General features: G+C 39.6%; 48 protein-coding genes and 1 other RNA gene (1 of these 49 cut by a window edge). 17 read left to right on the top strand and 32 right to left on the bottom strand.

All coding sequences use genetic code 11. From position 1 onward, the window contains the following. From EHW67_RS15755 to EHW67_RS15740, 4 genes are all read left to right on the top strand, one after another. A protein-coding gene (locus tag EHW67_RS15755; protein ID WP_126163348.1) for a CdaR family protein crosses the window boundary here: on the top strand, positions 1–109 show its 3' end. The gene continues 848 nt to the left of window position 1, outside the view; only the last 109 of its 957 coding nucleotides appear in the window; the start codon falls outside the window, past its left edge; its stop codon occupies positions 107–109. Continuing rightward, complete coding sequence (coaE, locus tag EHW67_RS15750) at positions 106–693, top strand: dephospho-CoA kinase (RefSeq protein ID WP_126163347.1); 588 nt, start codon at positions 106–108, stop codon at positions 691–693. Before EHW67_RS15755 ends, coaE begins: the two co-directional genes overlap by 4 nt. Positions 694–773: 80 nt before the next feature. Further along, entirely contained in the window at positions 774–2,348 is a 1,575-nt protein-coding gene (locus EHW67_RS15745; RefSeq protein ID WP_126163346.1) for a sensor histidine kinase, read from the top strand. 10 nt (positions 2,349–2,358) lie between these two features. Beyond that, on the top strand, positions 2,359–3,066 hold the full coding sequence (locus EHW67_RS15740) for a response regulator transcription factor (protein ID WP_126163345.1): 708 nt from the start codon (positions 2,359–2,361) through the stop codon (positions 3,064–3,066). 188 nt (positions 3,067–3,254) lie between these two features. Here the strand turns inward: EHW67_RS15740 and EHW67_RS15735 are convergent, their stop codons facing one another. The 7 genes from EHW67_RS15735 to EHW67_RS15705 all read right to left on the bottom strand — a co-directional run bounded on the left by EHW67_RS15735 (position 3,255) and on the right by EHW67_RS15705 (position 9,615). Further along, positions 3,255–3,761 carry a gluconokinase gene (locus EHW67_RS15735; protein ID WP_126163344.1) on the bottom strand — a complete coding sequence of 169 codons (507 nt, stop codon included), beginning with the start codon at positions 3,759–3,761 and terminating at the stop codon, positions 3,255–3,257. Further along, a complete protein-coding gene (miaA, locus tag EHW67_RS15730; RefSeq protein ID WP_126163343.1) occupies positions 3,761–4,675 on the bottom strand; it encodes a tRNA (adenosine(37)-N6)-dimethylallyltransferase MiaA in 915 nt (304 codons plus the stop codon). The genes EHW67_RS15735 and miaA overlap by 1 nt, the downstream gene beginning before the upstream one ends. Further along, positions 4,675–5,505, bottom strand: a complete 831-nt coding sequence (locus EHW67_RS15725) for an ion transporter (protein WP_126163342.1) — start codon at positions 5,503–5,505, stop codon at positions 4,675–4,677. The genes miaA and EHW67_RS15725 overlap by 1 nt, the downstream gene beginning before the upstream one ends. A gap of 6 nt (positions 5,506–5,511) precedes the next feature. Then, positions 5,512–6,876, bottom strand: a complete 1,365-nt coding sequence (locus tag EHW67_RS15720) for an exonuclease domain-containing protein (protein WP_126163341.1) — start codon at positions 6,874–6,876, stop codon at positions 5,512–5,514. A 65-nt stretch (positions 6,877–6,941) separates the two neighbouring features. Further along, on the bottom strand, positions 6,942–7,601 hold the full coding sequence (locus tag EHW67_RS15715) for a YggS family pyridoxal phosphate-dependent enzyme (RefSeq protein WP_126163340.1): 660 nt from the start codon (positions 7,599–7,601) through the stop codon (positions 6,942–6,944). A gap of 80 nt (positions 7,602–7,681) precedes the next feature. Beyond that, complete coding sequence (locus EHW67_RS15710; protein WP_126163339.1) at positions 7,682–8,569, bottom strand: 3-hydroxyacyl-CoA dehydrogenase family protein; 888 nt, start codon at positions 8,567–8,569, stop codon at positions 7,682–7,684. 80 nt (positions 8,570–8,649) lie between these two features. Next, entirely contained in the window at positions 8,650–9,615 is a 966-nt protein-coding gene (locus EHW67_RS15705) for a Gfo/Idh/MocA family protein (protein WP_126163338.1), read from the bottom strand. A 279-nt stretch (positions 9,616–9,894) separates the two neighbouring features. Here EHW67_RS15705 and EHW67_RS15700 point away from each other — a divergent pair, with 279 nt between their 5' ends. Continuing rightward, positions 9,895–10,536 (top strand): protein-L-isoaspartate(D-aspartate) O-methyltransferase, encoded by a 642-nt coding sequence (locus EHW67_RS15700; RefSeq protein ID WP_126163337.1) that lies wholly within the window; start codon positions 9,895–9,897, stop codon positions 10,534–10,536. A gap of 8 nt (positions 10,537–10,544) precedes the next feature. Here the strand turns inward: EHW67_RS15700 and smpB are convergent, their stop codons facing one another. Next, complete coding sequence (smpB, locus tag EHW67_RS15695; RefSeq protein WP_126163336.1) at positions 10,545–11,006, bottom strand: SsrA-binding protein SmpB; 462 nt, start codon at positions 11,004–11,006, stop codon at positions 10,545–10,547. Between the two features lie 195 nt (positions 11,007–11,201). Between smpB and EHW67_RS15690 the strand changes: the two genes are divergently transcribed. Next, positions 11,202–11,954 (top strand): DUF6503 family protein, encoded by a 753-nt coding sequence (locus EHW67_RS15690; RefSeq protein WP_126163335.1) that lies wholly within the window; start codon positions 11,202–11,204, stop codon positions 11,952–11,954. On the opposite strand, the gene EHW67_RS15685 is transcribed toward EHW67_RS15690, so the two are convergent. After that, positions 11,951–12,481: a histidine phosphatase family protein gene (locus EHW67_RS15685; protein ID WP_126163334.1), complete on the bottom strand. Its 531-nt coding sequence runs from the start codon at positions 12,479–12,481 to the stop codon at positions 11,951–11,953. The two genes, EHW67_RS15690 and EHW67_RS15685, sit on opposite strands and share 4 nt — an antisense overlap. 96 nt (positions 12,482–12,577) lie before the next feature. On the opposite strand from EHW67_RS15685, the gene EHW67_RS15680 reads away from it, so the two are divergent. After that, positions 12,578–14,170: a PorP/SprF family type IX secretion system membrane protein gene (locus EHW67_RS15680; RefSeq protein ID WP_126163333.1), complete on the top strand. Its 1,593-nt coding sequence runs from the start codon at positions 12,578–12,580 to the stop codon at positions 14,168–14,170. Between the two features lie 30 nt (positions 14,171–14,200). Here the strand turns inward: EHW67_RS15680 and EHW67_RS15675 are convergent, their stop codons facing one another. Together EHW67_RS15675 and clpB are read right to left on the bottom strand one after the other, a co-directional pair. Beyond that, a complete protein-coding gene (locus EHW67_RS15675; RefSeq protein WP_126163332.1) occupies positions 14,201–14,797 on the bottom strand; it encodes a TetR/AcrR family transcriptional regulator in 597 nt (198 codons plus the stop codon). Between the two features lie 117 nt (positions 14,798–14,914). Further along, complete coding sequence (clpB, locus tag EHW67_RS15670; RefSeq protein ID WP_126163331.1) at positions 14,915–17,515, bottom strand: ATP-dependent chaperone ClpB; 2,601 nt, start codon at positions 17,513–17,515, stop codon at positions 14,915–14,917. A gap of 166 nt (positions 17,516–17,681) precedes the next feature. Here clpB and ytxJ point away from each other — a divergent pair, with 166 nt between their 5' ends. Further along, a complete protein-coding gene (gene ytxJ, locus EHW67_RS15665) occupies positions 17,682–18,077 on the top strand; it encodes a bacillithiol system redox-active protein YtxJ (protein WP_126163330.1) in 396 nt (131 codons plus the stop codon). A gap of 85 nt (positions 18,078–18,162) precedes the next feature. On the opposite strand, the gene EHW67_RS15660 is transcribed toward ytxJ, so the two are convergent. Both EHW67_RS15660 and fahA read right to left on the bottom strand, forming a co-directional pair. Beyond that, complete coding sequence (locus tag EHW67_RS15660) at positions 18,163–19,350, bottom strand: hypothetical protein (RefSeq protein WP_126163329.1); 1,188 nt, start codon at positions 19,348–19,350, stop codon at positions 18,163–18,165. A gap of 115 nt (positions 19,351–19,465) precedes the next feature. Continuing rightward, positions 19,466–20,755 carry a fumarylacetoacetase gene (gene fahA / locus EHW67_RS15655; protein ID WP_126163328.1) on the bottom strand — a complete coding sequence of 430 codons (1,290 nt, stop codon included), beginning with the start codon at positions 20,753–20,755 and terminating at the stop codon, positions 19,466–19,468. A gap of 113 nt (positions 20,756–20,868) precedes the next feature. Here fahA and glyA point away from each other — a divergent pair, with 113 nt between their 5' ends. Further along, positions 20,869–22,143 carry a serine hydroxymethyltransferase gene (gene glyA, locus EHW67_RS15650; RefSeq protein ID WP_126163327.1) on the top strand — a complete coding sequence of 425 codons (1,275 nt, stop codon included), beginning with the start codon at positions 20,869–20,871 and terminating at the stop codon, positions 22,141–22,143. 90 nt (positions 22,144–22,233) lie between these two features. Here glyA and EHW67_RS15645 read toward each other — a convergent pair whose 3' ends face one another. The 8 genes from EHW67_RS15645 to EHW67_RS15610 all read right to left on the bottom strand — a co-directional run bounded on the left by EHW67_RS15645 (position 22,234) and on the right by EHW67_RS15610 (position 30,626). Continuing rightward, positions 22,234–22,905: a hypothetical protein gene (locus EHW67_RS15645; protein WP_126163326.1), complete on the bottom strand. Its 672-nt coding sequence runs from the start codon at positions 22,903–22,905 to the stop codon at positions 22,234–22,236. A 244-nt stretch (positions 22,906–23,149) separates the two neighbouring features. Next, positions 23,150–23,818, bottom strand: coding sequence for a response regulator (locus EHW67_RS15640; RefSeq protein WP_126163325.1), 669 nt, complete (start codon positions 23,816–23,818; stop codon positions 23,150–23,152). Between the two features lie 22 nt (positions 23,819–23,840). Beyond that, positions 23,841–25,904, bottom strand: coding sequence for a tetratricopeptide repeat-containing sensor histidine kinase (locus tag EHW67_RS15635; RefSeq protein WP_126163324.1), 2,064 nt, complete (start codon positions 25,902–25,904; stop codon positions 23,841–23,843). 121 nt (positions 25,905–26,025) lie between these two features. Next, the gene (locus EHW67_RS15630; RefSeq protein ID WP_126163323.1) at positions 26,026–26,634 is read right to left on the bottom strand and encodes a hypothetical protein; all 609 of its coding nucleotides are present in this window, start codon (positions 26,632–26,634) and stop codon (positions 26,026–26,028) included. Positions 26,635–26,763: 129 nt separating this feature from the next. Further along, positions 26,764–27,495 carry a LytR/AlgR family response regulator transcription factor gene (locus tag EHW67_RS15625; RefSeq protein WP_126163322.1) on the bottom strand — a complete coding sequence of 244 codons (732 nt, stop codon included), beginning with the start codon at positions 27,493–27,495 and terminating at the stop codon, positions 26,764–26,766. Between the two features lie 146 nt (positions 27,496–27,641). Further along, positions 27,642–29,213: a hypothetical protein gene (locus EHW67_RS15620; RefSeq protein ID WP_238389961.1), complete on the bottom strand. Its 1,572-nt coding sequence runs from the start codon at positions 29,211–29,213 to the stop codon at positions 27,642–27,644. Then, entirely contained in the window at positions 29,191–29,583 is a 393-nt protein-coding gene (locus tag EHW67_RS15615; RefSeq protein ID WP_126163321.1) for an acyl-CoA thioesterase, read from the bottom strand. The genes EHW67_RS15620 and EHW67_RS15615 overlap by 23 nt, the downstream gene beginning before the upstream one ends. A gap of 2 nt (positions 29,584–29,585) precedes the next feature. After that, on the bottom strand, positions 29,586–30,626 hold the full coding sequence (locus tag EHW67_RS15610; protein WP_126163320.1) for a glutaminyl-peptide cyclotransferase: 1,041 nt from the start codon (positions 30,624–30,626) through the stop codon (positions 29,586–29,588). A gap of 193 nt (positions 30,627–30,819) precedes the next feature. Between EHW67_RS15610 and ffs the strand changes: the two genes are divergently transcribed. From ffs to fsa, 3 genes are all read left to right on the top strand, one after another. After that, positions 30,820–30,918, top strand: an RNA gene (gene ffs, locus EHW67_RS15605) — signal recognition particle sRNA small type. A 120-nt stretch (positions 30,919–31,038) separates the two neighbouring features. Next, the gene (locus EHW67_RS15600) at positions 31,039–31,848 is read left to right on the top strand and encodes an SDR family oxidoreductase (protein WP_126163319.1); all 810 of its coding nucleotides are present in this window, start codon (positions 31,039–31,041) and stop codon (positions 31,846–31,848) included. A 77-nt stretch (positions 31,849–31,925) separates the two neighbouring features. Continuing rightward, on the top strand, positions 31,926–32,579 hold the full coding sequence (gene fsa / locus EHW67_RS15595) for a fructose-6-phosphate aldolase (RefSeq protein ID WP_126163318.1): 654 nt from the start codon (positions 31,926–31,928) through the stop codon (positions 32,577–32,579). A 150-nt stretch (positions 32,580–32,729) separates the two neighbouring features. On the opposite strand, the gene EHW67_RS15590 is transcribed toward fsa, so the two are convergent. After that, the gene (locus EHW67_RS15590) at positions 32,730–34,118 is read right to left on the bottom strand and encodes a transaldolase (protein ID WP_126163317.1); all 1,389 of its coding nucleotides are present in this window, start codon (positions 34,116–34,118) and stop codon (positions 32,730–32,732) included. A 173-nt stretch (positions 34,119–34,291) separates the two neighbouring features. Between EHW67_RS15590 and EHW67_RS15585 the strand changes: the two genes are divergently transcribed. Next, positions 34,292–35,920 (top strand): ABC-F family ATP-binding cassette domain-containing protein, encoded by a 1,629-nt coding sequence (locus tag EHW67_RS15585; protein WP_126163316.1) that lies wholly within the window; start codon positions 34,292–34,294, stop codon positions 35,918–35,920. A gap of 258 nt (positions 35,921–36,178) precedes the next feature. On the opposite strand, the gene EHW67_RS15580 is transcribed toward EHW67_RS15585, so the two are convergent. Next, complete coding sequence (locus tag EHW67_RS15580; protein WP_126163315.1) at positions 36,179–36,898, bottom strand: hypothetical protein; 720 nt, start codon at positions 36,896–36,898, stop codon at positions 36,179–36,181. A gap of 249 nt (positions 36,899–37,147) precedes the next feature. Here EHW67_RS15580 and EHW67_RS15575 point away from each other — a divergent pair, with 249 nt between their 5' ends. Continuing rightward, positions 37,148–37,714 (top strand): fasciclin domain-containing protein, encoded by a 567-nt coding sequence (locus tag EHW67_RS15575; protein ID WP_126163314.1) that lies wholly within the window; start codon positions 37,148–37,150, stop codon positions 37,712–37,714. Between the two features lie 353 nt (positions 37,715–38,067). Here EHW67_RS15575 and pheT read toward each other — a convergent pair whose 3' ends face one another. After that, positions 38,068–40,494, bottom strand: a complete 2,427-nt coding sequence (gene pheT, locus EHW67_RS15570) for a phenylalanine--tRNA ligase subunit beta (protein WP_126163313.1) — start codon at positions 40,492–40,494, stop codon at positions 38,068–38,070. Between the two features lie 250 nt (positions 40,495–40,744). Between pheT and EHW67_RS15565 the strand changes: the two genes are divergently transcribed. Next, positions 40,745–41,968 carry a TlpA disulfide reductase family protein gene (locus EHW67_RS15565; protein WP_126163312.1) on the top strand — a complete coding sequence of 408 codons (1,224 nt, stop codon included), beginning with the start codon at positions 40,745–40,747 and terminating at the stop codon, positions 41,966–41,968. Positions 41,969–42,082: 114 nt separating this feature from the next. Here EHW67_RS15565 and leuB read toward each other — a convergent pair whose 3' ends face one another. After that, entirely contained in the window at positions 42,083–43,201 is a 1,119-nt protein-coding gene (gene leuB / locus EHW67_RS15560; RefSeq protein WP_126163311.1) for a 3-isopropylmalate dehydrogenase, read from the bottom strand. Between the two features lie 8 nt (positions 43,202–43,209). Beyond that, a complete protein-coding gene (locus tag EHW67_RS15555; RefSeq protein ID WP_126163310.1) occupies positions 43,210–44,382 on the bottom strand; it encodes a 2-isopropylmalate synthase in 1,173 nt (390 codons plus the stop codon). Positions 44,383–44,529: 147 nt separating this feature from the next. On the opposite strand from EHW67_RS15555, the gene EHW67_RS15550 reads away from it, so the two are divergent. Together EHW67_RS15550 and EHW67_RS15545 are read left to right on the top strand one after the other, a co-directional pair. Continuing rightward, entirely contained in the window at positions 44,530–46,074 is a 1,545-nt protein-coding gene (locus EHW67_RS15550) for a hypothetical protein (RefSeq protein ID WP_126163309.1), read from the top strand. 9 nt (positions 46,075–46,083) lie between these two features. After that, positions 46,084–46,947: a DMT family transporter gene (locus EHW67_RS15545; protein ID WP_238389960.1), complete on the top strand. Its 864-nt coding sequence runs from the start codon at positions 46,084–46,086 to the stop codon at positions 46,945–46,947. A gap of 13 nt (positions 46,948–46,960) precedes the next feature. Here the strand turns inward: EHW67_RS15545 and EHW67_RS15540 are convergent, their stop codons facing one another. The 6 genes from EHW67_RS15540 to EHW67_RS15515 all read right to left on the bottom strand — a co-directional run bounded on the left by EHW67_RS15540 (position 46,961) and on the right by EHW67_RS15515 (position 56,970). Beyond that, positions 46,961–47,473, bottom strand: a complete 513-nt coding sequence (locus EHW67_RS15540; protein WP_126163308.1) for a DUF4252 domain-containing protein — start codon at positions 47,471–47,473, stop codon at positions 46,961–46,963. A gap of 42 nt (positions 47,474–47,515) precedes the next feature. Beyond that, positions 47,516–48,214 (bottom strand): RluA family pseudouridine synthase, encoded by a 699-nt coding sequence (locus EHW67_RS15535; RefSeq protein WP_126163307.1) that lies wholly within the window; start codon positions 48,212–48,214, stop codon positions 47,516–47,518. A gap of 79 nt (positions 48,215–48,293) precedes the next feature. Next, entirely contained in the window at positions 48,294–49,112 is an 819-nt protein-coding gene (gene panB / locus EHW67_RS15530; protein WP_126163306.1) for a 3-methyl-2-oxobutanoate hydroxymethyltransferase, read from the bottom strand. Positions 49,113–49,516: 404 nt separating this feature from the next. Further along, positions 49,517–50,803, bottom strand: a complete 1,287-nt coding sequence (locus EHW67_RS15525; protein WP_202911997.1) for a DUF3748 domain-containing protein — start codon at positions 50,801–50,803, stop codon at positions 49,517–49,519. A gap of 140 nt (positions 50,804–50,943) precedes the next feature. Beyond that, positions 50,944–53,184, bottom strand: coding sequence for a ligand-binding sensor domain-containing protein (locus EHW67_RS15520; RefSeq protein ID WP_126163304.1), 2,241 nt, complete (start codon positions 53,182–53,184; stop codon positions 50,944–50,946). A 2,361-nt stretch (positions 53,185–55,545) separates the two neighbouring features. After that, the gene (locus tag EHW67_RS15515) at positions 55,546–56,970 is read right to left on the bottom strand and encodes an L-serine ammonia-lyase (RefSeq protein WP_126163303.1); all 1,425 of its coding nucleotides are present in this window, start codon (positions 56,968–56,970) and stop codon (positions 55,546–55,548) included. Between the last annotated feature and the right edge of the window lie 701 nt (positions 56,971–57,671).

Here is a 57,671-nt window from a genome sequence, read left to right as displayed (position 1 = left end):
AGAGAATAGCGATAATGTATTGGAACTTAAACTGACACAAAAACCGGACAGTATTACTGTGGTACAACTAAGGACGAACAAAGTGGAATTTATACTCAAGAGACAATGATGATCGTAGGGCTTACTGGAGGTATAGGTAGTGGAAAGTCTACCGTAGCCAATATGTTCAGGGAATTGGGGGTGCCGGTCTATAATTCCGATGTGGAGGCTAAAAATCTAATGAATTCTTCTGCTAATATTAAAAAAGAGATCCAAGGGTTATTGGGAGAGCAGAGTTACCTTGACGGGAAGCTCAATAGGGATTATGTGGCTAAGAAGGTGTTTGGGAACAAGGGTCTTTTAAAGGCTTTGAACGGTATTGTGCACCCTGCCGTTAGGGAGCATTTTTTGGGTTGGTCCAAGGGTCAAAAAGCGCAGTACGTAATTCAGGAAGCTGCTATTATCTTTGAGAACGGAAACCGTGAATTCTACGATAAAATAATATTGGTAACGGCGCCGATCCCAACAAGGATAAGTAGGGTGATGCACCGGGACGGTAGTACCGAAGCCCAGGTGGAGCAGCGGATAAAAAATCAATTGCCCGACAGTCAAAAAGAGAAGTATTCAGACTTCATAATAGCAAATATAGAGCTAGAGAAAACCCGACATGAGGTGATGCGGATCCACCAAGAACTACTTAAATTAGGGGCTTAAGAGCATTATTTTAACATTTTTGTTAAGGTTAGGTTAAACGTACAATCCGCTAAATGTTAAATTTTTAATTTTGTTAATAAATGAATAAGAGGTTATTTGGTTTATTGGTAGTATTAATGAGCCTTTCCCTAATAGGGATTATCTTTGTCCAAAGCTATTGGATCAATAAATCGGTAGAGGATAAGGAGGAGCAATTTTCAAATACGGTCAATCAAATTCTAAATAGGGTTGTAGAGGATATTGAAAAAAGAGAGGTACAGGATTATCTTGATGAATTTTACAGATTAAAGGATAGTGTGGGAAAGCCCAAGGCCACCCATCTTAAGAATTTCTTTTTTTTTGATCGGGATATTAACTCCAATGAAATCCGATTTTATACCCATGGTATTCTCGAGGAGGACTATAATATGGCCTCTACGTTCTTTGATATAGGCTTGGACACAACAACCTTTAGGAATATTACGAGCACCAGGAAAACTGAAATATATAAAGAGGATTTTGGTTTGGATGGTAGTCAGTATTCTTTGACACCCGTCCAAAAGCTGGAAAAAATAGGAGGTCTTTCTTCTGTGGATAAGGCGGCTTTGGATGATGTTTTTAGGGAGCAGGCCAAATCCAGGTCTATCCATAAACGGGTATCCAAACAGGAAATAGAATTGTTTCTCAGCAGAGAGCTAAAGAATAGGGGTATTACTATTGACTATGAATATGGGGTTTACAGTAAGGGGTTGCCCACAAAGGTTAAATCTAAAAAATTTAAATTCTCCGAAACCACGCTGTACAAAGCTCCCTTGTTTAAGGATAGTGAAGGAAACACCAATTTTTCCCTATTGCTTACCTTTCCTAAAAAGAAAAGGTTCCTAATACAGTCCATTCTGGGAATGGCCATTTTGTCATTGGCCTTTACATTGGTTATTGTTATAGCGTATTCCAGCGCCATATATCAATTGATAAAACAAAAACAGATTTCCGAGATAAAATCGGACTTTATTAATAATATGACGCATGAGTTTAAAACCCCGATAGCAACAATTAATTTGGCAGTAGAGGCTATAAAAAACCCTAAGATAATCCAGGATAAAGATAAGGTGTTGCGGTATTTGCTGATGATCCGGGACGAAAATAAACGAATGCATGCCCAGGTAGAGAATGTATTGCGAATTTCCAAATTGGAAAAAAACCAGTTGGATATTAGTAAGGATAGGGCCGATGTGCACGACATAATAGCCGATGCCATTACCCATGTTGAGCTAATTGTTGATGACAGAGGCGGCTATATTAAAACCCATTTAAAAGCAGATCGTTCAGAGGTGCTGGCCAACGAAATGCATTTTACAAATGTAATTGTGAATATTTTGGACAATGCCGTGAAATATTCGCCCCAAGCGCCTAAAATAGATGTTTTTACCGAAGTGGTAAGCAATTATATAATTATAAAAATAAAGGACCAAGGTGCTGGAATGAGCAAGGCGGTACTGAAAAAAGTTTTTGAAAAGTTCTATAGGGAACACACTGGAGATATACACAACGTTAAGGGTCACGGATTGGGTCTAGCTTATGTGAAAAAAATAATAGATGATCACCAAGGTGAGGTTTATGCGGAGAGTGAAAAAGGAAAAGGAAGCACTTTTTATATAAAACTACCTTTAATTTAATAAAACGATAATGGAAACAGCAGATAAAAAAGTATTACTTGTAGAGGATGATCCCAATTTTGGAATCGTGCTAAAGGATTATTTGGCCATGAACGATTTTGATGTTACGTTGGCTAAAAATGGAATGGAAGGTTTTGAGAAATTTAAGAAAGACAATTTTGATGTTTGTATCTTGGATGTAATGATGCCCTACAAGGATGGATTTACACTGGCTAAGGAGATTCGGGAGAAGAATGAAAATGTTCCCATAGTATTCTTAACGGCCAAGACCATGAAGGAAGATGTGCTTAAGGGGTACAAGGCGGGAGCTGATGATTACTTAAACAAACCTTTTGATTCCGAAGTGCTTTTAATGAAATTGAAAGCGATAATTCAGAGGAAGTCATCCAATTCTTTGGCAGATAGTAAACAGTTTGAGTTTAAGATTGGAGGGTTTCAGTTAAATTCAAAATTGAGATTTTTAAAATATAAGGATGAGGATGCAATTAAATTATCCCCCAAGGAAAATGAATTGCTTAGGTTATTGGCCTTACATGAGAACGATCTGATGCCCAGGGAATTGGCTTTGACCAAGATTTGGCGAGATGATAACTATTTTACATCAAGGAGTATGGATGTCTATATCGCTAAATTGCGTAAATACTTGAAAAAAGATGAAAACGTTGAGATATTAAATATTCACGGAGAAGGATTTAGGCTTGTGGTAAAGGACGAATAAATTTGCCGAACATAATATATTTTAAAGCGCCAAGCAGAAATCTGACTTGGCGCTTTTTATTTGTGATTTGTCATAGTTGTAACCTTCAGCCCCATGCGCCGGCTTAACGGATCCCGCCAAAAAAAGTGAACACGCTCCTAATGTCTCCCTAACTTTAAGGATGCTGCTACAAAAGTCTCATTAAAGACTTATTTGGTTCCGTCATATTCCCTTAATATATTATCAACTATTTCTTTGGGGCTACCCGTAATGGGCACTTTTATGGCTTCTGTGGTGGGTTCAAAAGTATCCAATTGGGAGCGTAGCAATTCCGAAGGCATAAAATGTCCTTTTCTTTTTTGTAGACGATCCATTATCAGCTCAAAGGAGCCTTCTAGGGAAACCCATACTACCTGTGATTCAATTTGTTTAGCCAATATTTTTCGATAAGATTTTTTTAATGCCGAACAGACAATTACGGCCCCGGTATCCCTTTTGTCCCGGGCTAATTTATTCAAAGTGGCCAACCATTCCTGGCGGTCTTCATCGGTCAACGGGTTTTTATTGGCCATTTTTTTTATGTTGGATTCCGAATGGTAATCGTCCCCGTCATAAAAAGGCAGTTTGAGTGCCTTGGCCAGCATTTCCCCGATGGTTGATTTTCCGGTTCCGGAAACACCAATAATGAAAAGTATATTCTTATTTGTAGCGCTCATTATCCCGTGATATTTTGTTCCACTTTACTTAAAACTGCGGCTAAGTCATACTTATAATCAATCCAAAGGATATCTTCTTTTTTTCTTAACCAGGTTAATTGCCTTTTGGCAAACCTTCTGGTATTTTTCTTAATATCCCCTATTGCTGTTTCCAGATCAATATCGCCCTTAAGATATTGGAATAATTCCTTGTAACCAACAGTTTGTAGGGCATTAAGGTCTTTGTACTGTTCCAGGGTTTCTACTTCTTGTAAGAGGCCTTCATCCATCATCAGATCTACCCTTAGGTTTATACGGTCATAGATTATATCACGGGCAGCACTTATGCCCAATGTAACGGTACGGAAAGGCCTTTTGCTAATATTGGACCGTTTTAAAAAGGAAGAGAAGGGGTCACCAGTGCCTAGGCACACCTCCAAGGCCCTAATAAGCCTATGTGGGTTGTTAAGATCAACTTTGTCATAGTATGTAGGGTCTAGGGTTTTTAATTGCTCTTGAAGGCTTGTTATCCCCTTGTTTAAAAGCTGTTCGTTCAAGTTTTGGCGTATTTCTGGGTCAATCTTGGGAAAATGGTCCAATCCATGGGTTACGGCGTCTACATAAAGGCCACTGCCGCCTACCATTACTACAACATCCTTTTTCTTAAAGAGGAATTCTAGTTTGGAAAGGGCTTCCCGTTCAAAATCACCTACACTATAGGGTTCAAAAATACTTTTGTGCTGAATAAAGTGATGGGGAACGCTCGCCAGCTCTTCCTGTGATGGGACTGCTGTCCCAATACGCATTTCCTTAAAAAACTGTCTGGAATCTGCTGAAATAATTTCTGTACCAAAATAATCCGCCACCTTAATGGCCAAAGCGGTCTTGCCAATGGCCGTTGGCCCTACGACTGATATGAGGGTCTTGTTAGTCATTAGTCTTCGTCATTTAATCTGTGCCCGCATTCCCTACAATAGTGGGCATCCACGCGCATAATTTCCGTACCACATTCAGGACAGGCCCTTCCAGGGTTTTTCTTGGTTTTCTTGGATATGCCCGAGGCGTATTCTGCCGAAACAATTCCTGTAGGCACCGCAATAACTCCGTAACCAATGATCATGATCACAGTAGCTATAAACTGTCCCAAGGGTGTTTCTGGGGAAATATCGCCATAGCCCACTGTGGTAAGGGTTACTATGGTCCAATATACACTGTGGGGAATACTAGAGAAGCCGTGGGTGGGGCCTTCAACAATATACATTACCGTTCCCAATAAAACAGATATGATGATCACGAAGAAAACAAAAACAAATATTTTAGTCCTACTCGCATGTAGAGCTCTCACCAGATTGTTTGATTCCCCTACGAAACGTACCAGTTTTAAAATTCTAAACACCCTTAACAACCTCAGGATGCGAAAGGCCGTAAGGTATTGGGAGCCCACAAGAAACAGGGCTAGGTATTTGGGAATGGTGGATAATAGATCGATAATACCAAAAAAGCTAAAAATATATTTTTTTGGGCGGTTGATGGAAACAATACGTAAAATGTACTCTATGGAAAACAAAATGGTTACCACCCATTCCGAAAGGTTTAGGAATTTATGATACCGCTCGTCATAGGCTGGGATACTCTCCAGCATTACGATGATTACACTGTAGACGATTATAATGAGAAGAACTATGTCAAACAGTTTTCCGGCCGGGGTGTGTGTCCCGTAGATTACCTCATGGATCTTATGTTTCCAACTTTTTTTAATTTTCAAATTTTACTATTTTAATTCCAAAATTTTTAAAACCTTCTTTTTTCTAAGATAAGATGTGATAATATGGGTGGTATTATCATTTCCATCCATAGGGGTAATTATGGTTTCCAATATATGCATATTATTAATCTGATAGTTTAGATTAAAATACCCCATGCCTATAAAAGTGCCATCTTTTATGGCAATCCCACAGCGTTCTCCAATTTCCCTGCCTTTGTCCATGATCAAGATGCTCTTATTGTTAAAACTATATTGTTCTATAGCTTGGTTAACCCTTTTGTTGTATTGGTCTGCCGACTCTTTCTGAACGCAGGCCCCCAGGCAGTTGTTTTCATCATAATGGGAGCACTGCTTTTTGGCTTTTGATAGTCCGTTTAGCTTATTGCACAACTGAAATTCTTCCCTGATCCTGTGAAGGAAATTCTCCGCAGCCTGTAAGCTGTTAAAGGTAGCGAATGGTCTTTTTTTTGGTTTAATGGTTTCGGCGGTCAGAACGGCATAACCCTGTTCGTTGAAAGATTGGTAGATGCCGTGTGAAAAAAGCCTTTTTTTATAAAAGGGGTTGTATTTTGGTTTGTTCCGTATTAATTCGGCATTTTCCTTCAGCAGGGCGGCCAATTCGTTACCTGTTTTTTCAAAAGTTACCTTTTTCGTTTCCTTCTGAAGCTTTCTGGCTTTGGGACTATTATTGGTGAAGTGTTGGTTCACCCTTTTTTTTATGTTGCTACTTTTGCCCAAAAGAATAATATCCCCATCCTTATTATGCATATAGTAGACCCCTGTTTCAGAGGGCAATAGGTCTACCATGTCCAATTGTCTGGGAGATAGCTCTCCTTGCGTTTCTGTTCTTAATACATTCTTTATAATGGTTTTGTCCAGATCCTTTGAAAGTAATAGCTTAAATAATTTTAATGTAGCCAAGGCGTCGCCATTGGCCCTATGACGGTCACTTACGGGAATACCCAGTGAACGTACCAATTTGCCCAAACTGTAGGAGTCCTGGTCTGGTAATAATTGTTTGGACAGTTCAACGGTGCATAGTGTTTTACGTTCAAAATTATATCCTAGTCTCCTGAATTCGGTCCGTAATATACGGTAGTCAAATTGTGCATTATGTGCCACAATCACGGCATCTTCGGTAATTTCCACAATCCGCTTGGCCACCTCATAAAATTTTGGGGCCGTTTTAAGCATATTGTTGTTGATACCAGTGAGATTTACCACAAAGGGCTGAATGTCCTTTTCCGGGTTTACCAGACTTATAAATTGGTCTACTACTGTATGCCCGTCAAATTTGTGGATCGCAATTTCGGTGACTCCTTCTTCATTGTATTTCCCTCCTGTGGTTTCAATATCTAATATGACGTACATGTATGAATTCTAATTCGGATTGCTAAACAAAGATACATATTCTCCTGTCAAGGAAATAGCAAGTATTAGTGGTAATTTCTGGCCCCAAATATACTGCTGCCCACACGTATCATGCTGCTGCCTTCTTCAATGGCTATTTTGTAATCCCCACTCATTCCCATAGAAAGAATTGATATATAGGGGAGCTTATTTTTTGCTTTTTCGTATAGGGATCTCAGGTGTTTAAATTCCTTTCTAATCTGCTGGGTGTCTTGTGTAAAAGTTGCCATGCCCATTAACCCAACAATTTTGACATGGGTGAGCTGTGCAAGCGTGCTAGGAGTAATTATGTGTTCCAGTTCACTGGCGTCAAAACCAAATTTTGTAGTTTCTTCTGCAATGTGAATTTGCAAAAGACATGGAATTACCCTATCGTATTTTTTTGCTTGTTTGTTAATTTCGGTCAATAGTTTTAGACTGTCAACTCCGTGGATCAAGGACACATATTCTGCCATATACTTTACCTTGTTGCGTTGTATATGTCCAATCATATGCCACTGTATATCCTTGGGCAGTTTCTCCCATTTTTGGGTCATTTCCTGGATTTTATTTTCTCCGAAAATCCTTTGACCGGCCTCATAGGCCTCCATAATATCTTCAAGGGGTTTGGTCTTGGAAACGGCTACCAAGGTTACATGGGATGGAATAGATTCTTTTATTTTTATTAGATTATCTTTAATGGGCATTTGCTGTAGTTTTTGGGTATTAACTAAAAACGTATCAGGGAGGACATTGATTTGGTATATTACTAATAGGCAAGCATGGATCAACTAAATTGTTTTGAAACTTTCTCCGCTTTCCGGGATTCTGAATAGTCATAAAACCCTTCCCCGGATTTTACACCTAATTTACCCGCTCTAACCATATTGATCAGGAGGGGGCATGGGGCATATTTCGGATTTTTAAAGCCGTCGTACATTACCTTTAAGATAGACAGGCAAACATCCAGACCTATAAAATCTGCCAATTGCAAGGGGCCCATCGGATGGGCCATGCCTAATTTCATCACCGTATCTATTTCGGAGACCCCTGCAACGTTATTGTATAGGGTTTCAATGGCTTCATTTATCATTGGCATCAATATACGATTGGCTACAAAACCTGGGTAGTCATTTACTTCCGTGGGGGTTTTACCCAATTTTTTGGAGAGATCCATGATGGTTTGGGTAACCTCATTGGTGGTGTTGTAGCCTCTGATAATCTCAACCAATTGCATAATGGGAACTGGGTTCATAAAGTGCATTCCAATGACTTTTCCGGCCCTGTTGGTGGCGGCGGCTATCTGGGTAATGGAAATAGACGAGGTATTGGTGGCCAATATGGTGTCTGCATCGCATAAACGATCCAGGTCCGTAAAAATCTTAATTTTTAAATCCGTGTCCTCGGTGGCAGCCTCGACTACCAAATCAACAGATTTTACACCTTGGGCCAAATCGGTATACTGGTTAAGGTTTTTTATAGTGTTTTCTTTCTCCTTTTCCGTTATAATCTCTTTTGCTACCATCCTGTCCAAGTTCTTGTTTATGGTAGCCATACCTCTTTCCAAGGAGTCTTGTGAAATGTCGATTAGATTGGTTTTATAACCGTTTTGTGCAAAAACATGGGCAATTCCGTTACCCATTGTTCCGGCTCCTATGACTGCTATTTTTTTCATTGGTTTTAGGTTTTGCATTTTATTATGGTCTATAAAACTGTCCCAAGACAATTTGCCGGACCGTATATTGGGGTTGTGAATTACTTCTGGAAAGACGCTATCACTCCCAAAGCCACCCTTAGTGCCTTAGTGCCTTGCTCCAAGGTCACAACAGGAACGGTATTTTGGTTTATTGCATCGGCAAAGGTTTCCAATTCATCAAGAATTGCATTGTTGGTGGGAATATCAGGATTCTCAAAATATATTTGTTTTTTTACCCCTTCCGCATTTTGCAGTATCATATCAAAATCTCCCGGTTTCTCAGGGGCATCCTTCATTTTTACAACTTCGACCTTCTTTTCAAGAAAGTCTACAGATATATAGGCATCTCTTTGGAAAAACCTGGACTTCCTCATGTTTTTCAGGGAAATTCTGCTGGCTGTTAGATTGGCTACACAGCCGTTTTCAAATTCAATTCTGGCGTTTGCAATATCCGGTGAGTTGCTAATGACCGAGACTCCGCTGGCTGTTATGTGTTTTACTTCAGAGCTAACCACACTAAGTATGGCGTCTATATCGTGGATCATCAGATCCAATACAACCGGGACGTCTGTACCTCTAGGGTTAAACTCTGCCAGTCTATGGGTTTCAATAAACATAGGACTGTTAATATTGTCCTTTACGGCCATGAAGGCAGGGTTAAACCGTTCTACGTGGCCCACCTGTCCTTTTACATTATATTTCTTTTCCAGAATCAATAATTCTTCGGCTTCTTGCAAAGTGTTGGTGATGGGTTTCTCTATAAATACATGCCTCCCCTTTTCCATAGCCTTTTTGGCGCATTCAAAGTGTGAAAGGGTAGGGGTAACAATGTCTATTACATCAACTTCATCAATAAGTTTGTTGATGTTGTCATAAAAAGTGTAACCAAATTGGGCTGCTACTTTTTCACCATTGATTACATCGGGATCATAAAAACCCACTAAATTGTATTTCTTGGACTCATTAAGGAGTCGTAAATGTATTTTTCCTAAATGTCCTGCTCCAAGGACGCCAACATTAAGCATATTTAATTATTTTCTTCAAAAATAAGGATAGTTTGCAAGTTAAGTACCTTAAAAAGCAAAAGTTCACCTGTACCCTAAAACGCTATAGCGGATTATTCGGTTTTTGCTATAGAGGGGTTTTTATGGACATTGTACGGATAAGGTGAATTTATTTTGAGAAAAATGTTTTATTATTGGAGGATGGCAATGGCAAAGATGGTAGATTGCACCATGATATATTATCAGTTTTCTTTATTTTAAATGTATCATTTTTTAACTTTACAGACCAAAACCAATCAATTGAAAGATACCTTTAAACATCGTGGCATGCGTAACAAGTTGGCAGACATCCTTTTGGATAAGGGGATTGTGGATACTGCCGTTTTAAATGCCGTTAGAGCGGTGCCCAGACACCTATTTTTGGATAGTAGTTTTGAAGACCATGCCTATCAGGATAAGGCTTTTCCCATAGGTGCCGATCAAACTATATCCCAGCCCTATACCGTAGCTTTTCAGTCGCAGCTCTTGCAGGTAGAGCCAAATCATAAAGTGTTGGAAATAGGTACCGGAAGTGGGTATCAAACGGCAGTTTTGTTAAAACTGAAAGCAAGGGTTTATACAATAGAAAGACAATTGGAGCTATTTAAGAAAACCAACCTTTTCTTTAAAAAGATGGGCTATAGGCCTAAAAAAGTAATTTTTGGGGACGGTTATAAAGGTTTGCCCGAAGAAGCTCCTTTTGATAGTATTATTGTTACGGCTGGCGCTCCATTTGTGCCCAATCCCTTGCTGGCCCAGCTGAAAATTGGTGGTAGACTGGTAATACCAGTAGGAACTGATGAACAGATTATGACCTTGTTTGTAAGGAAATCTGCCAAAGAATTTGAAAAAAAAGAACTGGGGTCATTCCGTTTTGTTCCCTTGTTGGAGGACAAAAACTAGTTTAAGGTTTAATTATTGAAGCTTTTCTTAATTCTGTCCAGGTTTTTCTTATTATCCCGATCCTTGATTGTTTCGCGTTTGTCATATAATTTCTTTCCTCTGGCCAGGGCAATGTTCAGTTTGGCCAAGCCTCTATCATTTAGAAATAAGTTTAAGGGAATTATGGTAAGGCCGGTATTTTTTACTTCTTTTTGTAACTTTTTAAGTTCTCCACGGTTTAGTAGAAGCTTTCGCTCTGCCTTAGGTTTGTGGTTGTAGTGTGTGCCATGGGAGTATTCATCTACCTGCATATTCACAACGAACAATTCGCCCAGCTCATTAAATTCGCAAAAGCTTTCTGATATGGAAGCCTTACTTTCCCGGATAGATTTAATTTCGGTACCAGACAATACAATGCCGGCAGTGTAAGTGTCCAGTAATTCATAATCAAACCGGGCCCTTTTATTCTTTATGTTTATTTTTTTCTGCATATGATAGCAAAAATAGAAACAATTATTCAATTGGCAATTAGCCTCCAGATATTGATTTTATAAGTAAATGAAGGGTTTGGTATAAATTTTTGTAATGAATGAAAGTAGCTTACGATTAATCTTATGAAATTAGAAGGGTTTGTCAGTGTAAAGGGAATGGGTAGGCAAACCTTATTATAAAATACATATTAGTAGATGAAATTTAGTTATGCATTAGCGATTGTATTAATTGTTCTTTCGTGTAAGGGTAAGACCAAGACCATTATGTCTGTTCAGGAGATTGTAGATCGCTCTATAAAAGTAAGTGGAGGGGAGCGCTATAAAACTAACGATATTTCCTTTAAGTTTAGGGATATGCATTATGCTTCCAAATGGAAAGATGGGAAAAAGATACTAAAACGGATCAAAAAAACCGATAGTTTGGAGGTGGTAGATGTGAGAACCAACCAGGATTTTAGACGTTTTGTCAACGACAGTCTGGTTATTTTAAACGATTCACTCGCCAATTTATACGCCAATTCGGTGAATTCTGTCCATTATTTTGCCAATTTGCCCTATGGACTAAACGATGCAGCTGTAAACAAGGAGCTCTTAGGTGAGACAAAAATCAAGGATAGGGAGTTTTACAAGGTAAAGATAAGTTTTGATAAAAAAGGGGGAGGTGATGATTATGATGATATATACCTCTACTGGTTTGATAAGAAGACATTTAAGCCTACTTATTTAGCCTATCTATTTCATGTTAACGGTGGGGGAATACGCTTTAGGGCAGCTTATAATGAGCGTTATATTGGAGGTATTCGCTTTGTTGATTATGAGAATTATGAGGCCTCCGAAGAAAAAACGTCAATTTATGATGTGGATAGCCTTTACGCACTTGGCAGCTTAAATTTGCTTTCCAAAATAGAACTGGAGCAAATTAACGTATCGGCATCGGCATTGCATTAATCCATTTTTAGCCGGATGTCCGTGGCCTTGCCATTTATGATCCTGACAATAAACAAACTACTATTGTCATAATCATCCATTTGGGAGTATTTCTCTTCGCCCAGCATTTGGTTGACAAATTCTGGGGTGGTATTGCTATGACCTACGACCAGTACATTTTTTCCTAAGTTCTGGCGTTTAAATTCGTTGATGATCATAACCTTGGGGTCGTAGTATTGAGGGGTTATTTCTTTTTTGATGGAGGTAGGGGCAGCAGTCATGGCGGTTCTCTCAAAATCGGTAATATAAATGGCATCCAGATCAACAGGGTCAAATACTTCGGCCCATCTTATGGCACGTCCCAATCCGTCTTGGTTTAATTCGGGATCAACATTCTGTGGGTCACTCCTATCTTTTTCTGCATGTCTTATGAAGTAATAGGTTGATATGGTGTCTTCTGCAATTTCTAACGGGGGTTGAGGGTCGTCTTTGCAGCCCAATATGCCCAATGTAAACGATAGAATTAATAACAGTTTTATTATTTTCATGGTCGATTCTGATATTGGTAAAGGTTTATTCTAATAATGTAACTAAAATTACATCAAAAAAGTATGTAGTACAGGTAGTTTTTTGTTCTTTTGTATATGGAGAAAAAGAACACTATCTACGTTTTTCTGCTTGCAGTATTTTTTTCGCATGCTCAAGATGTTGTTGTACCTACAGATATAAGGCAGCATAACTTGAATGAATTCAATTCCAGTTTGTTTAACCCTGTTTTTTCGTTGGATAGAAACCATCCGGAGTCCCTTGCATTTTGGTCCCGATATCAATGGCAGACGGTAGATGGTGACCCAACCTCAATATTTTTAAATTATTCAAGGAAATTAACTCCACAGTCGGCCATTGGTATAGGGTTTATACAGAACAATACAGGGGTATTTTTAAATACAGGAGCTGTATTGAACTATGCCTATTCCTTTGATTTTGATAACAATATGCAATTGTCCCTTGGTTTGAATATTTTTGGGTTCAATAGTGAATTGGCAGACGATCGATATCAGCCTGATCCAAATATTCTATTGCCACAATTGGAGCTGTCCGATACCTTTATTATGCAATTTGCCCCGGGGCTACGGTTTTCTGTAGACGGACTAGGTATTGGCTTTACGGCAGAAAATCTTGTGGATTATAATTTTTCTACCAATAAGATAGCTACGGAGTCGGACGAGAAAATATACATGGGGACAATAGATTATCGTTTGCCAGTAACGTTATTTTCTGGAGTAGACGATGCCTACCTATTGCCTTTGCTTTATATACGGTCAGTGCCATATGCGGATACGCAAGTTGGTTTTAATGCGCTATTGTCTACGAATAAATTTTGGATTCAAGGCGGATATAATAGTTTTTATGGTATTTCGGGAGGATTGGGCGCTAGATTTTTTAAGCGCTTATCCTTAGGGGCGCTAATAGAATATGGTACAGATCCGGAGCTTAAGGATATGGATCCAAGTTTTGAGCTTATTGCGGCATTTACGTTGGGTAGGCCGGATGACCGTAAAAAAGTAGTAGGGTTTGATGCGGAGGATGATGTGTTGGGGGAGGACCCTGCTAGATTGGAGAAGGAAGATGCAGAGGAAGAGTTCAAGATTAAAGAAGAGTTGACAAAGGCCGAAGCCTTGGCCGTGAAAAACAAGGCAAAGAGTGCTAAAAAGAAAAAACGCAGAAAAAGGAAGAGCAGAAAGGCCATGGAAGAGGAAATGCGATTGGCACAGGAATTGGCCGAGGCAAAAAGATTAAAGGAAGAGCAGGAAGCCCTTGCATTGGAAAAAGCATTACAGTTGGAGGAGCAGAAAAGGTTAGACTCCATAAAACAATTGGAGGTAGCAAGGGCTAATAAAATCCAAGCAGATCTGGATAGGATTGCAGCAAGAAAAGAGGCAGGTCTACCGGTAACCAAAGGACATTATGAAGAAGCAGAGAAAATTGATGGTGAAAAGGCTGGGTTTTATCTAATTGCCAATGTTTACGGATCTAGTAGATACCATGATATATTTCTTAATAGTCTGAAAAAGAAAGGTATAAACGCTAAATCGTTCTATTTGCCAAGAACAAAATATAACTATGTTTATTTGGAACGGTTTGATACCCTACAAGAGGCAGAAGCGGCCCGCGATAGTAAATATGACGGACAATACACGGATAAAACATGGATTTTTAGGGTAATAGGAGAGTAATACCCAAAAAGAATACCATACAAGAATCTTTTACTTCTTTATTTCCCTAATGATCAATTGATCTAAATAGGCAATAGTGTTCAGTAGGTATTTTCTATCGGCGGTAATCGTTGCCATGGCAACGGCGCCCTGTATCATAGTGTACAATTGTTTGGCAAATTGAAGAGGGGTTACAGGCAATCTTATTTCATTGTTATTGAGTCCGTTCTCCAAAACTAGGGCTATTTTACCTTCTATATTCTTTATGGTCTCGCGAGTGGCGGCCAATAATTGTGAGTTGTTGTGATTGGCGTCCACTCCTACGTTCAAGATAGGGCAGCCCCCTAATTCCTTAACAAAAGTATCATAGTGACGGTAGAAGTTGGTGAGCACAAACATCTTTTGTAGGCAGTTGCCATCTGTATCCAATACCTCATCTATCTTAGAAAGTAGTTTTTTGCTATTATATTCAAAGGCTGCCATGGCCAAGGAGTCCTTGTTTTCAAAATTTCCGTAAAGCGCACCTTTGGTAAGACCGGTGGCCTCTGTAAGATCGCTCATGCTGGTGCCAACATATCCCAACTTATTGAAGATTGGCGCAACGGTCTCTATAATATAGGCTGAGGTTCTTTCGGCTTTTGTAGACATGTTCTTACAGTTTTATGCTAATATAAAAAAATCTTATACTGCTTGGTATATATTGTTGATAAAAAAAGGGCATCCGAAACCAAATCGGATGCCCTTTCTATTTTTTTGTTAATTCAATTAACTAGCAAGCTCACTTTCATTCCTAAATACCAGCTTATCATCAAAGGAGTCTATGAGAACTATGCTTCCAGGAGATACTCTTCCGCTTAACAGTTCTTTGGAAATATTGTTCAAAACCTCCTTCTGGATAACCCTTTTAATAGGTCTGGCGCCATATTGCGGATCATAGCCTTTGTTGGCCAGATACGCTATGGCCTCCTCGGTGGCATCAATAGTAATATTTTGTTTGGCCACCATTTTTTTAAGTTGCTCTAGTTGCAGCACTACAATTTTACTGATATCCTTCCTGTTTAGGGGGGTAAACATTATGATGTCGTCTATCCTATTCAGGAACTCGGGACGTATAGTTTTGCGCAAAAGTCCTAGGACTTCTACCCTTGCTGCCTCGGTGGCACTGTATATGTCCGGGTTGTCTTCAAATTTCTCCTGAATAATATGGCTACCCATATTGCTCGTCATAATAATGACCGTGTTCTTAAAATCGGCTACCCTACCTTTATTATCCGTTAGTCGGCCTTCGTCCAGTACTTGCAATAGAATGTTAAAGGTATCTGGGTGTGCTTTTTCTATTTCGTCCAGTAAAACCACGGAATAAGGTCTTCTTCTAACCGCCTCGGTCAATTGTCCCCCTTCGTCATATCCAACGTATCCTGGAGGTGCCCCAACCAATCTACTTACTGCGTGCCTTTCCTGGTATTCGCTCATATCAATACGGGTCATGGCATTTTCATCATCAAAGAGGTAGGCGGCCAAGGTTTTTGCCAGTTCGGTTTTTCCTACCCCGGTAGTACCTAGGAAAAGGAAGGAGCCAATAGGCTTTTTACTGTCTTGTAAACCGGCCCTACTTCTGCGAATGGCATCGGAAACTGCTTGTATGGCTTCTTCCTGTCCTACCACTCTCTTGTGCAATACATCTTCCAGTTTAAGCAGTTTTTCCCGCTCGCTCTGTAGCATTTTGGCAACAGGTATACCGGTCCACTTGGCCACTACTTCTGCAATATCTTCGTTGGTGACCTCTTCCTTGATCAGGGTCTCTCCTTGTTGTTGCTCTTGTAGTAAACCTTGCAGCTGCTCTAGTTTCTCTTGAGCTTCCTTGATTTTTCCATATCTTATCTCGGCTACCTTGCCGTAGTCCCCGTTACGCTCGGCACGCTCGGCTTCCAACTTATAGTTTTCAATATCGTTTTTGGTCTTTTGTATATCGTCCACTACTGTTTTTTCGCTTTCCCATTTTGCAAAGATCTCGTTACGGTCTTCTTTTAAATTGGCGAGGTCTACGTTAAGGGCTTTTAACTTGGAAGTGTCGTTCTCCCTTTTTATGGCCTCTATTTCTATCTCCAATTGCATTATTTTGCGATCTAGTACATCCAGTTCCTCGGGCTTGGAGTTTATTTCCATTCTTAATTTGGAAGCGGCCTCATCCATTAGGTCTATAGCCTTGTCCGGTAGAAACCTATTGGTGATATAACGTTGGGATAGTTCCACTGCGGCTATTACGGCTTCGTCTTTTATTCGTACTTTGTGATGTGCCTCATACTTGTCCTTGATTCCCCTTAGAATAGAAATGGCACTTTCCGTATCCGGTTCGTCCACTACCACTTTTTGAAACCTTCTTTCCAGGGCTTTGTCCTTTTCAAAATATTTTTGATATTCATCCAAGGTAGTGGCGCCTATGGCACGTAGTTCTCCACGTGCCAATGCTGGTTTTAGAATGTTGGCCGCATCCATGGCGCCCTGTCCGCCACCAGCCCCTACAAGGGTGTGGATCTCATCTATAAAGAGAACAATATTACCGTCCGAGGTGGTAACTTCTTTGATAACCGCTTTTAGTCGCTCTTCAAATTCCCCTTTGTATTTTGCGCCTGCAATCAAGGCTCCCATATCCAAGGAGTAAATTATCTTATCCTTTAGATTCTCGGGTATATCCCCTTGAACAATCCTATGGGCGAGACCTTCAGCAATGGCTGTTTTTCCTACTCCAGGTTCCCCAACAAGCATTGGGTTGTTCTTGGTCCTACGCGACAGTATTTGTAGCACCCTTCTAATTTCCTCATCCCTACCGATAACGGGGTCCAATTTACCGCTATCTGCCAGTTCATTTAAGTTTCGGGCGTATTTGTTTAAGGAGTTATAGGTGTCCTCTGCACTCTGGGAAGTTACCTTGCCTCCTTTTCTCAGTTCCGAAATAGCTGCTTTTAGGTCTTTTTCTGTTACCCCTTGATCTTTTAGAATCTGGGCAATTTTGCTTTTGGAGCCAAAAATGGCCAATAATAAGTGCTCTATGGATACATATTCATCTTCCATTTTTTTAGCAACAATACTGGCTTGGGTCAAGGTTTTGTTGGCTTCTCTGGATAACATTATGTCTCCACCGGAAACCTTTGGAAAACTCTCCAATTCCTTTTCCAAAATTTGTTTCAAAATAGAGGTGTTGACGTTTAATTTTTTTAGGATAAATGGCAATACATTTTCTTCAACCTCCGAAATAGATTTAAAAATATGCTCGTTTTCTATTTGTTGATGTCCCATGCCCTGTGCAATTTGTTGGGCATGCTGTATAGCCTCCTGTGATTTTATAGTGAAATTATTAAAATTCATATCGCTGTTTTTATTTCTTGTTATTGTTTACTTTTGATGTCTTTAGGGCAACAATCCTACCATTGTTTTTAACACGACAAAATGTCGCTTAATTGTATGAAAATAACGACAATTAGGCAGTGTGTAAGATTTTGAGAGTAGCCCGACTTACTAATAAAAATACGAAATGGGAATTTTTAAAACCTTATTTGGGAAAGAAAAAAATGAAGAAAGGAAAGAATCCAGTCAAGTTCCTTGGATTCCTTTGACCTCTGTGGAGCAACTAGGTGAAATTAAGGAGAAATCTGCTTCTAAGACACAGGTCATTTTTAAGCATTCTACCACTTGCGGAATAAGTAGTATGGTAATGAACAGGTTTAAAGAAAGTTATGATATTCCGGCAGCCAGCCTAGACCTGTATTACTTGGATTTGCACACCTATAGGCCAGTTTCCAATGCAACAAGCGATGAATTTGGAGTGGTTCATGAATCTCCTCAATTGTTGGTAATAAAGAATGGCGAAGTTGTTGCGCACGAGTCTCATGGGGCCATTACCCAACTAGAGCTACAAAAATACATATAGCGATAAAGTGTTACTATACACCTTATCGCTATAAGTAGGGCTATAAAAACATCTTATATATAACCAAGGATATTTTGTATGGCTATTAATTAAATCGTTGTCTGCTAATTATACCTTTTAGTTTGGCTTTTAGGTCTTCCCCGGCATCATAAACCATTTGTTCATTTGTAGGGAAGGGAACGGCAGACAATTCCAATAAAGGAACCATCTCATCTTCCAAGGCGCTTTTATCTCCCTGGTGTTTGGCGTATACATGGTTAAAGACAAACTGACTGGATAAGGGGTAGGTGTTAATTTGCTGCTGTTTTTCCAAATCTAAAAAACTTACGTTCCCTACAACTTCTACCATTTTGTGTTGGGTAAATTGATAGTAGTTGCATTTTACCGTTTTAAATTTATCTACCTTTATTTTATTGCCCAGACTATCCTTTAAGACTACCCCTTCAGAATTTGTGGCGTATTTATAACCATCTTTAATTTGTTTTTCCTTAGAGATCTGTTTTTCTGTTACCTGTTCGGGGCTAATTTTAATATCCCTGAACGCTACCTCCATAGCATAGTCATAATTTATGCTTTCTATGGCATTGGTATGATAAACGGTCCATAGGTCGTTTAAACCGTAGGTGTTGAAATTTAATAATTCCTGCTCCAGGCGTTCCGGTACAATTTGTTCAGAATCATTGATCATTACAACCTGTACATAATCCAATCCTTTGTTGTGCGATTCTTCAATCTTTAAAGCGGTATCCTTATAATTGGGACTCAATTCATTTAGATAGCTAAATTGTTCAAAGGCATTTCTAAAATCTTCCTTGTAACTACCTTTTTCCAGCAGGGCTGAGGCATTGTTGTATAGATAGTCCGATAGCTCACGTTTGGAATTGATGATCTCTTCATCGTAATTCTTGAACACAAAATTGGCATCCCTTCCTTCTTCAATGACCCTAAGGGGCAATAGAGGCCTTATGCGCTGTTGAATAGATTTTAAATTGCTGTAGGAATTAAAAATAACCTCATAATTGGCTGGGTTGTTTTCTTTCTTTAAAAAGGCTATTTGTTGAAGTTCACGTTCATAATTCTTTTTAAAAGCCTCTTCCAGCAATAAAACGTAGGGTTGATTGGATTTCTTGGTTTTATTTTCAGAAAGGTTTTTTATCGCTTTATTTATTGCGTTGCCGTAATTACCTAAATTAAGGGCTTCCTGTGTTTTTTTTACTCCACCACAGGAGATTAAAAAAAACAGTAATAAAGGGGTGAGTAGTGCTTTTTTCATGACGTTTAATTTTATGGTATTTTGGACATAGTTCAATAGCTATGCCAAAAATGATCCAATAAAGAAACGTTAAACTGCCCGGTATCGTACGTAAGCCCCTAATTTTATTTTGTAGTTACTGTTTTTTTGGCTGAAAAACGGGTAGTAGTTTGGTTTTAACCTCTCCAAATCCAATGCGAACATTGTCCTTTTGGCAATAGGCTGTTAATGTAACCGTATCGTAATCCTCAATAAACTTTCTGGTAGATCCGTCCTTCAGGATTATGGGTTTTTCGCCACGCCAAGTAAGTTCCAACATAGATCCGTAGGTGTCCGGGGTAGGGCCAGAAATTGTACCGCTGCCCATCATGTCCCCACTATTTATCTTGCAACCATTTATGGTATGGTGTGCCAATTGCTGTGCCATGGTCCAGTACATATACTTAAAATTGGACTTGCTAACTCTAGTTTCTTCACCACCTTCAGGGGTAATGGAGGCTTCCAGATGGATATCGAATCCTTTTTCACCAGATTGTTGCAGGTAGGGCAGAGGCTCGGGGTTTTGTTCGGGACTCTGTACCCTAAATGGTTCCAGTGCGTCTAGCGTAACAATCCATGGTGAGATGGAGGATGCAAAATTTTTGGCTAAAAACGGACCTAAGGGGACGTATTCCCATTTTTGGATATCCCTGGCGCTCCAGTCATTGAAAAGAACCATTCCAAAAATATAATCCTCAGCATCCTCAACAGGAATGGGCTCACCCAATACGTTGGCATCGGTGGTGATAAAGGCCATTTCCAATTCAAAATCCACTAATTTAGAGGGGCCAAAAATTGGTTGCTCCGCACCTTTGGGCAGCGTTTGTCCCATAGGTCTCCTAACCGGTGTGCCACTTGGGACAATGGAAGAGCTTCTGCCGTGATATCCAACAGGAAGATGTAGCCAATTGGGTAGAAGGGCATTCTCCGGATCCCTGAACATAGTGCCCACATTGGTAGCATGTTCCTTACTGGAGTAGAAATCCGTATAGTCTCCAATTTGTACTGGAAGTTGCATCTCAATTTCATCCAAGGTAAAAAGTACAATGTTCTTATGCTCCTCGTTATTCTTTAAATCTTTATTGTTGATGTCAAAAATTTCACTGATTCTGTTCCGGACCAACCGCCATGTCTTCTTACCATCCGAAATAAAATCGTTTAGGGTATCCTGAAGAAATATATCATCGGTCAGGGGAATGTCCTTAAAATATCCTAATTGGTGTAATGCCCCCAAATCAATTGCGTGGTCTCCTATTCTAGTGCCTATAGTAATGATATCGTCCCGCGTTAGAAATACCCCAAAAGGAATATTCTGAATGGGAAAATCAGAATTGGCAGGAACAGGCATCCAAGTTTTCTTGTTCGGATGATTCGTTTTTATCGGCATTTTCTAATTTGTTAAAGGTTATTTAATAAATTATCTTATCAAATATATTATTTTCTTCTAATTAACGCTCTGCAATTCGTACTTTTGCGGCTTATTTAATACAATTTTACAGTATGCAACGCGACAATCAAATTTTTGAGCTAATAGAGGCGGAAAAGGAACGCCAACTAAATGGAATTGAACTTATTGCTTCCGAGAATTTCACCAGTCCACAAGTAATGGAGGCTGCCGGATCTGTATTGACCAATAAATATGCGGAAGGGTATCCTGGAAAGCGCTATTACGGTGGTTGCGAGGTAGTGGATGAGGTAGAACAAATTGCCATAGATAGGGCCAAGCAATTGTTTGGAGCGGCTTATGCCAACGTTCAGCCGCATTCGGGATCACAGGCAAATGCATCGGTTTATCACGCCTGCCTTAAGCCTGGGGATACCATTTTAGGTTTTGATCTTTCGCACGGAGGGCATTTAACCCATGGATCTCCAGTGAATTTCTCTGGGCGTCTGTACAACCCGGTATTTTATGGGGTTGACAAGGAGACAGGGGTTTTGGACTATGATCAAATTCAGGAAATAGCAACCAAAGAACAGCCCAAATTAATTATTGCCGGGGCGTCTGCCTATTCCAGGGATATGGATTTTAAAAGATTTAGGGAAATTGCTGATAGCGTAGGTGCTATTTTGTTGGCCGATATATCGCACCCAGCCGGATTAATTGCAAAAGGAATTTTAAATGACCCCATTCCCCACTGTCATATTGTAACCACTACTACCCATAAAACCTTACGTGGACCAAGAGGTGGTCTTATTTTAATGGGTGAGGATTTTGACAATCCCTTTGGAATTAAGTTAAAGAACGGTAACCTAAGAAAAATGTCGGCCTTGTTGGATTTGGCCGTTTTCCCAGGTAATCAAGGAGGACCATTGGAGCATATCATTGCGGCCAAGGCCATTGCATTTGGTGAGGCCCTTACAGATAATTTCTTGCACTATATGCTTCAGGTTAAGAAAAATGCCGCTGCTATGGCCAGTGCTTTTGTAGAAAAAGGATATAATATTATCTCTGGTGGAACAGATAACCACATGATGCTTATAGACCTTAGGAATAAGAACATTACCGGTAAGGATGCAGAAAAGGCATTGGTAAAGGCAGATATAACGGCCAATAAGAACATGGTGCCATTTGATGATAAATCGCCTTTTGTTACTTCAGGAATCCGTTTTGGTACAGCTGCCATTACCACAAGAGGTCTTAAGGAGGACCAAATGAAGGTTATAGTAGAGTTTATAGATGAGGTAATAATGAATCCTGAGGATGAAGCTATACTTGCAAAGGTTAAGGAAAAGGTAAATACCTTAATGCATTCCAAGGATCTGTTTAACGCCTAGCGGGTATAAATAAATATAATTTAATAAGCAGTATGCACCTTAAGTCATTGAGATGCATACTGCTTTTTGGTTAGATGTAAGTATAGGTGTTTATTCGCTCAGTATCCGGATATCCCCTTGAATAATTCGTTTGGTGTTCAGGTCGTATATAACCGCCTCTTCGGTTAGATCATAATACATTCCCCAAAAGCCAAAATAGTCGTTAATATTGTTATTGTCCGACACTATATTCTGTAATTTGGCATCACTTTCCAGTGTATCTTCCTCAAAAACAGGGATAAATATTTCAAAAGGCGTTTCGTTATGTCCCTTTGTGTAGTATAGATTGTGGTTACTTAATTCGGTAAAAATATTTTCTATTTGGTCCTCTATGCTGTGGTCATAAATCTTACTGATCAGTATAGTGGTGTCTGTTAGGTTTATGGTCAGCTCGCTGATATCGAGTGAGATGTGGTTGCTATTTTTTAACTTGGAATAGGCTTTATGGAACAAAAATGTTTTACGTGGTATAAGGCTTTTGGGTTTCCTTGATTTTGAAATGGTGTTAGTAAGGTAAAATAAGGTTTCGGACAGACTAAAATTACATTTTAGGTCGATTATTAAGTTGGCAACCTCTTCTTTTGCCCCATAATTGGCAATACCAACTTCGGCAAAATAATTCTTTTCCAAACTTTTTCTAAAAAGCTCTAATCCATTAATATGGTCGGTGTTTTGAACTCCGGTTTTTGGATTATTGAAAAATTCGTTTCCTAATTTAGACATTCCGAAAGTAATTGATTGAAAATGTATTATCAAAATTAGCTTAAACGGCTGTCCTTAATTCGATAAAAACCTTAGAAAAAATAAGGTTTTTGTTTAATTCAAGTGTATTCATCGAAAAAAAAGACGATAAATGGTAAAAGGTTAAATATAGAACAATGAGGCGCGAAAAAAGTGAATCTTTAGATTTTGGAATTACCAGGTCTTAAAGTCCTTTTATAGTAGGTGTTATGCCCTTAGAAAGCATCTACAGAAAGCCTCTGTTTCTTGCTTCGTGGACTAAAGCAAGGTCATTTTGTTTTTCTACTCCAAAAATGACTTTCAATTGTCTTTTTCTATTTTCAATTCCCGCAAGGGATAGATTAACATAGTCTACCATGTCTTTGGTTCTTGTGCCAATAGAAACGTGATACAGTATTTTTTTGTCATTGTCATCCAGCAATAAATCATTGGAAACTTTTTTTCTAATGGCAACCAATGCTTTCTGGCTATAATAAGGAGGAGAGGCAATTACTCCCTTTACCATGGCGATCAAGGATTTTTCATCTACTTCAGATTTTACCATATACCCATCTGGGTTGACATTCTTTAAAATACTGTTAATCCTATAATTGTCACTAAAAGAGGACATAAAGACGATTTTAGTGTCTGGTATAATTTTTCGCGCATAAATGCCTAAATCTTCTCCAGAATAGGGCTCCTCTAGGTGTGTTTCGGTCAATTGCACGTCTAACAATAAAAGGTCATATTTAAAGGATCTGGCCGAGTCCTCTATTTTTTGCTTACCTGTGTCAAAAGTATTTGCAGTCTCAACCTTCACCTGAAAATCTTCAAATTCTGCAGCTTCCAGTAGGTACTTGTATCCTGTAGTGATCATTTCATGATCATCAATGGTTAAAACTCTTAAAGTTTTCATTCTTATTGCAATTAATACTCAATTATGCAGATTGCGGGCCAACTTGCTCTTCCAAAATATAAGGGATGGTCACAATAACTTTTGTGCCATGGCCTATTTTACTTTGAATGTCGTAGGTCCCATTTAATTTCTCCAACCTGGAATTAATATTTTTTAGTCCAATACCACGTTTGCCCTTTTTTTGGTCAAAACCAACTCCATTATCGGTAATCGTAATCTTTACACAGTCCTTTTCAGACTCAAAGCGTACATCTACCTCAGTGGCCTTGGCATGTTTAATGCAGTTTTGCAAACTCTCCTGAACAATACGGTATATATTAATTTTTATGTCTCCTTTTAACTGGTCATAATCTATTATTTTGTCGTACTCGAAATGACATTTCATTTGCGAGGATTCCTGAATAGTCTGGACTAATTCTTCTATGGAAACAATAAAGTTATGAATTTTTTCTTGTGATGCCCTGCTCAATTCATGGGAAATTGTACGAATTTCCTCCTCTATCTGTTGTAATTTCTTAAGTAGGTCACTGCGTTTTAGAACGGAATCAGAATCGGTTTTATTGTTCAGTCCAGAAAGAATAAGTCGGATTCCCAACATTTGTCCTAAAATTCCATCATGTAATTCTTCTGAAATACGTTTCTTCTCCAATTGCTTTCCTTCTTCAACTTTCTTGTTTTGGGCCAATAATAGGTTAAAGATCTCCTGATTGGTCTTTTGTTGGGCTTGTTCAAATCTCAATTTTTGATTTTTTCTGCGTTGATCCAAGATTATAAGGATGAAGCCCGCCAATACAAATAATGTTGCTGCTATGCCTATCCACAGCTGTCGTTGTTTGGTTAGTAATTCGTTCTGCTCTATAAATTCATCGGTTTCGAAACGTATCCTGGTAAATTTATTTCTAGCTGACCGTTCTTCAGCCAGTAGGCTGTCGTTCAATTTAATGTATTCTTGGGTATATCGGGAAGAATTAATGGGGTCTAATCTGGCAATAAGCTCCAGGGATTCCAATAAACGTCTATTGTTACTGGTCTGTTCAGCAATGTTTTTGGCATTTTGGGCATATTGCAGGGCCGTTGTGGTGTCTTTCTTCCCTAGGTAGTATTCGGCTATTTGAAAATGGATGATGGCTGTACTCCTTGTATCATCAAGACTATCTTTGATCTTTAATGCCTCATTAAACATATTTAGGACTCCAGCTGTGTCTCCAGCTATACTTTTACTTTGGGCATAATTAGAAAGTCCTTGTGCGTATAATGATATATTTTTGAAATATATACTATCCGAGTCGATTACTTTTTGGAAAGACTCAATGGCCCGATTATAATTACCTTTTTGATGATAGACCATTCCTATATTGTTGTGGGCTATTGATTGCAATCTGCCAGATGAGTCCATCTTTGATTTTTCCAAATAAAACAGTGCCTTTTCATAGTATTCCAAGGCTCTGTCGTATTCATTTAGGGCGTTGGTTACTGAGCCTAAATTATTATAACATAAAAACAGATTGTAGGGTTTGTCCAAGGGTTTCAGCAATTCTATGGCTTGTATGGTTGTAATTTCGCTTCCGGTATAGTCTTTTACATTTGCCTGAATGGTGGCCATATTGTAAAGAATCCTGGCAGCTGAATACGTATCATTTAGAGCCCTAAAAATTTTTTCTGCCTGGGAAAAGTGGTAATAAGCGCTGTCCTCAACGGCATTGTCCTCTAAAAAAAAAGCCAGGTCCCAGTGGTTATAGGCCAATGAAGTAGAATCATTCAGTTTTCTGGAAAGATTTAGGGCTATTTTATTGGAACGTCTAAACTGAAGGGAGTCGCCTACTATTGAATAGTAGTAGGAGAGTTTGGAGAAATGTCTGGATTTTAGGGAATCGTTCTTTTCTTGTATGGCCAGATCGTAGGCTTTGGAAAGGTTGTTTATGTATTCTTCTTGCGAGTTGGAATTTTTCTCCGCAAGCCAATATTGAATGCTGTCGTTTTGACCAGTTGTCACAGAGTTGTCAACATCGGTAGCTGTCCCGGTACAGCCAAGGATTATTGATTGTAGGGTTAATATGGCAAAAAATATAAATTTTTTAAAGTACATTTTTGTTCATCTAGAGGGCAAGATAAAAAAAAAGCCCTAAACAAATTTGTTTAGGGCTTTATATTTTAAGGAAGATGTTTTACATCTTCAACAGAATTTTCTGTAAGAATTTCCTTATATCTTAAGCAGCAGCATTATAGTTGTTCTGGAAGCTATGTACTGCCGGGGGAGGATCCCTTCTATCTTTGGGAACATAATCTCCATCGGTTGCAACGGCATTGTCACTGTAATCAAATTCGGTCATTGTTGGAGGAGGGTCCCTTCTGTCTTTGGGAACATAATCTCCATCGGTTGCAACTGCATTGTCACTGTAGTCAAATTCGGTCCTTGCTGGAGGGGGATCTCTTCTGTCTTTAGGAACATAATCTCCATCGGTGGCAACGGCATTGTCACTGTAATCAAATTCGGTCATTGTTGGGGGAGGATCCCTTCTGTCCTTTGGTACGTTGTCACCATCAGTTGCAACAGCATTGTCACTGTAATCAAATTCGGTCATTGTTGGAGGAGGGTCCCTTCTGTCCTTTGGTACGTTGTCACCATCAGTTGCAACAGCATTGTCACTGTAATCAAATTCGGTCATTGTTGGGGGAGGGTCTCTCCTGTCTTTCGGTACATTGTCACCATCGGTGGCTACGGCGTTGTCTACATTGGGAAAGGCTTGATCAGCCTTCATTGCAAATAAGCCTACACTTAGCAGTACTACTGCAAAAATCGCTACTAATTTTTTCATAATTATAGTATTTCGAGGGTTAATAATGGCTAAACTACTATAAAAGAAAGGGGAGGGAGTTGTGTAGGAATTATCTTTAGCAAAAACAACAGTTCTATTAGTGAACGTATGCTTTTTGCGAGAATTTGACTAATTAAGCGTAGAAATGGTGTTTTTAGCCAGTACCTGTTTTAGGTTATCAATGTTGTTTTTGTAGGATTTTGAGAAGGGTAATTGCAGTTTTTCATGCTTTAAAGTACATACTCCTTTACCATAGTTGATACGGGAAATAAAGTTGATATTGATAATATAACTCTGGTGTACCCTAACAAAATTTGAAGGTAGGTTGTTCTCAAAAGTCTTTAACGTCTTAAAAGCACTTATAGTACTCCCGTCTTTCATAAAAAAATCGGTTGCGTTGTTATCGGCCTGTAAATACATGATTTCCTGTGTATTTATATAGCGATAATCTTTATAGGACTGTAATAAAAGGGTTTTGGGCTTTTCTTCTTTGGTAATCTCCAGTTTTAAACGCAATACCGTTTTTCTAATATCAAACTCGTTGTATGGCAATAACCAATAATCAAAAAAATGGCATTTCAGGGCATCATAGGCGTATTGTTTACTTTTTGATATCCCAACAAACAAGGGGATGTCTTTTAGGTATTGGTGCATTTCCATAATCATATGGAAATATTCATGTGCCTTATCGTTTAAATGGATAAATACTACATCAGGAGATTTTTTTAGTATACCATTAAGACCATCAACGCTGTCGGTTGCAATTCCGGCGCAGTCAAATTCGCTGTACTCTTCCATATAGTGTTGCAGTTGCAAGTTGGAAGTGGCATCGGAGTCTAGAATGGTATAAGTAAATCCCATTTTTCTAATGATTTTAATGCAAAATAGTGATACTTAGTATTATAGGGTCCCAGTGAAACCTTAGAAAAACTAGGGTTTTCATTTTATTGCTATTTTTTTTTAATATTGTAAGTTTATTCCTTCATTAATTAAAGGTTAGTACTATGTTAATTGGTAAAAAGGGCTTCAAATGCCCCAAGGTCAGGGTTTTCTGTTCTGGTATTCCCTAAAATATCTAGGGGTACCAAGGCTGCAGAATCCAAATTTCCGGCATCGATAGCATTTGAGGTTTTATCTATTAAAAAGTTGTTTTTTACAGCGGCTTCAAATCTAGGGTCTAAATTGAGCAGTATATTTTTATATCTTACTGGGTTGCTAAAATCGTACAAGCTATGCTCTGATATTTCCGAAAATTTAATTAGGCAATTTTCAAAATAGTACTGAAACTCTTTGTTGGGGTCCATGTCCAGGTTTAGTTCCGTGCCATTGTCACCATATATAATACAATTCTTAAAATCGGCTTTGTGCAAATCGTAGGCATTCCCGTTTATTGTGGAGTAGTTGTCTATATGCAATGCGGCATTGTTGCGGTAACCTTTTTTCCAGTAGTTGGCTATTGTGCTATGTATAAAGCTGTATTGTCCTCCCATATTGCAATAGAGGGATATATTTCCAGCATTTCCCAAGACTAGGTTTTTGGCATTTATGACGGCAGACTGCCCCCATAAGTTTATGTTTTGGCTATTGTATATTTTAGAGTTCTTAATGGTCAGGGAGTTATCGTTGAGGGTGGTGTCTCCCTGGACCATAATTCCAAGCGTGGCGTTTTTAAGGGTTAGGTATTCAATGCTATTGTTTATGCTGCCATTGGCAATCCATAGTCCCCCCCATTGTCCGGAAACCTCCGAGTATTCAGGCTCTAATCTATTACCCTCAAATATTACCTCCCGTTCCAGTAGTATATTATCCTCACTTAACTTTCCGTTAATATGAATGCTGGCGCTATTTGGTATAAGTAAACCAGAATCCTTGTAAAAGTATAGACGCGCACCTTCCCCAATGGTTAGGGTTTTGTTCTGGGGAACTGTGGCATAGCCGTATATTACATATGGTTTTTCATTTGTTAGGTTTAATTCATGGTCTTTGAGTTCAAATCCTTCAACCCATGTTACCTCTTCAGAATCGGATAAGCGTAATTCAATGCTTGCCAGTTCTCTGTTTGTAGATTTATTTGGGAAAAGAAAAATAGCATCTTGGACCAGGGTAACCAATTGTACCTCCTGCAAATGGTTTTGGTGATCAAATTGAATGGCATCTGAATACAGAAATTCTTGGGGATCCTGCTCTTGTGTGTAATAGGTAACCTCAATAAAAATATAAAGGCTATCGTGGGCAAATAGGGGAGTGTTTGTAAAATGGTATCCTGCTTCCCCGTCTACGTTTAGTCTATATTTGCTTTGATCTCCCTGTTTAAGCCCAATTGTAGGTATGTTTATATCCTGGTCACTACGGTTATATACCTTTAAAGTGTAGGTGCTGCTCCCAATACTGCTAAAAACAGTATCCAATAGAACTGTATCCTTGGAAAATTCCAAGTTGCCATTACTCTTTTTATAGTCGAAGTCGTGCCTGCAAGAACAGTATACTAAGGCAATAACCAGAAAAACTAGTAGATACCCCTTTTTATGTAGATTGCTTATGGCCAAATAGTTGAGTCTATGTGATAAAAATACTTTCAATTTCGGGGGATATCCTCATTGGTTTAAAGGTTTCTGAATTTAATAGGCACCATTCAGTCTTGGATTTGACCAATAATTGGAGATTTTCCTTATTGTACATTTCCACTACCCGTACGCTAACTGGCCCTTTAGACTTAGTTATATAGGTTTTTATTAGTATAGGGTCGTTTAGTTTGGCGGCACTTTTGTAGGTAATGTGATGGGTTAATACTACCCAGACCGTAGTGTTCACCAATTCCTCCGGAGCTTTTTCTTGCCAATGCTCCTTTGCAATGTCTTGCATCCATTGTACATATCGTACATTGTTCACATGATTTAGATCATCAAGGTCATCCTCCTGTACTTTTATGGTCTTTTCATAAACTTCCATAGCTATTTTTTAAGGATCTCTACCTCAAATAATTTGTCCCAGTTTTTTCCGGTTACAAAGAATGTTTTCCTTTCCGGATGGTAGGCTACTCCATTTAGTACGTCCAAGTTTTGGTGTTGGGAAACCTTACCCTTAAGTCCCCCAAAATTTATGACACCTTCTATGGCACCGCTCTTGGCGTCAATGATCATCATACTTTCTTTCTGATAAACATTGGCGTAAATTTTCCCATTAACGTATTCCAATTCGTTGGCTTTGTTGAAAATAGAAGTGTTTGTAACGGTTTCAAAATGACCTTCCTCAGCCATGGTCTGTGGATTTAAGAACCATATTTTTTCTGTACCGTCACTTTTAAATATTTTTTCGCCGTCATTGCAAAGTCCCCATCCCTCCCGGCTTTGATTGTATTTAAAACTGTCAATTTTTTTAAAATCCCTAAGATCGTAGATAAATCCTATTCCACTTTGCCAGGTAAGTTGATAAATTTTGTTGTTCAGAATGGTTATTCCCTCCCCAAAATAATTATTGTCCAGATCTATCTTCTTAAGTACTTTTCCGGTCCTGAAGTCGACTTTACGCAGTGATGATTTACCTTTTTTTCCGGTGCTTTCATAAAGGGTGTCCTGATGGAACTCCAGTCCCTGGGTGTAAGCATTTTGGTCATGGGGATATTCATTGATTATTTTATAGGTATAGATCTCTGGGGCCTTTTCCGCCAATAGCTTTATATTCTTGGATACTTCAACGGTTTCTCCTTCAAAACTAATATTGGCAGTTAGGGTTTTTGCACCCAGTTCCGATTGGTCCAATGTAATTTTGTTATTGTTTACAGCAAGTTCCTCGTTGTCTAACTTATAGGTTATTTCTTCTATATCCTTATTCTTCAAATTTTTGACGGAGATACCTACAACTTCATTTTTTTGAAACGCTGCTTTGTTTCCTTCAAGTTCAATTTGGAATAATTTGGAAGGGTTATTAGTTCCGTCACAGGCCAAAAAGAAAAGTGGAATTATAAATAATAGGTTTAGTTTAAAGCAGTTCATTGATGTAAATTGTGGTATGGTATTAACAAATTTTATGTTGTAGGAGCCCCTTGTTTTAGCTAGGGGAATCCTATTTGTCTTAAAATCAGATGCCTATCAGGCCCTAATTCCATTACTAATCAAAGGCAAGATATTTAATAAAATTAAGACCTGAAAACGATTGTAAAAAAATTAAAAGATTGTATATTTGCATCGGCAAGTCCTACACGACCAGCTCCTGTAGAATCCCCCAGGGCGGGAACGCAGCAAGGGTATATGGTTGTAGCGGTGCGATGTAGGTAGCTTGCCATTTTTTGTGCCCTAAATTCAGCAAAAAACTTCTTCACTCTTTGGGTAACATTTCATTTATATAACATTTTTACGGATGGGCATTCCTGTTTTATTCGTTAATTTGCATCCTTAATTTATATTCATGGAGCGTAAGGTAGTTCTGATTACGGGAGGGTCCTCGGGAATAGGTAAGTCTATCGGGATTTATTTAAAATCTAAAGGTTTTAAGGTGTTTGGTACAACACGGAAGCTGGACAATTATCCTGGGTTTAACCATTTTGACCTTTTGGAGCTTGATGTACGGGATCCTAAAGGCATAGAGCAGGCCGTGTCCAAACTCATAAGTAAGGAAGGTAGGATAGATGTGTTGGTAAACAATGCGGGTATCGGTATTACCGGGCCTATAGAGGAGACACCACATGATGAAATATTAAAGGCCTTTGATACCAATTTTAATGGACCACTGCATATGTGCAAGGCGGTTTTGCCGCATATGAGAAACCAAAATCAGGGACTTATTATCAATATCACATCCATAGCAGGTTATATGGGGCTGCCCTATAGGGGTATTTATTCGGCGAGCAAAGGGGCCTTGGGATTGGCAACAGAGGCGTTGCGGATGGAGACCAAGTCTTTTGGTGTACATTTTTCTACCTTGGCACCAGGTGATTTTGCCACCAATATAGCCTCTGGTAGGTATCATGCGCCAATTTTGGAAGGTTCTCCCTATGCCTTGCCCTATGACAAGACTTTGGCAATAATGAACGAACATGTGGATGCCGGTAAGGACCCCATGTTGGTTGCCCATATGGTATTGCGTATAATTAATGCCAAAAAGCCTAAGGTGCATTATAAGGTAGGGGATTTTATGCAAAAGTTCTCTTTGTTTTTAAAAAAAATATTACCGGACAAAGTGTATGAGAAACTCTTAATGAACCATTATAAATTGTAATTTTGTATCATCAAAATATAAGACTTATATAGTAATACCATATTATTTAGATTAATAATTTTAAAAACGAAAGTAAAATGAAGTTCTTTATTGACACCGCTAACCTAGCACAAATAAAAGAAGCCCAGGAACTAGGAGTACTGGATGGGGTAACTACCAATCCTTCCCTTATGGCCAAAGAGGGTATTACCGGAAGGAACAATATATTGAAGCACTATGTAGATATCTGTAATATTGTGGAGGGTGATGTATCTGCCGAGGTAATTTCTACAGACTATAAGGAGATGATCAAGGAAGGTGAAGAACTGGCCGAATTGCACGAGCAAATTGTAGTGAAGGTTCCTATGATAAAGGATGGGGTTAAAGCTATCAAATATTTTTCCGACAAAGGAATAAGGACTAACTGTACTTTGGTATTTTCTTGTGGGCAGGCCCTTTTGGCCGCTAAGGCAGGTGCGGCCTATGTATCGCCATTTATTGGTAGGTTGGACGATATCTCTACAGATGGGTTAAATTTAATTTCGGAAATTAGACATATCTATGATAACTATGCCTTTGAAACTCAAATATTGGCCGCTTCTGTAAGGCATACCATGCATGTTATTGATTGTGCTAAAATTGGTGCCGATGTAATGACCGGACCTTTATCAGCTATTGAAGGTTTGTTAAAGCACCCATTGACCGACAGTGGTTTGGCCAAATTCTTGGAAGATTATAAAAAAGGTAACTAAGGGTTACGTTTAAACTTTTTATATAATATAAAGCCTCCTAAGTTTCAAGCTTGGGGGGCTTTTTTTGTGAGTACGGTATTTGTTTTTTAGTAGAAGTGTATTCTTTAGTGGGGACTACGTTAAATGATGGAAGGTAAACTGGAATAGGGCTTAAAAACTTTTAAAAAGATCGGCGAAGGCATCCACGATTAGTCCGTTTTTGGTAATTATTCCCTTATTGAGCCCGCCTATTACCAAGGTGTTTTTTAAATGTTCAAAATCATCGGTGCGGAATTGTTTGTCCACATTCAGTTGATTAATATTTATTAACGATTGCCATCTTATGGGGTCGGTATTGCAATTTATGCCAACGAAGGAGAATCCAGGTTTCTTTTTTGAGAGTAGGGTTACTCTTTTAAGTATATTCTCAAAATGCAGTCTTTGTGTTCCGGACCAAAAGTAAAAGACGGTGTTCTTATCTTTCTCTGCAATTTCCTGCAGTGTTATAGAATTCCCTGCAACATCGTAAACGGATATATTGGGTAATTTGTTGGCAGGTTGTAAGTTGTTCACCCCTTGATATATAGCCTCTATTTCCGCACTATGCTTATTGTTTCCGGACAACTTGTGAAAATCATTGATGAATATTCTGTTGTTTTTGTTGCTATCATGCACCTTAATCAAGTAATCCAGGGCCACGTTTCGGAAGAGGTTGTCCCTTAGATCCTTTTGGGTGATCATACTGTCTATCAGCTTTAACTTGTGTTGGTTAAAGTGTAATTTATTAGTGATTATTTCGCGGTGGGCACTCTTACAATTGGAATAGCATCCCATATAGGATAAATTATTGAAATGCGTTTTCATGAAGTTGTAGTAGTACCGGTGGTAGGATAAACGCTTGTTGTTGTAATCTACTTCATTTCTATAGTCATAGAAATGTTTTGGCATTTCTGGGATGATGGTTCTTCCCGTCTTTCTTCTGTGCCAAAACGGATATTTTTCATTATAGATGTAATAGTTGTAATCTATACTGGCTTGGGCTATTTCCTTAGCGCTAGGTGATAGTGTTGTTTCTTTGGACAGTTCATTGAGCAAATTAAGTTTAATGGCCCTCAAGGAATCTATTTTATCTTTAAATTGGTGTGGTTCAAGATCTGCGTAGGAATAAATTATAGCAGGTTCATTTTCGGTGCTGAGAAAGAGCTCCAATAGAAAATTATTAATTTCCTCACCTTTACCCGAAAATATTAGGGACTCGTCAAAATCCTCTGTATTAAGGCGAATCATTAGACTATCGCCTTTCTCCAAATAAACGTATTGCAGTTCTGGGCTATGGTCAAAATGGTAGAGACCCTCATCCACGGAATCCAATTTAATGGCGAACCTATTGTCTACGTCGAGTTTTGCGGAATCAATCACCACATCATCTTTAAAAAGTACAATGTATTCACTGGTAGGATTTACTATTTCTCCAGCAAAGAATACACTTGGGGACTTTTTTTCTTTAGTACCGCAACCAATTAGCGCAAGTAGAAAAGCATAGAGTAAAGGTTTATTCATATGAGAATAGCTACTTTATAGAAAACAAATCTAATAAACTCAATAGACTCAGCTTGTTAATTGTGAGTTAAAACTATTGGGTCTGCGTTAAAATGGCCTGTAAAGGCCTTTTAATAATGTTGGTATGACGGCTTTATTTTTGTTATTTTTGCACAAAATTTAAAACATATTATATGCTATCAGTATCAAACTTATCTGTGCAATTTGGAAAGAGGGTTCTTTTTGATGAAGTAAATGTTTCCTTTACACAAGGTAATTGTTATGGTGTTATTGGTGCCAATGGAGCGGGAAAATCCACGTTTCTAAAAGTGCTTTCCGGGCAAATAGATCCAACTTCCGGACATGTTCACTTAGAGCCTGGCAAGCGAATGTCCATTTTGGAGCAAAACCACAATGCCTATGATGAGTATACTGTTTTGGAAAGTGTGGTAATGGGTAATAAGCCCCTATTTAAGATAAAGAAGGAAATAGATGCCCTATATGCGGATTACAGTGATGAGAATGCCGATAGGATAGGTGAGCTGCAGGTACAATTTGAGGAAATGAACGGCTGGAATGCTGATAGCGACGCTGCTGCATTGCTTTCCAATTTGGGAATTCAGGAGGATATGCACTATACCCTGATGGGGGATATGGATTCTAAATTAAAGGTAAGGGTGCTGTTGGCGCAAGCCTTGTTTGGAAGTCCTGATGTGCTTATCATGGATGAGCCTACCAATGACTTGGATTATGAAACCATAAACTGGTTGGAAAACTTTTTGGGTGACTATGAGAATACCGTAATCGTGGTATCCCATGATAGGCATTTTTTAGATTCTGTATGTACCCATATAGGGGATATAGACTTTGGTAAGATGAACCTTTACTCCGGAAATTATACGTTTTGGTATGAAAGTAGCCAATTGGCTGCTAGGCAAAGGGCGCAGCAGAATAAAAAAGCAGAGGAAAAAGCAAAGGAGTTACAAGAGTTTATACAGCGTTTTAGTGCTAACGTGGCCAAAAGTAAACAGGCAACCTCCAGGAAAAAAATGTTGTCCAAATTAAAGGTAGAGGATATTAAACCCTCCAGTAGACGTTATCCTGCCATTATTTTTGAAAGAGAAAGGGAGGCCGGTGACCAAATACTGAACGTTGAGAAACTTGCTGCCAGCACTGAAGACGGAGAGGTGCTTTTCCAGGATATCAATATTAATCTGGCCAAGGGAGACAAGGTGGCCATAATATCCCGTGATTCAAGGGCAACAACCGCCTTTTATGAAATTATAAATGGAAACAGAAAAGCAGACAATGGTAGTTACCAATGGGGGGTGACAACCAATCAATCTTATCTTCCTGCCGATAATTCGGAATTTTTTACCAAGGATATTAATTTGGTGGATTGGCTTAGACAATATGCCAAAACTGAAGAAGAAAGGGAAGAGGTCAATATAAGGGGGTTTTTGGGGAAAATGCTCTTTAGTGGGGAAGAAGCCCTTAAAAAATGTACCGTATTGTCCGGTGGGGAAAAGGTGCGTTGTATGTTAAGTAGGATGATGTTGATGAGGGCCAATGTAGTGATGCTGGACGAACCTACCAACCACTTGGATCTGGAAAGTATTACAACTTTTAATAATTCCCTAAAGAACTTTAAAGGAACAGTGCTTTTTACCACCCATGACCACGAATTTGCAGAAACAGTGGCGAATAGAATTATAGAATTGACACCTAAAGGAAATATAGATCGTTATTTAACCTTTGATGAATATATGTCAGATAAATCTATTAAGGAGCAACGTAACAAAATGTACGCAGTTCCGGTATAGGTTTTAAAAATCATCAGCTTCTTAATTTTAGCTGCCAATTGCCCCAAGTAATGCCTTTTAAAAGCCGGTGTTGCTTGGGGCAATTATTTTTTGGTCTTTAGTGCGAGTGATAATAATGGCGGGGATACATAGGAAATAGGTAAATTGATTCTGAGGTTACCGTAATTTATATAGTGAGTATATACGATTGAATTATGCAGAAAAGTAAAAGTGATGGCCTAGTACTATGTGGAAATAGGAGAAAGGGGTAAGATCAATCTACGATTTTAGATATCTACTGTTCCAGATGGCCGTGTTAAAATTCTTGCCCTTTGCGAAGCCGTAGAATATAACTATAGAGGCAATACATTTGAACATAAAAAAGAAAATCACCCAAAATTGAAAACTGGTACTGTTCTTAGAAAACAGGCCATTGGGAACAAAAAGTGTTACCAGATAACTAAGTCCCACTACTGTGGCTACCAGGTTAAGCATATTTTTGAAGGGCCACATCATTATTTTTCTTAAAGGGTGTAAATCCCTGCCCCATTTATGAATCAAATAGTAGTAGTCATTGCCAATAGGGGCAAACAATATGGGGTCGTCCCTGTCGTCCAATTTAAAGAGTTTTGAGGGAGCCAGTATTTTAAAGCCCTTTAATTCTATGTGGTGCTCTTTTTCCAGATTTTTAATTTTGGAAATAACTTCATGGGGCATTTTGCCCTTAAAATAATGGGAGTCCAAAAAACGCAATCGGTAGTCGATACATATTTTTTTGATATGATCAATGTGGTATATACTTTCTGTTTCCAACAACTCAAAATCAAAATTATTGGAGGTTGTGGGCAACACCCTTTGTATGTTTTGGGCAATTCTTTCTTGGGAGTCATCCGCTGTGCTTAAAATACGATATACATCTTGCATGATATCATTAGAAGCTTTATCCCTTTGTTTGGTCTTAAAAAGTTGTTCCTGAATGTTGGTTCTTTGTACTAACATTTGCCAATATTTTTAGCCCTGCTCATAAAGTTAAGGAATTATAGAACTCAATTCAATGTTGTATTGGAAAATGTTGAAAACTAGGGTGTTGAAATATCTTTGGGTTTGCAGTTTTTATTGGAATTGTTAATGTTTTGTTAAATAGAATTTAGGCTAATTTTTGCGACAAAATTATTGATTGAATGTTGTATATTGTCGACGAATTTAACCGTTCATCGATTTTTTTAAAACCCCCAAGCTCAGGATATTATGAAATGCCACCTGCCCGTTTATGCTCTATTTCTTTTGTTTACCCCTCTTATTTACGGACAATCTTCAATAAATCAGAACAGCTTTTCGGGAAGTAATAATTCAATTATTGAAGGAACGGCCGATTCCGGTCATCATTTCACCCTTTTAGAGGCTGTACGGGCCGCCAATTTGGATAAAATTTTAAATGAGGATGGCCCCTTTACAGTTTTTGCTCCTTCGGATATGGCATTTAAAAAACTATCCAAGATAGATTTAAAAGAGCTTCTGTTACCAGGGAATAAAAGGGAGTTGTTTTCACTTTTAACCTATCATATCGTTGCCGGTAACCTTACCGCTTCCAATATTTTAAAAGCCATGTGCAGGGGTAATGGCAAAGCGAGCTTTACTACCGTGCAGGGAGAAAAGATTTACGCCTCCATGGAAGGGTTGGATATAGTGTTGAGTGATAAGTTGGGCAACAGGGCCAAAATAACCAGTGCCGATGCCAATCAGTGCAACGGTGTTATACATGAGATAGACAGCGTAATCATGCCAAACCTGTTGGCCGAGGTAAACTTGCCTTAATTCGGCGGATGATTCACTTTCGTAGTGGTCACAGTAACTTCTTCTTGATGTTGTAATGTGTTCATAGGTGAGGGGTTCCTTTGTGATTTTGAAGTGTTGTGCCAATCAGTTCCAGGGTGATATACAGGAGTTAAACCCTGTAATTCTGCCAAAGCTGTTGACTGGGCTAAAACTACCTTAACTAGGCGTCTAATTCACTGTCATAGCGGCCGAAGCAATTTTTTTATAATAATGCCCAATTTGCATATTGCTGAGTATTCTCCTAAAATCACAAAGTGTACTGCCAATAAATTTAGCTGTTTATTACATGGGGTAGACAGAGTAATTCTACCCAAACTGTTGGCCGAGTAGTCTTACCTTAACTCGGCCCCTAATTCACTTTCGTACCGGCGCAGTAACTTGTTCATGATCTTATCAATCTGCTTATCGGTGAGAGTTCCTTTGTGATCTTGAAGTGTGTAGCTTACAGCATATGATTTTTTGCCCTCGGGTAAGTTCTTCCCTTTGTATACATCAAAAAGGTTTACATTGGTCAAGTACTTCTTCTCGGTCTGTACTGCAAGGTCGTGTATTTGTTTAAAGCCCACATTTTCATTTACCAATAAGGCGTAATCCCTTTTTACTTCCGGATATTTTGGTATTTCCTTATAAATTATCTTATTGGTTACAATGGCCTCTAAAATATAATCCCAGTCGAAGTCGGCATATAGCACCTCTTCTTTAATATCAAATTCCTTAAGAAGAGATTTCTTGACCACGCCAAGAACTACCACATCTTTTTTTGCATATTGCAGGGAAATGCCTTCGGAGAGTATTTCCGGTTTGGAAGGGGTAGATTCAAGTTTGTTGAGCCCTAATCTGTCCAATACGTTTTCTACGACCGACTTCAGGTAAAAGAAATCGGATTTTTTAGCGGGAACGGTCCAAGTATCTTCCTGTCTGTTTCCTGTAATCAAAAGACTTAAATGTTTCTTTTCCTCTCTGTTGTTTTCAAATTGATGGTAGGTTTTACCGAATTCGAAAATCTTGAGGTTTTGCATCCTACGGTTACTGTTGTAGGCTATGGTTTCCAGACCGGAGAACAACATGGATTGTCTCATTACCGAAAGCTCCGTGCTCAAAGGATTGAGCATGGCAACAGTATGTGCTTCATTGATATCCGGGGATAACTTGTTGTAGGCCGGGGTGGTAAGGCTGTTGGTCAATATTTCGTTAAAGCCAATGGCAGCCAGTAAATTACCTATGATATTTTGGATCTTGTAATCCTCAAACTTGGAAGTAGGTGCAATGGAAGCATTTAACTTCTCCTTGAACTCTACATTGTTGTATCCAAATACCCTTAGTATTTCTTCAATAACATCAACCTCCCTTTGTACATCTACCCGGTAAAAGGGTATCATTAGTCCAAGTCCGGATTCGGTTACGTTTTTTACCTTTATATCTAAAGATGCCAAAATGGACTTGATGGTATCCTTGGATATATCCTGTCCAATTAATTTGTTTATTTTATCGAACGTTAAGAATACATGGTAGTCGTCCTTTTTCTTGGGATAGATATCAACAATATCCGAAGTAATATCACCACCTGCAATCTCATGGATCAGTAAAGCGGCGCGTTTTAGACTGTATTCTACATTGTCTATATCTATTCCCCTTTCAAACCTAAAAGAGGCATCTGTATTGATAGCATGTCGTTTGGCCGTTTTTCTTACGGAAACGGGATTAAAAAAGGCGCTTTCTAAAAAGATACTGTTGGTATATTCGGTAACACCAGAGTTTTCTCCTCCCAATACTCCAGCAATACATAGTGGTTTTTCACTATCGCAGATCATTAGGTCTTCTTCGCTCAACTCTCTTTCTACACCATCCAAGGTGGTAAACTTAGTACCTTTTGGAAGGGTTTTCACCAGTATTTTATTGCCTTTTATTTTAGAAGCATCAAATGCGTGTAGGGGCTGACCCAATTCGTGCAATACGTAATTGGTGGCATCCACCACATTGTTTTTTGGGGTAATCCCAATAGCTTTTAATCTGTTTTTTAACCAATCGGGTGAGGGCTGTACAATAAGATTGCTAATGGTTATCCCACAATATCTTGGTGCCAGTTCACTCTTCTCCACCTCAACATCAATTCGTAACGACCTGTTTATGATATTGAAATTGGAAATTGGCGGGGTAATCAATTCTTTATTGATATCCTTTTGTTTAAAGCCGGCCTTTAAGTCCCGCGCCACTCCAAAATGGCTCATGGCATCTGCCCTATTTGGGGTAAGTCCTATTTCAAAGACCTCATCCAGTTCTATATCAAAAACCTCGGAACAAGGGGTGCCTACTTTTAAAGTATCGGCGAGTACCATAATGCCGTCATGGCTATCCCCTAGACCAAGCTCGTCCTCTGCACAAATCATCCCATGGCTTTCCTCTCCGCGTATTTTTCCTTTTTTTATAACCCAAGACTCTCCTTCAGCAGTGTATAATGTAGTGCCTATGGTGGCCACGGGCACTTTTTGTCCTGCAGCTACATTAGGTGCCCCACATACTATTTGTAAGGGTTGGTCTTGACCAATATTTACGGTAGTGAGTTTTAATTTATCCGCATTGGGATGTTTTTCACAGGTTATAACCTCACCAACAACAATTCCCTTTAATCCACCTTTCACGGATTCAAAAGTAGAAATACCCTCAACCTCCAAGCCTAAGTCCGTTAATAGTTCGGCTGTCTTTTGGGAATCCCAGTCAATTTTTAGAAACTGTTTTAGCCAGTTGTATGATATTTTCATCGAAAAATTTTAGAGACCCCAAATATAAAACAATGCAGTAAGACATTCAATATCTAGGTGCTCGAATGTTTTATTTTTTATTTACCAAAATTTTTTGTTATTTCAACATAGATAAGTCTATATGTTTTTGTAATTAACTCTTAATGAGTGTAATAATTAGGCTTAAGTCCTCCCGTAGAGAGAAGGTCCATAATGTACGGTGTACAAATCAATATGGATTCAATTCCAAAATGTAAATGTTTGTATTGTAATGAAACGCAATGTTGTTATCATACTTTTAGTCTTATTCCTCGGTAGCTGTGCCAATTCTTCAACCGAAAGGTTAAAGGAAGGTATGTGGTTGGCCCATTTGGAAGTGGGTGATGGGCAATTGCTGCCCTTTAACTTTGAACTTAATGCATTGGAAAATGCGGGATATAGTTTGGAGGTGTACAATGCTGATGAAGTTATCCATGTAGACGAAATTAAGGTAATAAAGGACTCTATAGTCATTAAGATGCCTGTTTTTGAAGGGTATTTGGCCGGTAGGTTTACTGCCGAGAATATGAAGGGGAGTTTTATAAAGGAAAGCGAAGAAAGGGTAGTGCCTTTTACCGCTAAGTACGGAATAAAAGAAAGGTTTAGGGTGGCTGAAATGCCCAATACCAATATTTCCGGGAACTGGGAAGTTGGGTTTAATCCTGTTTTGGACGACCCCTATAAGGCAAAGGGTGTTTTTAAGCAGCTAGGAGACAGGGTAGTGGGGACTTTTAAAACGTTGACGGGAGACTACCGTTTCTTGGAGGGGGTCCTTAATGGAGATTCCCTGATGTTATCAACTTTTGATGGGGCCCATGCCTATTTGTTTAAATCCAAGGTAACGGACAGCACTATGGATGGAGTCTTTTATTCTGGAAATCATTTTAAGGCTCAATTTACGGCCAAGAGGAATGAAAATTTTGAATTGCCCAATGCAGACTCTCTAACCTTTATAAAAGAAGGATATAACAAGCTAAGTTTTAGCTTTCCCAATGCTCAAGGGAGAACAGTTTCCTTGGAGGATGCGTATTTTAAAGATAAAGTAGTGATAGTACAGATTATGGGTACTTGGTGTCCCAATTGTTTGGATGAGACCAAGTTTTTAGTAGAATACACTAAGCAACATAATGATAATGAAATTGCTGTTGTTGCCCTTGCTTTTGAATACGCCAAGACAAAAGAGGCTGCATTTGCAGCAATAAGGCGATTACAAGATAGAATAGGCGTGGATTACCCTATTTTGCTGGCTCAATATGGGAGCGTAGATAAGGAATTGGCCCAGGAAAAATTGCCTATGCTAAACCATGTACTGTCGTTCCCAACTACGATACTCCTGGATAAAAATGGAGAGGTGCGAAAAATACATACCGGTTTTAACGGCCCTGCAACCGGTCAAAATTACCAGCGGTTCAAGCGAAACTTTCATCGTGATATTACGGGGCTATTGGAGGAATAAACCTTTCTTTCTGTACAGTTAATAACAAAGAGTGTAGTCTAGTTTTGTATATATAATATTCAGGGATGTTTTAATTTAAAGAAAGGAGTAAGTTGGTGTAGGTAATGGGATTCTTTAAATAATGGTTGATTTTCCCAGACCTATATTCTCATAATTATAGTTAAGGTTTTCATCAGAATCAATGATATTGTCGGCAATAAAAGCGCCAACCTCACTGGTACCGTATCTACTGTTGGCGTTCAAATCTTTTGTGACCACATTTTTCCTCATGGATTTATGCACTGCAATGACCACGGCTCTGGATTCCTCATGCATTCCAAAATGGCTCAGCATCATAGCGGTTGAAAGTATAGAGGCTACCGGATTGGCAATGTCTTTACCTGTTGCCTGGGGGTATGAACCGTGAAAAGGTTCAAACATGGCATGTTCCGCACCTATGGATGCTGAAGGGAGTAGCCCTTTGGAGCCGCAGATGGCACTTCCTTGGTCAGAAAGAATATCCCCAAACATATTTTCAGTTAGGATAACGTCAAATTGATTGGGGTTTAACATCATCTGCATGGCGGCATTATCTACAAAAAGGAAGTCCAATTTCACTTCTGGATAGCTCTCGGCAATTCTGGTCACAACCTTTCTCCATAAACGCGAAGTTTCCAATACATTGGCCTTGTCCACAAGTGTGAGTTTCTTTTTTCTGCTTTTTGCTGCCTTAAAGGCCAAATGGGCAATTCTGCTAATTTCTTTTTCGGAATATTCACAGAGGTCGGAGGCATAGGTCCCGTCCTCGCTCCATTGTTTTTCCCCAAAGTATATACCCCCGGTAAGCTCCCGGTAAATAACGAAATCCGTTCCAAAGATGACGTGTTTTTTTAAGGGTGATTTGGCGACCAATGTGGGGAATATCCTAACTGGCCTAATGTTGGTAAATAGCTCTAGCTCTCTTCTAAGTTGGAGCAATCCCTGTTCCGGGCGTACCCTTGCGCTAGGGTTGTCATCGTATTTTAGAGTGCCTATGGTTCCAAAAAGAATGGCATCGGATTCCTTACAGAGATTTATGGTTTCCTCTGGTAAAGGGGAACCGTATTTGTCCATAGCAACGGCTCCTATTAACCCTTCGGTATAGGTAAAGTGGTGGTTAAAGGTTTCCTCCACGGCCTGTAAGCATTTTACAGACTGGGCCAAAACCTCGGGACCAATTCCATCTCCCCCTAAAAGAGTTATTTTTAAATCCATATAATTTATTATGCTACACTTTCTATTTTAATACCACTGGCTACTATGATATCGTGGATATCCTCGTCCATAATTTCCTTTTGTTTGTCCGCAAATTTCAGGAACTCTTGGTACACCACATCCAATTGGGTCTTGGTAAGCTCATAGCCTACATTCTTGGCCCTGTATGCCAATGCGGCCCTTCCGCTTCTTGCGGTAAGGACAATAGAGGACTCATTGACCCCAACGTCTGCCGGATCTATAATTTCATAGGTTTCCCTGTTCTTGATTACACCATCTTGGTGGATCCCTGAACTGTGGGCAAAGGCATTTGCCCCAACTATAGCTTTGTTGGGCTGTACATATACGCCCATTTTTTGGGAAACCATCTGACTGGTATCATATAGTAACTTACTGTTTATGTTGGTGTCCAAATTAAGGCTTGGGTGTTGTCTAAGGATCATCACCACTTCTTCAAGAGCAGTGTTTCCGGCACGTTCACCAATTCCGTTAATGGTACATTCTATCTGTCTAGCCCCGTTGATTACTCCGGCAATGGAGTTGGCGGTGGCCAAACCTAGATCGTTGTGACAGTGACAGCTCAAAATAGCCTTGTCTATACCTTTTACGTTTTCCTTTAAATATTTTATTTTGGCACCGTATTCTTCTGGAAGGCAGTACCCGGTGGTGTCAGGAATGTTCAGTACGGTAGCCCCGGCTTTTACTACAGCCTCACATACGCGTGCCAAAAATTCATTATCGGTACGTCCAGCATCCTCTGCATAAAATTCCACATCCTCCACAAAGGTTTTGGCATAGCTTACGGCATCTACCGCTCGTTCTATAATGGCGTCCTTGTTGGAGTTGAACTTAAACTTTATATGGGATTCTGAGGTTCCTATACCGGTATGTATTCTTGGTTTTACGGCGTATTTCAGGGACTCGGCAGCGACTTCTATATCCTTTTTCACAGCGCGGGTAAGACCGCAGACTGTTGCATTTTTTACAATTTTTGTAATCTCCTGAACAGAGTTAAAATCACCCGGACTGGAAATAGGGAATCCTGCTTCAATGACATCTACCCCTAAAAGATCCAATCTTTCGGCGATTATCAATTTTTGCTCGGTATCCAATTTACATCCTGGTACCTGCTCTCCATCTCTTAGTGTTGTATCAAAAATTTGTACCTTATCTTTGCTCATTATATTTACGTAATTTTAGGTGCGCTATACGAATATAGTACTAGTAGGTTAGCTAGGCTTTGGTGTAAACGGGCATTTACAACGTTAAATAACTTTTTAGAGTATATAAATCACTGAATATCAATAATATAAACCTTTATTATTACGATGACAAATGCGCATAAAGATGCATTATTCGTTCTGGTCAAATCACTTTCCAAGTCAGAAAAACGTCAATTTAAATTATACGTTGGTCGCCTTGGGGTGAATACAGATGCCAAATTCCTGGCCCTTTTCAATTTATTGGATAAAATTAAGGTGTACGATGAAAAATTAATTCTGGAAAATGGTATTGTAAAAAAGGCCCAGTTATCCAATCTTAAGGCTCATTTGTATAAACAGATCTTGGTTAGTTTAAGACTTAATCCAGTAAATCAGAATATTAGGGTTCAGATTAGGGAGCAATTGGATTTTGCTACCATCCTCTACCAAAAGGGACTTTATAAGCAAAGTTTAAAGATTTTGGATAAGGCAAAGGCTACGGCCATTGAGAATGAGGAAAAAAATGTGGCCTATGAGATAGTGGAGTTGGAAAAGGTTATTGAGACCCAATATATTACGCGTAGTATCCCAGATAGGGCAGATGAGCTGGCCATTCAGGCCAAAAAGTTGTCGGAATTGAATGTTATTACCAGTAAGTTATCCAATCTGTCGCTCCAATTATATGGGCAGATGCTCAAAATAGGGTATGTTAGGAGTGATGATGATCTAAATAGGGTCAAAAAGTATTTTGACAAACATATGCCCAAATACCAGATAGAGGATTTGGGGTTTAGGGAAAAGCTGTGGTTGTACAAGGCGCACCTTTGGTATAGTTTTTTGCTTCAGGATTTTTTGTCCTGTTATAAATACTCCAGTAAGTGGGTAGACCTTTTCTATGACAATAAGGAAATGATCTATCTAAATCCTGTTTTCTTTTTAAAAGGGAACCATTACCTATTGGAATCCCTATTTTATGTGAAGTACAGTTCGCAATTTAAGGAGACTTTGGAGCGAATGGAGAAAATAGTGGAAAGCAAGGATTTTCCGGACAATGACAATATTGCCTCCTTGGCGTTTCTTTATATCAATCTGAACAAGTTAAACCTACATTTTTTGGAGGGCACTTTTGAAAAGGGACTTTATTTGGTGAAAATTGTAGAGTACGGCATAAACAAGCATAAGGATAGAATAGACCAGCACCATGTAATGGTATTGTACTATAAGATAGCCTGTCTGTATTTTGGTATAGGGGACAACAAAACATGTATACAGTACCTAAAGCGCATTATTAATAATAAAAATCTTAAGATGCGTGAGGATTTGATGTGTTTCTCCAGGGTCTTGAGTCTTATTGCCCATTATGAGGCCGGAATGGACTACCATTTGGAAGTACAACTTAAAAGCACCTATAAATTTCTGTTGAAAATGAACGACCTGCATGCGGTACAGAAGGAAATGATCAAATTTTTAAGACGATTGGGGGATATCTTTCCCCACGAGTTGTCCAATGAGTTTCAGAAGTTGTACGATGAATTAAAAAAATACGAAAATCACCCATATGAAAAGCGGGCTTTTTTATATTTGGACATTATTTCCTGGTTGGAAAGTCATTTACAAAATAAACCTGTAGCCCAGATTATTAGAGAGAAGGCGAAGTCCATTACCAGATAAAACAAAGACTTGAAAACCAAAAGCCTTCACATAAACCATTTACTGGAGATAAATCTGGCCATGTTGTTCATTAGCACCTCTGGTGCCCTGGGCAGGTATGTACAGCTTCCAGTACCTGTAACCATTGCCAGTAGGGCCGGTTTGGCCTTTTTATTTTTGTTGTTGTACTGCAAATGGAAAAAGATATCGTTCCGTATTGCCAAAAAGGATATGCCGGTAATAGTATTGAGCAGTCTTTTTTTGGGTATCCACTGGATAACCTATTTCTATTCCCTGCAACTCTCCAGTGTGGCCATAGGCATGTTGTCCATGTTTACCTATCCCATAATAACGGCCATGCTGGAACCCATAATTTTAAAAACACCTTTCCAGCGTATCCATTTTGTCTTGGGGTTACTGGTTTTGTGCGGTATCTATTTGTTGGCACCGGACTTTAAGTCAGGGAATTCCCATTTAATAGCGGTGGGCTTGGGTGTTTTTTCGGCCTTGGCTTATGCCATTAGAAATATTATGTTGAAGTCTAAGGGGAGTAGGTACAACGGTTCCATGTTAATGGCCTACCAAACAGGAATTGTGGGATTTGTTTTAGCGCCTGCATTTTTTATGTACCAAGTAGGTGGCGCTATAGCGGAACAGTGGCCGGCCCTGGTGGCCCTTGCTTTATTTACCACGGCTATTGGTCATACACTTTTTATAAATTGCTTTAAACATTTTACCATTACAACGGTGAGTATTATTAGCAGTATACAGCCTGTTTTCGGGATTATTATCGGGATGATATTCTTATCCGAAATCCCCAGTTGGACAACTGTCATTGGGGGGGTACTTATATTAAGTTCTGTAGTGATAGAAAGTGTGCGTTCCTATAAATAATATAGGGGGGAATTTAATTGGACAGATTTACCCCGTAATTGCCCAAGAAATTCCCAAGGTTGTCAAAATCGTTATTTTGTGCCATGTGTCGCACACGGGCTGGGTTAAAGTCGCCATTGATATACAGTAATGAGCCGCTGCTAATATTATTATTGTAGATTAAAATTTCTTTAACGCTGTTCTTGCGTTCCCGTATAGAAACCACTGAGCGTTTTAATTCATCATTTTTACGAAAAATTTCAATGAAAGAGTTTCCGGTTATACCATTTATTTGGGTATTTAGGAATTGTGCTCGGGAGGGGTTTTCCACTGCAAAATGCATATATCTAAGGTCATTGGCGCCTCCTATCAATTCTTTTATTTCCGGTGAAATGCCACTGAGGGTGGTAAGCATAAATTGGGGTACTCTTATTGCCGTAACCTGATTGTCATTTTTGTGCGCTTCATAAAAGGAATCAATGGAATTGTAGCTTCCACAGGAGGCTAGGCATAGCAAACCTATAATAAATAATGATCTAGTTCCCATACTACCTTTTATAAAGGGGTGTGTACTAAATATAGTGAAAATTTACGTACAGGCATTCCAAATGCTTTCGGTAGGAGGGGGGGCAACCAATTGTAGCAATTCTTTTTTTACCGGATGGATAAAGGAGAGGCTTCTGGCATGCAGGTGGATACTTCCATCTTTATTGCTCCTATCTGCCCCATATTTTAGATCGCCCCTAATAGGGCAGCCAATGGCCGACAGCTGTGACCTTATTTGATGGTGTCTGCCAGTTTTTAAATTGACCTCCAATAAAACATGTCGGTCTAATTTTTTAATCAGCTTATAGTCCAAAATAGCCTTTTTACTGTCCGTGACTTCCTTAATGTTGGCGTAGGATTTGTTTTGCTTAGGGTTTCGTTTAAGCCAGTGGATCAAGGTGTCCTCTTCTTTAGGGGGCATTTTTTTAACTACGGCCCAATAGGTTTTTTTGGCGTCTTTTTCAGCGAACAATTTATTTAATCTGGGCAGGGCCTTGGAAGTCTTTGCAAAGACCACTATCCCTGTGGTAGGTCTGTCCAATCTATGGGCTACCCCAAGATATACATTACCAGGTTTGTTGTATTTATGTTTAAGGTAATTTTTTACCACTTCGCTGAGTGGTGTATCCCCGGTTTTATCTCCCTGTACAATATCACCTGCCCTTTTGTTTATGGCAATTAGGTGATTGTCTTCGTACAATACCTGGAGGTTTTCTGCAGTGGAAATTATTTTTTTGGACACCTGGGCCGTATTAATTGGGTTGTTGTAATACCATGTATAAAACTAATAAACCCTATTAGGGAGAAAACTTTTAAGGGGCTTAATATTGCTCATCATCGTTAGGGAAGTCGCTGGTTTTTACATCATCTACGTATTGGGATATGGCCTTGCCCATTTCGTCAAATAAATTCAGGTACCTGCGCAGGAACCTGGGGTTAAATTCTTGGGTTATCCCTAATAGGTCATGTAGTACCAGGACTTGGCCATCCACGCCATTTCCGGCTCCTATCCCAATAATGGGGATGGATACACTTTCAGCTACTTCCTTGGCCAATTTTGCAGGGATTTTTTCCAGTACTATGGCGAAGCATCCCATTTTCTCCAACAATTTGGCATCCTCTTTAAGCTTACGGGCCTCTTCTTCTTCTTTTGCACGTACGGTATAGGTTCCAAATTTGTAAATGGATTGCGGAGTGAGTCCTAAATGTCCCATCACTGGGATTCCGGCGTTTAGAATTCTTTTCACAGATTCCTTTATTTCGTGGCCGCCTTCTACCTTTACAGCATGCGCTCCACTTTCCTTCATAATGCGAATGGCGGAACGCAAAGCCTCCTTGGGATCACTTTGGTAGCTTCCAAAAGGAATGTCTACTACAACCAAAGCCCTGTATACGGCCCTGATGACAGAAGAAGCATGGTAGATCATTTGATCTAAGGTAATGGGAAGGGTAGTTTCGTGCCCTGCCATGACGTTACTGGCAGAGTCGCCTACTAGGATGACATCCACATTGGCAGCATCCACTATTTTGGCCATAGAATAGTCATAAGCCGTTAACATCGATATTTTTTCCCCGTTTTTTTTCATATCAACAAGGGATTTTACGGTGACTCTTTTGTATTCTTTTTTGGTAGTGGACATCTAGAATTGTTTTTGGTGGGATAAAAGTAATGATTTGTTATAAAAATTAGGAAGCTTGTACCCTTTACTTCTCTTAAAATTAATTTTGAGGCCATAAAATAGGAAAGCATATACCATATATCCTACAAGATAATAAGACATGAGCTTACTTTAAACTTTTCCCGTTTTTTGGTTTTTATACCAAGGAAGGGGCCGTTAGGGGATATAATGTAGCAATAAGTTAATATGGGTACAGAGTTCAAAATTTATGGGTCGGGCCAGGGTGTTCCTGCCGAGGTGTTCTGTTTTACCACATAGGGTATGTCTGGGTTATGCCGCTATCAGTGAATTGTGGTTATTGGGATAGCAGGTATAGGGCCCTAGCGGTATTAAAAGAAATATAGGTTTTATTTTTTTGGTCTGGCTTATAGTTCTATCATAAAAATTTGTTTGGACAGTTGGTTGTCTTCGTCCATCACCATTTTATTGTAGGCTATTTTATGACCATCATGGGACCACACCAGGTTGGAAGGTGTATACACGTCGGGTTTTGTTAACACTACGCTTTTGTCTTCGTTTAGTTTTAATCCTATCAGGGCATTGTTCCACACATATACAAGCTGATGTTCTTTTGGGTGCCAACGCAGGTAACCCTGGACGTCCGAATTATGAAAGCTCCTTTGGGTAGGTTGCCCTCCTTGTGGGGAAATGGTAAATACTTGTTTAATATTATTGGAGTCCTTGGCCAGGAACGCCAGCATACTGCCGTCATGGGAAGAGCGCACAATACCTTCACAGCCTGGGTATTTGGTGTTGGCGGTAAAAGTAAGCCTGCGTTGCACACTTCCTTTGGGAGGCGCTGGCATGGTGGTTTGGCTTCCTTCCAGCGGAGAATTGCCAGGAACGGTAATATCTTCTGGTATATCTACGATAAATACCTCGTCTACTGCCTCTCCATTTTGGTTTCTCACTGTGCCTATAAAGCCCCTTGCCCTTTGGATAGTGCCGTTGGGCTTTTTATAGCCTGAATGTCCAACCCAGCTATCGCCCGCTGCCCTATTTATTTCATCGGATCCGGGAGTTGGGTCCGGAACCACTTCTACCACTAGGGCAGAAAACCATTCCCCGGAGAAATTCTCACCGTCTGCAGAGTCGGCTATCCCTACAGGATGATTGCTCTTAGAAACCCCTATGGTCCTTAGGTTATGGCTCACCCCTGTAGAATCTTCTAGTTTTTTCATAATGGCGTCATTGTACGTAAAGCCTATCCATTGTCCGTCTCCACTGTATTCGTGCCTATGACTGCCTCCGCGTAAGGCTCCTGCTGTATAGGGGAAGGAAATATCCCTGGCATCCATAAAAATGGGTTTTCCAGGCTGATCATCCTTAATGATAACCCCGGTACGTCTCCATTGTTCATAAGGTTTGTCCGCAGAACAATTTAATAATCCATGTATAAAAACTACTTCGTTTTGGGTGTGGCTGTAGCTTACCGCACCTACGCCAGGGCCATATTCCTGATTGTTATCCAGTTCGTAAAGCGCTACTTTACGGCCACTTTCCAAATGGACCTTCTCTATTTTGCCATTGCCGCCAATACCTCCTTTTTCAGTCCTGGTATCATATACCAACCACTCATCGTCCGGAGAAAAATTATCATTATTGTCAAGGTCGTGATTATAGGAAAGGTCGTGTGTTATTTGTTTTTCCATTTTAAAATTGTCTTGTCCACAAGCACTAAAAAGTATGGGGGTTACAAACAATAGGATTATAGGGTTGTTATCTAAGTTAATCTTCAGTAGTTTTCTGCTGTTTTCCATAGTGGGTCTTGTGCTTTGTATAATATAAGGTCCTAGGATTGTGGTTCACTTATTACCCCTAGATATCTACCCATCCAATAGGGCAACAGCCAAATATCCCCGGCAGAGTATTCCTCACTACCATCTTTACTAGACACCCGGTCCAATCTAAACATATTGGCATTGTGTCGCTGTACGGGTCTTTCGTCTGGTGGCAGTACCTCACTTATGGTCTGTTCCCTAAAATTAGGTTCTATAAAAGTAATATCTTTTCTATGGCTGTTCATTATGTTCCAGGAAACCATATCCATAGGATGTTCCCTAAGGTACCAAGCAGCCTCTTCCAAGTCAAATTCTTGGGTACCGGTAAGGGCGGTCATAATGTTCCAGGCCCCCTCTTTCTCTGGCCGTTCTATCTCCCAATGGTCTATTATGGCTTCTTTGAACTTAGTTTTCAGCGTGTCGTTAAAGGCGTATTTATAAAGGCCCCAGTAGCCAACAAAGTACATTTCGTCGTCCGAGTGGTTCCAGGATTCCGATAACATTTTGCTCCAGTCATCGGCATCTTCTGGAGCCATGGCCACATCTTTCATGGGCCACATCAGGTTGTCCAAATACCCATGGTTTTCCATTAGGTCGAAGGCTTTTTCCTTGTATTTTTCCTTACCCGTAAAATGATAAGCCGTTTGTAACATGCCTATAATATTGGAAGCATTAATTTTTCTGTCGCCTACCATTTTAGGTCTGGCATTTACATATTCGGGATTCCATCGGCCCCAGGTAGTAGGTTTTCCGTCAAAGTCTACCATATACATATCGTTGCGAACAATATGGCTCATTAGGGTATCTATCAGGGTGATGGCACGGTCTTTTAGGTCGTTGTTCATCAGTTCGGCCATTACACCATAGGCAAAAATATGTCCAATGGCCTCATCGCTACTTGTTGTGGACTTCCAGTCCCATTCCTCATCATCTGTATGTTGCCATCTTTCAGGGTCGTGCAGTTGTTCTATATAACCACTTCGTTCAAAAGATCTGGATGGAAAACCGGGGACTGGATTAATACTGAACAGGCGTTCCATGGCATCCATGGATTCCCTGCAATTTTGCAAGGCTTCTTCAGATTGGGTCACCGTATAGCGGAAAACCTGTCCCGCGAGGTACATGGTAGTCCAGAGTCCGTCATTATCAGAATCTGAGAGTCGGCCCGTATCAAAATTACCGTTCTCCATATCTACCAGAGTAGCATTAAAGCCTAGGCGGATATGTCTGTTACGTACCTGTTTTTCATAATATTGGGCTTTGTCATGCAGGGTCATTTCCTCAAAAATAATTCGTCCCAACCCTTTGTCGGTCAGGATAAGGATAGAACCATCTGTACCTTTGGAAATGTGCTTTACGTTGTTTCCGGGCAGCCACCTTTGTCCGTAATAGTAGTCAAATTTTCCGTCTTTTTTGAGTTTAAATGCCCCTTTTGTAGAACCAAACCATAGCCTATTGTCTATGACTTCCACATAGGTAATTTCTGTCCATGGCAGTTTGGTTACTTTATTTCCAATTTGTTCTCCGCTGGCGGGATCCACTTCCAAGTAGCCATCGAGCGTGGTAAGGATCAGTTTATTGTCAAATAGGGCGAAAGAGGTGAAATTATTGCCCTGAAATACGGTTTTTAGGGTCTGGTTGCCTGGGCTGAAGCTAGAGATGGAGTTTTCACCCAAAACCCAGTAAGAATTATTTTTATTATCGAAGCGAATGGATTTAACCACATCATTGTTTAATGAGCCGGTCCAGGTAGGCTTTTTTTTGTGGAGGTATTGTAGCGATTGGCCATCGGACACCAGAAAACCGAAATCATTTCCAGCAGCAAATGTGTTCGCCTTGGGCAGCTGGTGTTTTAGATATAAGGTGCCGGCCCAGGCATTGCTAAGCACTGCTTTGTCGTCCAAGTAAACAAATTGATCTTTGTAGACCGTCATGGCCGAGATATTTCTATCGGCTATGGGCCTATAAGTCTTATCTTTTAATAGGGTGCCGGGATAGAGAAACTGACCATCATGTGTTCGCATTACCCCATCGGAGCCGGATAGCTGAATGGTTTGGTTACGGTCCATAAAGGCTTGGTATAGCAGAAGGTCATCCTGCTGTTTGTTATATTTTATGCTATAGTCCTGCAAGTAGGGAACGTCTTTGTAAACCGGAAGAGAAGCTGTTTTGGTTTCTGTTTTGGGAGCTTCGGAACAGGAAAACGATAGGAGGAGCACTGCTCCCAGAAAATGATGAAAATAATTTTTCATAAAAAGTAGAATTGTGTTTTTAGTGCTATTATTTGGCTGATTTGTAATAGTGACATCGGTTTTTAAAGGTATGGTATCATCCCACTAGTACAAATAAACCCTATTCAGGAGTATTGTGCCTACTATATTTTACATGATTTGCATTAAATATTGTCTTAATTGCCAAATTATGGTTGTATATGTTAATAAAGGGTTAGGATAATTGAAATTTTTATGCCGATAGGCTTTCAAAGAGACTTTTTGCCTAATGACTAATGCCAATGCCTCGTGACTAATGCCTGACCACTGATTACTGTTCACCACACATTGTTTATTGCTAATTGCTAATTGTTCATTGGAAAAGCCTTGCCCCGACCCAGGAGGGTGGACTTTTTCCACTATTCAACTATCTTTTCTCTCTTCTCTTTTCTCTCTTCTCTTTTTTCTTAGCTCTTTTTTCTTAGCTCATTGCCCTTTTGGCTATTGCCTAGTGACAACCTACTCTTAATTGATCCATGTCACCTCGACAGAGACCTTTTTCAGGTCGACGAGAGGTCTCACTTTTTTTGTTATGAGGTTATAGGGTTATGGGGATACGTCATTGCGAGAAGCTTTTGCGAAGAAGCAATCTCATAATATAAGAAACAGATTGCCGCGCTACGCCTACCTTTCGTTTTACGATACAATGATTTTATGAATAAGTTTCCCGAGGTCTGTTGCCAATAAATATTAGAAGCTTCCACCTCGCTATTGGGAAATGTTCATTTTTTTCATTGATAAAAAAACGACCAGGGCCGAAAAATTAAGGTACGGTGTACCTTGATTTAGAGGAGCCAGCAGAAGCCAAGGATAGGCTGATTTTTTTATACTTGAAATCTACGGGATTTCCACGTCCACGGAGCCCAGGCCGCTTTCACTAAGGTGAAATGCTCTTTGGGCACCTACCTCGCCGTCAGGCAGGCCTTCCTTTTCCAGCTGTGAAAATCCCTTGATTTACTACGCATATAAAAATAGGCCGTTAACCTTTCTAGGAGACTTTTAGCTTATGCATTCTGCCTTCAACCTAGTGACCACTGACTACTGTTTACTAATAACTGTTCACTCCTTATTGTTTATTGTTCATTGAAAAAGTCGTACCCCGACCCTAAAGGGTGGACTTTTTCCACTATTCAACTATCTTTTCTCTCTTCTCTTTTTTCTAAACTCTTTTAGCTAATGGCTTTTGGCTATTGGCTATTGATTACTGACTACTGATTACTGATTACTGATTACTATCCACTCTTCCTTGCTCCATGTCACCTCGACAGAGACCTTTTTCTGGTCGACTAGAGGTCTTACTTTTTTTGTTATGAGGTTATAGGGTTATGGGGATACGTCATTGCGAGAAGCTTTTGCGAAGAAGCAATCTCATAATATAAGAAACAGATTGCCGCGCTACGCCTACCTTTCGTTTTACGATACAATGATTTTATGTATAAGTTTCCCGAGGTCTGTTGCCAATAAATATTAGAAGCTTCCACCTCGCTGTTGGGAAATGTTCATTTTTTTCATTGATAAAAAAACGACCAGGGCCGAAAAATTAAGGTACGGTGTACCTTGATTTAGAGGAGCCAGCAGAAGCCAAGGATAGGCTGATTTTTTTATACTTGAAATCTACGGGATTTCCACGTCCACGGAGCCCAGGCCGCTTTCACTAAGGTGAAATGCTCTTTGGGCACCTACCTCGCCGTCAGGCAGGCCTTCCTTTTCCAGCTGTGAAAATCCCTTGATTTACTACGCATATAAAAATAGGCCGTTAACCTTTCTAAGAGACTTTTAGCTTATGCATTCTGCCTTCAGCCTAGTGACCACTGACTACTGTTTACTAATAACTGTTCACTCCTTATTGTTTATTGTTCATTGAAAAAGTCGTACCCCGACCCTAAAGGGTGGACTTTTTCCACTATTCAACTATCTTTTCTCTCTTCTCTTTTTTCTTAGCTCATTGCCCTTTTGGCTTTTGCCTATTGACTAATGACTGCTCAATGCTCACTGACAACTGTTTACTGATTATTGATGACTGTTCACTCCTTATTGTTTATTGCTAATTGCTTATTGTTCATTGAAAAAGCCTTGCCTCGACCCTAAAGGGTGGACTTTTTCCACTATTCAACTATCTTTTCTCTTTTTTCTAAACTCATTTAGCTAATGGCTTTTGGCTATTGACTACTGACTATTGACTACTGATTACTGATTACTGACTACTGACTACTGACTACTGACTACTGACTACTGATTACTGACTACTGATTACTGACTACTGATTACTGTTCACTGAATACTGCCCACTCACATTGCTAATTGTTTATTGTTAACTGTTTATTGTTAATAGAACATTGGCTATTAGCAATCGCTTAAATACACTCCTACGGCCAGTCCGCCTTCAGAGGTTTCCTTGTATTTGGTACTCATGTCCTTGGCGGTTTCCCACATGGTATTCACCACCTTATCCAGGGGGACTTTTGCATTGGTAGGATCGGAGTCCAGTGCCAATTCTGCGGCGTTTATCGCTTTTATGGCCCCCATACAGTTACGTTCTATACAGGGAATTTGTACTAATCCACCTATGGGGTCACAAGTAAGGCCCAAGTGGTGTTCCATAGCAATTTCTGCAGCCATGAGCACTTGTTCGGGAGTGCCTCCCAAAAGTTCTGTAAGGGCAGCGGCGGCCATGGCGGAAGAAACTCCAATCTCGGCCTGACAGCCACCCATGGCCGCAGAGATGGTGGCCCCTTTTTTAAAAATACTGCCTATTTCACCTGCTACCAATAAAAATTGCTTAATGTGCTTAAAAGTGGCCTTATGGTTTTCTATTACCAAATAGTACATAAGTACAGCCGGGATTACACCAGCACTGCCATTGGTAGGGGCGGTGACCACCCGGCCCAATGAGGCATTTACCTCGTTGACACTCAGGGCGAAACAGCTGACCCATTTTAGGATGGACCGGAATTTTACTTCAGTCTTCCTAATGGTTTCCAGCCATTCCGTTGGGGTGGAATAGGGGAGGTTGCCCTTTAGTTTTTGGTGCGTGTCGTAGGCCCTACGACGTACATTGAGTCCGCCCGGGAGGTTCCCTTCCGTATGGCAACCCACGTACATGCATTGTAACATGGTATCCCATATTTGTTGCAATCCCTGGTCTATTTCAGTATCCGATCGCAGGGAACGCTCGTTTTCTAACACCAATTCTGAAACCGACTTATTTTCTTTTTTGCAGCTGGTCAGCAGTTCCGCTCCATTTTCTATGGGATAGGGGAAGGTTTTAAAAACCTCAAATTTCTTTTTTGCCCTATTTTGTTCTTCCTTGACCACAAAGCCCCCTCCTATGGAATAGTAGGTTTCCTCAATTGTTTTTCCATTGGTCAAGGTGGCGGTAAAAGTCATACCATTGGCATGAAACGGTAAAAACTCTTTCTTGAACACGATATCCAACTTGGGGTCGAACTGAAGTTTATGTACGTTGTTTAAAGCCAGTATTTTATGCTCTTTAATGTCATTTATAATTTGGCTTATATTTTGGATGGGGAAGGTAACGGGGTCGGCGCCGGTAAGGCCCAACATAACGGCCAGGTCTGTGGCGTGTCCCTTGCCTGTCAGGGAGAGGGAGCCGTATAAATGTACTTGTATATGGGCAACGGATGGTAGTGATCTTTTTTCCAATAATTCCCCTATAAAACGCTCGGCTGCACGCCATGGTCCCAAAGTATGGGAGCTAGATGGGCCAACCCCTATTTTTAGCATATCGAAAACACTAATGCATTCCATTTAGTTCTGTGTTTTTGGTATTTATAATTTCCAGTAAATATAGGGTTAAGTATTGGGATTAATGATGGCGATTATTAGCAGTTTGTATGAAGTTGTGGACGTAATAATGCACAGGTCTAGCTATTGCCTAAGAGACGCGGCTAAAGGAAATTGATTAATGTGGAAATGTAGCAATGTGGAAATGTAACAATGGGTTAATGTAGCAATGTGGAAATGTAACAATGGGTATATGTGGAGATTGGGAATTGGTTATTGTTCATTGAAAAAGCCTTCCCCCGACCCTAAAGGGTGGGCTTTTCTACAATGCAACTGTCTTTTCTCTTTGCTCTTTTTTCTTAGTTCATTGCCCTTTTGGCTTTTGCCTATTGACTAATGACTGCTCAATGCTCACTGACAACTGTTTACTGATTACTCTTCACTCCAGCTTCTTATCTCTCTTCTCTTTTTTCTTAGCTCATTGAGCTTTTGGCTTTTGGCTTTTGGCTTTTGCCTATTGACTAATGACTGACCACTGTTCACTGTTTACTAATAATTGTTCACTCCATAATGCTAATTGTTAATGGACTGTTTGCCAGCCCGGGCAACCTTTCTGCTTCTCGGTACAATTTTATTTCGCTGTGCTACATAAAATCACTCGAAGTGACGAAAGGCGGGCTCGAAGTGACGGTGTTTGGCATGTAGATTTGAATGGGCGTCATTGA

The organism is Arenibacter aquaticus (assembly GCF_003957295.1).
In the GTDB taxonomy this organism is placed as follows: domain Bacteria; phylum Bacteroidota; class Bacteroidia; order Flavobacteriales; family Flavobacteriaceae; genus Arenibacter; species Arenibacter aquaticus.
Note: the sequence above shows the minus strand (reverse complement) of the source record. Positions and strands in the feature narration are given on the sequence as shown.

What these genes read in the sequence shown, in the direction of transcription:
- coaE (WP_126163347.1), top strand. Translation starts at nt 106, where the DNA reads ATGATGATCGTAGGGCTTACTGGAGGTATAGGTAGTGGAAAGTCTACC.
- EHW67_RS15745 (WP_126163346.1), top strand. Translation starts at nt 774, where the DNA reads ATGAATAAGAGGTTATTTGGTTTATTGGTAGTATTAATGAGCCTTTCC.
- EHW67_RS15740 (WP_126163345.1), top strand. Translation starts at nt 2,359, where the DNA reads ATGGAAACAGCAGATAAAAAAGTATTACTTGTAGAGGATGATCCCAAT.
- EHW67_RS15735 (WP_126163344.1), bottom strand. Translation starts at nt 3,761, where the DNA reads ATGAGCGCTACAAATAAGAATATACTTTTCATTATTGGTGTTTCCGGA.
- miaA (WP_126163343.1), bottom strand. Translation starts at nt 4,675, where the DNA reads ATGACTAACAAGACCCTCATATCAGTCGTAGGGCCAACGGCCATTGGC.
- EHW67_RS15720 (WP_126163341.1), bottom strand. Translation starts at nt 6,876, where the DNA reads ATGTACGTCATATTAGATATTGAAACCACAGGAGGGAAATACAATGAA.
- EHW67_RS15715 (WP_126163340.1), bottom strand. Translation starts at nt 7,601, where the DNA reads ATGCCCATTAAAGATAATCTAATAAAAATAAAAGAATCTATTCCATCC.
- EHW67_RS15710 (WP_126163339.1), bottom strand. Translation starts at nt 8,569, where the DNA reads ATGAAAAAAATAGCAGTCATAGGAGCCGGAACAATGGGTAACGGAATT.
- EHW67_RS15705 (WP_126163338.1), bottom strand. Translation starts at nt 9,615, where the DNA reads ATGCTTAATGTTGGCGTCCTTGGAGCAGGACATTTAGGAAAAATACAT.
- smpB (WP_126163336.1), bottom strand. Translation starts at nt 11,006, where the DNA reads ATGCAGAAAAAAATAAACATAAAGAATAAAAGGGCCCGGTTTGATTAT.
- EHW67_RS15690 (WP_126163335.1), top strand. Translation starts at nt 11,202, where the DNA reads ATGAAATTTAGTTATGCATTAGCGATTGTATTAATTGTTCTTTCGTGT.
- EHW67_RS15685 (WP_126163334.1), bottom strand. Translation starts at nt 12,481, where the DNA reads ATGAAAATAATAAAACTGTTATTAATTCTATCGTTTACATTGGGCATA.
- EHW67_RS15680 (WP_126163333.1), top strand. Translation starts at nt 12,578, where the DNA reads ATGGAGAAAAAGAACACTATCTACGTTTTTCTGCTTGCAGTATTTTTT.
- EHW67_RS15675 (WP_126163332.1), bottom strand. Translation starts at nt 14,797, where the DNA reads ATGTCTACAAAAGCCGAAAGAACCTCAGCCTATATTATAGAGACCGTT.
- clpB (WP_126163331.1), bottom strand. Translation starts at nt 17,515, where the DNA reads ATGAATTTTAATAATTTCACTATAAAATCACAGGAGGCTATACAGCAT.
- ytxJ (WP_126163330.1), top strand. Translation starts at nt 17,682, where the DNA reads ATGGGAATTTTTAAAACCTTATTTGGGAAAGAAAAAAATGAAGAAAGG.
- EHW67_RS15660 (WP_126163329.1), bottom strand. Translation starts at nt 19,350, where the DNA reads ATGAAAAAAGCACTACTCACCCCTTTATTACTGTTTTTTTTAATCTCC.
- fahA (WP_126163328.1), bottom strand. Translation starts at nt 20,755, where the DNA reads ATGCCGATAAAAACGAATCATCCGAACAAGAAAACTTGGATGCCTGTT.
- glyA (WP_126163327.1), top strand. Translation starts at nt 20,869, where the DNA reads ATGCAACGCGACAATCAAATTTTTGAGCTAATAGAGGCGGAAAAGGAA.
- EHW67_RS15645 (WP_126163326.1), bottom strand. Translation starts at nt 22,905, where the DNA reads ATGTCTAAATTAGGAAACGAATTTTTCAATAATCCAAAAACCGGAGTT.
- EHW67_RS15640 (WP_126163325.1), bottom strand. Translation starts at nt 23,818, where the DNA reads ATGAAAACTTTAAGAGTTTTAACCATTGATGATCATGAAATGATCACT.
- EHW67_RS15635 (WP_126163324.1), bottom strand. Translation starts at nt 25,904, where the DNA reads ATGTACTTTAAAAAATTTATATTTTTTGCCATATTAACCCTACAATCA.
- EHW67_RS15630 (WP_126163323.1), bottom strand. Translation starts at nt 26,634, where the DNA reads ATGAAAAAATTAGTAGCGATTTTTGCAGTAGTACTGCTAAGTGTAGGC.
- EHW67_RS15625 (WP_126163322.1), bottom strand. Translation starts at nt 27,495, where the DNA reads ATGGGATTTACTTATACCATTCTAGACTCCGATGCCACTTCCAACTTG.
- EHW67_RS15615 (WP_126163321.1), bottom strand. Translation starts at nt 29,583, where the DNA reads ATGGAAGTTTATGAAAAGACCATAAAAGTACAGGAGGATGACCTTGAT.
- EHW67_RS15610 (WP_126163320.1), bottom strand. Translation starts at nt 30,626, where the DNA reads ATGAACTGCTTTAAACTAAACCTATTATTTATAATTCCACTTTTCTTT.
- EHW67_RS15600 (WP_126163319.1), top strand. Translation starts at nt 31,039, where the DNA reads ATGGAGCGTAAGGTAGTTCTGATTACGGGAGGGTCCTCGGGAATAGGT.
- fsa (WP_126163318.1), top strand. Translation starts at nt 31,926, where the DNA reads ATGAAGTTCTTTATTGACACCGCTAACCTAGCACAAATAAAAGAAGCC.
- EHW67_RS15590 (WP_126163317.1), bottom strand. Translation starts at nt 34,118, where the DNA reads ATGAATAAACCTTTACTCTATGCTTTTCTACTTGCGCTAATTGGTTGC.
- EHW67_RS15585 (WP_126163316.1), top strand. Translation starts at nt 34,292, where the DNA reads ATGCTATCAGTATCAAACTTATCTGTGCAATTTGGAAAGAGGGTTCTT.
- EHW67_RS15580 (WP_126163315.1), bottom strand. Translation starts at nt 36,898, where the DNA reads ATGTTAGTACAAAGAACCAACATTCAGGAACAACTTTTTAAGACCAAA.
- EHW67_RS15575 (WP_126163314.1), top strand. Translation starts at nt 37,148, where the DNA reads ATGAAATGCCACCTGCCCGTTTATGCTCTATTTCTTTTGTTTACCCCT.
- pheT (WP_126163313.1), bottom strand. Translation starts at nt 40,494, where the DNA reads ATGAAAATATCATACAACTGGCTAAAACAGTTTCTAAAAATTGACTGG.
- EHW67_RS15565 (WP_126163312.1), top strand. Translation starts at nt 40,745, where the DNA reads ATGAAACGCAATGTTGTTATCATACTTTTAGTCTTATTCCTCGGTAGC.
- leuB (WP_126163311.1), bottom strand. Translation starts at nt 43,201, where the DNA reads ATGGATTTAAAAATAACTCTTTTAGGGGGAGATGGAATTGGTCCCGAG.
- EHW67_RS15555 (WP_126163310.1), bottom strand. Translation starts at nt 44,382, where the DNA reads ATGAGCAAAGATAAGGTACAAATTTTTGATACAACACTAAGAGATGGA.
- EHW67_RS15550 (WP_126163309.1), top strand. Translation starts at nt 44,530, where the DNA reads ATGACAAATGCGCATAAAGATGCATTATTCGTTCTGGTCAAATCACTT.
- EHW67_RS15540 (WP_126163308.1), bottom strand. Translation starts at nt 47,473, where the DNA reads ATGGGAACTAGATCATTATTTATTATAGGTTTGCTATGCCTAGCCTCC.
- panB (WP_126163306.1), bottom strand. Translation starts at nt 49,112, where the DNA reads ATGTCCACTACCAAAAAAGAATACAAAAGAGTCACCGTAAAATCCCTT.
- EHW67_RS15525 (WP_202911997.1), bottom strand. Translation starts at nt 50,803, where the DNA reads ATGGAAAAACAAATAACACACGACCTTTCCTATAATCACGACCTTGAC.
- EHW67_RS15520 (WP_126163304.1), bottom strand. Translation starts at nt 53,184, where the DNA reads ATGAAAAATTATTTTCATCATTTTCTGGGAGCAGTGCTCCTCCTATCG.
- EHW67_RS15515 (WP_126163303.1), bottom strand. Translation starts at nt 56,970, where the DNA reads ATGGAATGCATTAGTGTTTTCGATATGCTAAAAATAGGGGTTGGCCCA.